This is a genomic window from Streptomyces sp. NPDC050546 (genome assembly GCF_044457425.1).
Taxonomy (GTDB): domain Bacteria; phylum Actinomycetota; class Actinomycetes; order Streptomycetales; family Streptomycetaceae; genus Streptomyces.
In genome coordinates, this window is the sequence record NZ_JBITGX010000027.1 from 55,214 (window position 1) to 108,686 (window position 53,473).

Consider the following 53,473-nt stretch of genomic DNA (forward strand, 5'->3'; position numbering starts at 1 on the left):
CGTCGCTGCCCGAGTCCTCTGCCCAGCAGAATAGCCCACATGAGCTCTGGTCGGGCAGGTCATGTGGCGCGTTCCACCGTGCGTCCGAACTCCGAGACGACTGGCAGAACGCCTGTGCGGACTGCCGTGCGGACCTTTTTGCGGACTGCCGACGGCGTGACGATCGATGCCGTATACGACCCGGGTACCGCTGTATACGACGCCTCCGGGACGCCTTCCGCTCATCCCGTGTTCGTCGTCGCCCACGGCTTCACCGGTGCCGTGGATCGGCCTCACGTGCGGCGGGTGGCCGAGGCGTTCGCCCGGCACGGGGCCGTCGTCACCTTCTCCTTCCGGGGGCACGGGGCGTCCGGCGGGCGGTCCACGGTCGGGGACCGGGAGGTCCTCGACCTCGCGGTGGCCGTGGAGTGGGCCCGGGAACTCGGGCACGCGCGCGTGGCGACGGTGGGGTTCTCCATGGGCGGGTCAGTGGTGCTGCGGCACGCGGCGCTGTACGAGGAGGACACGGACGCGGTGGTGTCCGTCAGCGCGCCCGCCCGCTGGTACTACCGGGGGACGGCTCCCATGCGCCGGCTGCACTGGCTGGTGACGCGGCCCGAGGGGCGGGCGGTGAGCCGGTACGGCTTCGGTACGCGCATCCACCACCGGGACTGGGACCCGGTCCCCCTCTCCCCCGTGGAGGCGGCGGCGAGGATCGCGCCCACACCCCTGCTGATCGTGCACGGCGACGCCGACGGCTACTTCCCGCTCGACCACCCCCGCATGCTGGCTGCGGCCGCCGGTGACCAGGGCGAACTGTGGGTGGAGCCGGGCATGGGGCATGCCGAGCACGCGGCGAGCGGTGAGCTGCTGGCCCGGATCGCGGCGTGGGGCGCCGGCCGGGCGGGCTAGCCTGACGGAGTTCACCGTCGAGTTTCATTGAGGAAGCAGATGCCAAAGGTCACGGTGCGCTACTGGGCCGCCGCCAAGGCCGCGGCCGGGGTGGCCGAGGAGCCGTACGAGGCGGTCACGCTCGCCGAGGCGCTCGACGGGGTGCGCGAGCGACACCCCGGCGAACTCGAGCGTGTCCTGCGGCGATGCTCGTTCCTCGTCGACGGTGACCCCGTGGGCACCCGCGGACATGAGACGGTACGGCTGGCCGACGGCGGCACGGTCGAGGTGCTCCCGCCGTTCGCAGGAGGATGACGATGAGCAACCAGCCGCACGAGGGCTACGACCCCTACGGGCAGCAGCCGCAGCAGCCGCAGGCGTGGCCCGGGCAGCAGCCGTACGGCGATCCGTACGCCGGCCGGCAGTACCCCCAGCACCCGCAACACCCCCAGCACCCGCAACACCCGCAGGACACCCAGCAGTGGCAGGGGCAGACCTGGGAGACGCAGACGCACCAGCCGGTGACGGCGGCGGAGGAGACGGCGTATCTGCCGCCGCAGGGGTACGGGGCTCCGGCTCCCGGCGAGGCAGGCGAGGCTCCCGCCCCCGCCCCCGCTCCGGATCCCGATACGGGGTACGGGCCCGCCACCGTCGGCGGGAACACGCGCGTCACGGACGCGCAGCGGGCGCGGGCGGAGGGGCGGTCGCCGATCATCGAGCCGGGGATGCAGCCGGCCGCGCTGACGGCACTGCTCGGGCTGTTGCTCGCGGGTGCCGCGGCCGTGGGCACGTACGCGCTGCTGGTTCCCCTCGTCGCCCTCCAGGCCGTCACCGCGGCGGGCTGGTTCCGGCTGAACGGGATGTGGCCGGCGCGGCAGGGCATCGCGCTGGGCTTCGCGGGGGCGCTGGCCGCGGACGCGGCGCTGCTGGTGTCGGACCGCTCGCCGTCGGCGATCCTCGGCACGCTCGGGGTGTGGGTGCTGCTCGCACTGGTCCTCCAGCTGCGGTCGCACGCCGACCCGGACGAGCGGATGTACGGCCTGATGGCGACGGTCGCGGCCTCGGCGCTGGCGATCGTGGCAGGTGGTTATCTCGCGGCCGACGCGGACGCGGTGACGGTGGGAGCGGTCGCGGTGGCCGTCGCGGTCCTGGCGCGTGCCCTGCCGCTGCCGACGCCGGCGTCCGTGGTGGTGGCGATGCTCGCGGCGGCGGGCGGGGGTGTCGCGGCCGGCGCGATGACGGGGCTCGGCACGCCGGGCGCCCTGCTGGGAGCGGGCGCGGGTGCCTGCGCGCTGATCGGCCACCGGGTCGCCAGCTACGACTACCCGTCCCGCTTCGTCCACTTCACGGCAGGCGTGGCCCTGCCGCTCTCCGCCGCGGCCCCAGCGGTCTACCTGTTGGGCCGGGCCCTGGCCTAGCGCCTGCGGGGCGTTGACGGGTACCAGACGCCCGCCCCCTAGCCGCCGACATGCGCGCCGCCCCCCCCGCCGGCATGCGCGCCGCCCCCCCCCGCTGCGGGCATGCGTGCCGCTAGGGGCGGCACGGGTGGGCGCAGCGGCACCCCGCTCCGCCGGGCTGCGCACCCACCCCCCCCCGGGCCCCAGCACCGACGCACAGCTCCTGCCTGTCACAGATGATCGACAAATCCCGGGCGCTCACATCCCACGGAGTTACCCTCACGCTTGGGCGGCCACCCGGTCGTCAGGGAACGGACCGCCGTCCAACCGCCGAGGTGGGGGAAAACACCGCATGCGCGCACTGCGAATACTGCTGATCGTCGTCGTGATCCTGGGCGGGCTCTTCGTGATCGCCGACCGCGTCGCGGTGAACTTCGCCGAGGACGAGGCCGCCGACCGCCTGAAGACGACGGAGAACCTCTCGGCGACCCCCGACGTCTCCATCAAGGGCTTCCCGTTCCTCATCCAGGTCGCCGGCGGTTCCCTGGACGACATCGAGGTCGGCATCCAGGACTACGAGGCCGCCGCGGGCAACGGCGGCCAGAAGATCCGGATCGACGACCTCAAGGCCGACATGCAGGGCGTCGAGTTCTCCGGCGACTACAGCTCCGCCACCGCCACCAGCGCCACCGGCACCGCGACCATCGCCTACGACGAACTGCTGAAGACGGCGAAGTCCGAGCCGACCCAGGTCGCCCCGGGCGTCACCGCCAACGTCGTGGGCCTCTCCGACGGCGGCAACGGCAAGATCAAGGTCACCGTCGAGGCCACCGTCCTCGGCACCAAGCTGCCCGAGCCGGTATCCGTGCTCAGCTCGGTGACGGTGGTCGACGGCGAAGTCCGGGTCAAGGCCGACGGCCTGCCCAAGTTCGGCGGCGTCGACATCGCCGAGTCCCGCGTCCGGGCCATCACCGACTTCCAGCAGAAGATCGACGGCCTGCCCGGCGGCATCCAGCTGGACAACGTCCAGGCGGCGCCGAACGGCGTGGAGATCACGGTGAAGGGTTCCAACGTCCGGCTGGCCGGGTAGGGAAGGCCCGAGGCGGCCGCAGCGACCAGGGCTGTCCGGTGGGCGAGACGGCGGAGTCCGTAGCGTAGATGTGACGGCGAGTGCAGGGCGGCCGGAGCCGTGCGGGAGACGCACGGACAGGTCGCTGATCCCATATGGCGGATCTTTGCGTCTCAATATGCGACACACCGGTGACACGCGTGCCCGACCGTCCCTACGATCGACGGCATGAAGCGACAGGCGGATCTCACGAAGCGGCGGGCAGTAGACCTGTGCCGCGTCGCCGCCATGCTCTGTCGCACCTTCTGAGCGACCGCGTCGGCCTGCTCCGACGCGCGCATCCCCGCCGCCCTGGATCAAGGGCACCCGTGCGCCGCCCTCGTCATGGGCGCGCCCGCATACCTCGCACGCCCCGCCGTAACTGCCCCGGAGGAGAAAGAGCATGAGCCGCAGCGACGTCCTGGTAGACGCCGACTGGCTTCAGGAGCACCTGGACGACTCGAGCATCGCGATCGTCGAGGTGGACGAGGACACGTCCGCGTACGACAAGAACCACATCAGGAACGCGATCCGCATCGACTGGACCGACGACCTTCAGGACCCGGTCCGCCGTGACTTCGTCGACCAGGAGGGCTTCGAGAAGCTCCTGTCGGACAAGGGCATCGGCAACGACCACACGGTGGTCCTGTACGGCGGCAACAACAACTGGTTCGCCTCGTACGCGTACTGGTACTTCAAGCTGTACGGCCACGACAACGTCAAGCTTCTCGACGGCGGCCGCAAGAAGTGGGAGCTCGACGCGCGCGAGCTCGTCGCCGGCGACGAGGTGCCCGAGCGTCCGAAGACGGACTACAAGGCCAAGGCCCAGAACACGGCCATCCGCGCCTTCCGCGACGACGTCGTGGCGGCCATCGGTTCGCAGAACCTGGTCGACGTGCGTTCGCCCGACGAGTTCTCCGGCAAGCTGCTCGCCCCGGCCCACCTGCCGCAGGAGCAGTCCCAGCGCCCCGGCCACGTGCCGAGCGCCCGGAACATCCCGTGGTCCAAGAACGCCAACGACGACGGCACCTTCAAGTCGGACGACGAGCTCAAGGAGCTCTACGCCGAGGAGCAGGTCGACCTGGCCAAGGACACCATCGCCTACTGCCGCATCGGTGAGCGCTCCGCGCTGACCTGGTTCGTGCTGCACGAGCTGCTCGGTGTGGAGAACGTCAAGAACTACGACGGCTCCTGGACCGAGTACGGCTCCCTGGTGGGCGTGCCGATCGAGCTCGGCGCCAACAAGTAAGACCTCCGACCGACCTTTCATCACCCCCTTCAGGAGAACGACATGTGTGGAGCGAAGGCCGGCGGCCCCGACGCCTCGACGATCAAGCCCGGTGAGACCACGATCCAGGGTCAGGTGACCAAGGACGGCGAGCCCGTGGTGGGCTACGTCCGTCTGCTGGACTCGACCGGCGAGTTCACGGCCGAGGTGCCGACCTCGGCGACCGGACAGTTCCGCTTCTACGCGGCCGAGGGCACCTGGACCGTTCGCGCCCTCGTGCCCGGCGCCACCGCCGACCGCACGGTCGTCGCCCAGCAGGGCGGACTGGCGGAGGTCGCGATCGCCGTCTGACGGCGACAGTGCGCAGGAGGGGCCGCACCCCCCGGGTTGGACGCCTGGGGTGCGGCCCTTCGGCGTGCCCGGATCTACGCTGGACGTATGTACGCACGACGGCGGCGGACGTACTTCGCGATGATGGGCCTCTGCATCGGGCTCTTCGTTCTGGCCTGGGGTGTTGTTCGGCTGTGGTCGATCCCCGTCGCCGTCGGGATGTGTGTGGTCGCCATGGTCATTCCGCCCGTGGCGGCCATGGTCGCGAACCGGCGCGGGCCCGACGACCGCTGGTGGGACGACCCGTCCGGGGATCCCCAGTCCGACGAGTGGTGGGACGAGCTGGACGGCAAGAAGCGGCCGAGGTGACCGGCGTCCTCTCGCGTGCGGCGGGTATCCCGGCTCCATGAGACTGACAGCGGCGACTCTGGACGCGCCGGACGCGCGCGTGCTGGCGGACTTCTATCTCCGGCTGCTGCCCGGCTGGCGGGTGTGGCGTGGGGAGGACTGGCAGGACTGGGTGCACATCCGGCCGCCCGACGGCGGTACGGGACTGTCCTTCCAGACCGAGCCCTTCTACCGGCCGCCCGTCTGGCCGAGCGCTCGGGAGGGGCAGCAGATGATGATCCACCTCGATATCGAGGTCGACGACCTGGAGCGGGAGGCCGCGCGGGCCGTCGCCGAGGGCGCCCGGCTCGCCGAGGTCCAGCCGCAGGCCGATGTCCGGGTGCTCCTGGATCCGGCGGGCCACCCCTTCTGCCTGCACACGGACGCGTCTCCGCAGGCTCAGTAGACGCGTCTCGGCAGGCTCAGTAGACGAGCGCCTGGGTGTCGTCCGCCAGGGACTCCTGGACGAAGACCTGCGCGCCCGCGATGCGGACACCCTCGATGACGTCCTTCTCCGTGATCTCCCGGCGGGCCGCGCACTGCGTGCACAGCGTGACGCGGCCGGCCGCGAGGATCGAGTCGAGCAGGTCGGGCAGCGGGGCCGCGTGCGGGAGGTCGAAGTCGGCGGCGCGGCCGGGCAGGGCGAACCAGGCGGATTCGCCGGTCAGCCACAGGGAGACCTCGACGCCGCTGGCGACGGCCACCGCCGCCACCGTGAACGCCTGTGAGCACCGCTCGGGGGCGTCGGCCCCCGCCGTCACCTTGATCACCAGCTTCTTCGCCATAGCCGGAAGCGTAGTCCGGAATCGAGGTGCCGAAGGCGCCCGCGTAAGCTGGCCTCCGGCCCTGTGCACCCATTCGCACCCCGCTCAAGGAGCACCCCGTGGAGCTTTTCTTCGAAATCCTGTTGGTCCTGGTCGCCGTCGGCGTCCTCGCCTTCGCCGGACTGACCGTGAAGAAGCTGTACCAGGGCCAGCGCTGACCCCCGTCTAGGAAGTTCCCATGATCGAGATCCCGTCCGACCTTCACAAGGACCTCGTCCCGCTCGCCTTCCTGCTCGGCAACTGGGCGGGTGCCGGTGTGCACGACTTCCCCGGCTCCGAGAAGTGCAACTTCGGGCAGGAGGTCACCTTCAGCCACGACGGCCGGGACTTCCTGGAGTACCACTCCCACTCCTGGGTGCTGGACAACGACGGCAACAAGGTCCGGCCCCTGGAGTCCGAGCACGGCTTCTGGCGCATCGACGCGAACCGCAAGGTCGAGGTGACGATGACCCGCGACGACGGCGTCATCGAGATCTGGTACGGCGAGCTGGCCGACCAGAAGCCCCAGATCGACCTGGTCACCGACGCCGTGGCCCGCACGGCCGCCTCCCAGCCCTACACCGGCGGCAAGCGGCTCTACGGCTACGTCAAGAGCGACCTGATGTGGGTCGGCGAGAAGCAGACCCCCGAGGTCGAGCTGCGCCCCTACATGTCCGCCCATCTGAAGAAGGTCGTCACCCCGGAAGAGGTCGAGCGCTGGGCCAAGGCCCTCCCCGACGACATGCCGGACGACGGCATCGCCTTCTTCAAGTAGTTCTAGACTCGAGGTGTGGTGAGCACCGACTGGAAGAGTGATCTGCGGCAGCGCGGCTACCGGCTGACCCCGCAGCGGCAACTCGTGCTCGAAGCCGTGGACACCCTGGAGCACGCGACCCCCGACGACATCCTCGTGGAAGTGAGGAAGACGGCGTCGGGGGTCAACGTCTCCACCGTCTACCGGACCCTGGAGCTCCTGGAGGAGCTCGGACTGGTCAGCCACGCCCATCTGGGACACGGGGCGCCGACGTACCACCTCGCGGACCGGCACCACCATCTCCACCTGGTCTGCCGTGACTGCCAGAACGTCATCGAGGCGGACGTCTCCGTGGCCGCCGAGTTCACCGACAAGCTGCGGCAGACGTTCGGCTTCGACACCGACATGAAGCACTTCGCGATCTTCGGCCGGTGCCAGGACTGCGCGCTCAAGGCTTCAACTACCGAGTCGTAGGCTTACGTATATGAAGAGCCCCCTGCTGACCCTGCCCGGCGCCGTCCCCGCCGAGGGCGTGGACGAAGGCGTCGCCGCCCACTACGGCGACCTGTTCCGCGAGCAGCGCGCCCTCGCCGACGGCACCGGTTTCGTCGACCTCTCCCACCGGGGCGTCGTCGCCGTCACCGGCGAGGACCGGCTGGCCTGGCTGCACCTGCTGCTCACCCAGCACGTGAGCGACCTCCCCGCGGGCCGGGCCACCGAGGCGCTGATCCTCTCCGCGAACGGCCACATCGAGCACGCCCTGTATCTCGTCGACGACGGCGGGACGGTCTGGGCCCATGTGGAGCCGGGCACCCAGGAGGCGCTGATCGCGTACCTGGAGTCGATGAAGTTCTTCTACCGGGTCGAGGTCGCCGACCGCACGGCCGACACCGCGGTGGTGCATCTGCCGGCCGGCTCCATCGCCGAGGTGCCGAAGGGGGCCGTCGTACGGGAGACGCCGCACGGGCGGGACCTGTTCCTGCCGCGCGGCGACCTGGAGGCCTACGCCGAGCAGGCCGGGCCGCCGGCCGGGATCCTGGCCTACGAGGCGCTGCGCGTGGAGCAGCACCGGCCCCGGCTCGGTTTCGAGACCGACCACCGCACCATCCCGCACGAGCTGGGCTGGATCGGCTCCGCGGTGCATCTGCAGAAGGGCTGCTACCGGGGGCAGGAGACGGTCGCCCGGGTGCAGAACCTGGGCAAGCCGCCGCGCCGGCTGGTCTTCCTGCACCTGGACGGCAGTGAGGTTCATCTGCCGACCGTCGGGACGGAGCTGCGGCTCGCTGACGACGGGCCCGACGGCCGGAAGATCGGTTTCATCACGACGTCCGCCCGTCACCACGAGCTGGGGCCGGTCGCCCTCGCCCTGGTGAAGCGGAACGTGGCCGTGGACGCGCCGCTGGTGGCCGGGGACACGGCCGCGGCCCAGGAAGTCGTCGTCGAGCCGTAGGCCGTCGGGCCCTAGGTCTTCGTGCCGTAAGTCGTCGTCGCGCCGTACGACTTGTAGACCTTTCGGGTCAGATTTCGATCTGCACGGTGAACGGGCCGTCGTTCGTCAGTGATACACGCATCGCCGCCCCGAAGCGGCCCGTGGCCACCGTCGCGCCGAGCGCGCGCAGCTGGGCCACCACCTCGTCGACCAGCGGCTCGGCGACATCGCCGGGGGCGGCGGCGTTCCAGGTGGGGCGGCGGCCCTTGCGGGCGTCTCCGTAGAGGGTGAACTGGCTGATCACCAGGAGCGGGGCGTCGATGTCGCTGCATGACTTCTCGTCGTGCAGCATGCGGATCGACCACAGTTTGCGGGCCAGCTGGGCCGCCTTCTCCTTGGTGTCCTCGTGCGTGACGCCGACCAGGACGCACAGCCCCTCGCCCTCGATCGCGCCCACGGTCTCGCCGTCCACGACGACGCTCGCGCCGTCCACCCTCTGCACCACTGCTCGCATACGTCCATCATGCAGGGCGGTGAACGTCACGCCGCGGGTGGTGTGCGCATGGCACGAACGGGTGGTTTGCGCCGGGCGCCAACGGGCCGCGCGCGGCCGTATTTTGCTGCTTAACCGCCCATCTGGGGTCTATCGGGGGCACTCGTTCCCATAGCGGCCACTTGGGGTGGCACGATGCATGCACACACCGGTCGAGGGGACGGTTGAGGCACATGAGCACATCCAGCACCGGGCAGCAGTCGGGGGCTGTCTGGTCGACGTACACGGGGATCGGGGCGACGGAGTACCACCGGCCGCCCACACAGCGCACGGACAGCCCGCGGCTGCCCTCGGACGCTCCCGAGCCCGATCAGACCGCGCTGAGCCTGACCGAGCTGCGCACCCTGCGCCGCGAGGCCCAGCGCGACGAGGCCGACCTCAGCTATGTACGGAGGCTGCTCCAGGGGCGGATCGACATCCTGCGCGCGGAGTTGGCACGGCGTACACCGGCGGACGCGGCCGCCGTCGCGGCGCCCGCGGAGGTGTCCGTCGTCGAGCGGCTGGCGGAGATCCTGCGGGACGCCCCGGCCCGGCACCGCTCCTCCGCCCGCCATGTGACGCTCTCCACCCCGCAGGGCGAGGAGTCCCGGCGGCTGGCCGCGGAGATGCTCGGCGAGGTCGAGCTGTCCGACCTGGGGGCGCGGACGGATCTGGAGCTGAACACGGCGATGGGGCGGCTCGTGCGCTACGAGCAGCAGGTCTCCCGGCGGCGGCAGCGGCTCCAGCGCACGGCCGACGAGTGCGGTACGGAGATCGCCCGCCGCTACCGCGAAGGGGAGGCGCAGGTCGACGACCTGCTGGTCTGAGCCGCTCCCGGTCAGGGGGAGGGCCGGTGCCGGGAAATCCGCGCGACACCGACCGGCCCTCCGCCTAGCGTGAGCCCATGACCAGCGAAGCCGACATAGACGTACGCCCCATCGCCGAAGCCGAGCACGCCGAGTGGCTGCGTGCCGTGCACACCGGCTTCCTGCGGGGGCCCGTCGTCTCCGCGGAGGAGATCGAGGGCCGTCGCCGGAACTTCGTCCCGGGCCGCTTCCTGGGCGCCTTCGACGGTGGCCGGTGTGTGGCGACCTTCCGGTCCTTCGAGCAGCAGCTCACGGTCGTGGGCGGGGCGAGCGTGCCGGCCGACGCCGTCACCGGGGTCACCGTCACCGCCACCCACCGCCGCCGCGGGCTGCTCAGCCGGATGATGGCGCGGGACCTGGCGGCCGCCAAGGACCGCGGTGACGTCGTCGCGACGCTGATCGCCGCCGAGTACCCGATCTACGGCCGGTACGGCTTCGGGCCGGCGGCCTGGATGGCCGAGTGGACGGTCGATGTGCCGCGCGCCGGCCTCGACGCCCGCCGGTCGGGCCCCGCGGGCGGCGGCCGGATCGACCTGGTGGACGGCGACGACGTCCGCAAGCTCGGCCCCGACCTGCACGAGCGGCTGTGCCGCATCCAGCCCGGCGCCGTCAGCCGCGACGAGTTCTGGTGGAAGGTGAACACCGGCGCCGTACGGTTCGACCCGGAGTGGAAGATGCCCTTCTTCGCCGTGTACCGCTCGGCGTCCGGCGAGGTCGAGGGCATGGCCGCCTACGACGTGGACGACAACTGGGGCGAGGCCAAGCAGCCGTTGAACACGGCGACCGTGAGATGGCTGACCGGGGTGACACCGGCCGCGGAGCGCGCTCTGTGGCAGTACCTCTGCTCCATCGACTGGGTCATGCGGGTGAAGAGCGGCTGGCGGGCGCCCGACGACCTGCTCCCGCACTTCCTGCCGGACCCCCGGGCGGCCAGGATCACGTCGCTGGCGGACTTCCTGTGGGTGCGGATCCTGGACGTCGTACGGGCGCTGGAGGCGCGGACGTACGAGGAGGAGGGGACGCTGGTGCTGGAGGTCGCCGGGGTGGACGGTCTGACCGGCGGGCGGTACCGGCTGGAGGCCTCCGCCGAGGGAGCGTCCTGTACGCCGACCACCGAGAGCGCGGAACTCACTCTGGAACTGGGCGAGTTGGGCGCGCTGTGGCTGGGGGACGAGTCGGCGGTGCGGCTGGCGGCGCTGGGGCGGGTGCGGGAAGAACGAGCGGGCGCCGCCCGGAAGGCCGACGCCCTGCTGCGTACGTCCAGGCGGCCTTGGTGCCCGGACATGTTCTGAGCCGCTCCCTTCTGCCGGCGGACAGGGACCCGCATCCGTAGCGAGCTGTTCGGTTGTGGTTGTTGTGCGGTGGTGCTCACCGACCGGGCTCCCGGCTCCCCTCCGGAAGGGAGGCCCGTCTGACCATGTTGCATAAGTTGGCGACCAACTTCTCTGTACTTATAGCCGCTTGGGAGCGTCTCATAACCACCCTGCGCTGAACTGCCGGAAGATGGCGGGAAGTTGTACTGTTTGGTTGTGGACCCGGAACACACCTCCGTCAATGGACGGAAGAGGTCGCAACGGCCACAGAGAACACATCAACAGGTGGCCGACGAACTGCGCGCCCGGATCAGGTCAGGAGTGCTGCGGTCCGGTGAGCGCATGCCGACGCAGGCGCAGCTCGCCGACGAGTTCGGCGTCGAGCGCGGTGCCGTGCGCCAGGCACTGCGCATCCTGCAGTCCGAGCAGCTGCTCACCAATGTGTCCAAGGGCAGCCCGGCGACCGTCGCCTCCGACCCCGCCAGGGCGCTGACCGGCCCGCAGGCCCCGCCACTGCCCACGACGGTGGGCCTGGCGCCCCGGATCGCGGCGGCGTTCGCGGCGGAGCACGTCGAGATCGACGCGGTGTGCCTGACCTCCATCTCCCTCACGCTGGCGATCGGCGAACCCCTGCGGCAGATCCACGCCGGACGGCTGGAACCGGCCAAGGTCGACGTCCGGGTCCTGCTGCCGAGCCGGGACATCGACCTCGCCTTCCCGGTGCCGGTCGAGGGGCGCGGCGACGACTGGGTGCACGAGCGGTGGCTGGCGATGCGCAATGCCCAGGGCCAGGTCCTGGAGCACAATCTGCTGGCCCTGCGCGCCACGCACGGCATCGACGTGCACGTCACGTTCCGGGCGCTGCCCTTCACCCCGCCCGTGAAGCTGTACCTGCTCAACGGCTCGGAGGCGCTGTTCGCGTACTACACGCTGACGCGCCGGGAGGCCGAGATCGACCACGAGCAGATGGAGATGTACGACGCGCAGGGCACCCAGTCGATGCTGTTCTCCTTCCGGCAGGGGCCCGGACTGCGCGACACGACCTTCGTCGAGCAGTCGCACCTCTGGTTCAACGCGCTGTGGGAGACGATCAGTTCGGAGCTGGTGCTCACGAGCTCATAGGGCGGTCCTGAGCACCAGCAGCGCCAGCACGACGGCTCCCGTGGAGCTGACCGCCGAGTTGTTGGACTTGAGCCCCACGGTGAGAAGGAGCAGGCCGATGATGCCGACCGGGCCGTACTTCCACTGGACGAACTGCTCGAAGGCGACGACCGCGATGGCGGCGAGAAGAGTGAGGGCGGGCATTGGATTCCCCCTTCGGAAGTTCGGAAGCAAAACTTCCGCCAACTCAGGTAAGTTGGCAACCAACTCTGATTAAGTTGTCCCCACTTGGCCCCTACTCATAAACAACTTTCAAACAACTCCCGCCAGATGGATCAGAGTTGTAGCGTTTGGTCGTGATCCAGGCGGACGTGGCGGAGGACGTGGCGGAGAACGTGGCAGTGAACGGCAGCAGAAGGCTCTCGCCCCAGGAGATCGCCGACCACCTGCGGGAACGCATCCGCACGGGTGAGCTCAAGCCCGGGGACCGCCTGCCCACCCAGGCCGAACTCGCGGAGGAGTTCGGCGTGGAACGCGGAGCCGTCCGCCAGGCCCTGCGGGCCCTCCAGGAGGACGGTCTCCTCACCAACGTCAGCAAGGGCAGCCCGCCGCGGATCGCCGCGCCCGCTCCGTCCCGGGGCGAGCCCCAGCCGACGATGGTCGGTCTGGCGCCACGCCTGACGGAGGCGTTCTCGGCCCCCCGCGTCCGCGTGGACGTGGTCTGCCACACGGCGGAGACCCTGATGGTCGCCATCGGCGAACCGCTCCGCCTGATCCACGAGGGCCGGATCCACCCCGAGTCGATCGACGTCCGCATCCTCGTCCCCTCCCGGGACATCGAGCTGGCCTTCCCCGTCCCCGTGGAGGCCCACGACGACGACAACCCGGTCCACCAGCGCTGGCTGGCCATGCGCAACGCCCAGGGCCAGGTCCTCCAGCACAACTTCCTGGCCCTGCGCTCCACACACGGCATCGACGTGCACGTCACGTTCCGCGCGCTGCCCTTCACCCCGCCGGTGAAGCTGTACCTCCTCAACCAGGAGGAGGCGCTGATCGGCTACTACATGCTGACCAGGCGCGAGGAGGAGTGGGGGAGCCGGACCCTGGACATGTACGACGTCCTCGGCTCCCAGTCCCTCCTCTTCTCCTTCACGAAACGAGCGGGTCAGCGGGACGCGGCGTTCGTCCAGGAATCCCAGAAGTGGTTCGACGCCCTCTGGGAAACCATCACGACGGACCTGACACTCTCCTAGTGACTTCTGATACGGCGCAGACTGGTGCGGTGACAGTCCAGACGGAAAGCGATCCGCACGAACTCCGGAATCTGATCAGACGCGCCCGCGTCGTCCTGTGGGACTTCGACGGGCCCATCTGCCGTCTGTTCGCCAACCACTCGGCGGAGCGGGTGGCGCGCGACCTGGTCTCCTGGCTGGAGGGCCGGGGACTGCACGGGCTGCTGACGGAGGGCGAGCGAGAGTCCCTCGACCCGCATGTCGTGCTGCGCGCCGTGGACCGCCGGCACCCCGGCAGCGATCTCGTCGCCGATCTGGAGGCACGTCTCACCCAGGAGGAGCGGCTGGCCGCGTCTTCGGCGATGCCGACCGCGTACGCGGACCCGCTGATCCGCACCTGGACGGCGGTGGGGGCCCGGCTGGCGATCGCCACCAACAACTCGCCGCTCGTGGTCGCCGAGTACCTCACGAGCCGCGGCCTCGTCCCCTGCTTCCAGCCCCACATCTACGGCCGCACCCAGGAACTCCACCATCTGAAGCCGGACCCGCACTGCCTCAACCGGGCGCTGAGCGCGATGGGTGCCGCCCCGTCCGACGCGCTGATGATCGGCGACACGCCCTCCGACCACGAGGCGGCGGCACGGGCCGGGGTGCCGTTCCTGGGCTACGCGCGTAACGAACGCAAGGCCAAGCTCCTGAAGGCGGCCGGGGCCGACGTGGTCCTGACGTCCCTGGAACCGCTGCTGGCGCTCCTGCGGGCTTAGGCCGGCTCCCGGACCCCACTGGATCGTCACGGCGTCGCCTCCCGTCCTGGCCTGCGGGTCAGGCAACTCGTCGGCCAACTTGCCTGGTTGCCTGCTGATATCAGGCATGCCCGGTCAACTTGATCCCTTAACCGGCAAGTTGGACGGACTGCTTGCCTGAACCAAACCTGTTTGCTTGTCGGCCGGTGGCGGTACGTACGTCATGTGACTGCCAGGCGGAGTGGTGACGGCAAGGCGTTCCGGCATGTGGCGGAGGAGCTGCGGACGCGGATGGCGGACGGGACGTATCCGCGCGGGGCCCTGCTGCCCTCGCAGCGTGAGCTGGCCGAGGAGTTCGGAGTCTCCAGGGACACCGTGCAGCGGGTCATCCAGGAACTGGGCAACGAGAGCTGGATCGAGAACCGGCAGGGGACCAGGGCCCGGGTCATCAAGAACCAGCACATCCAGTCGGAGACGGCCAGGGCCACCCGGTCCCGGCGGCCGATGACACTGGACCCGCTCATCAGCGAGGCGTTCGAGCAGCGCGAAGTCACCCTGGACGTCTACACGCTGACGTCGGAGTCGCTGGACGTCCACATCCGCCGCCAGGACGAACGCATCCGCGCCGGCGTCATCGCGCCCGAGCGCATCGCCCTGCGCATGCTCCTGCCGTCCGAGTCGCTGGAGCTGCCCTACCCCCGGGCCGTGAACGACGAGGACGCCCCCCGGCTGCGGGACCGCTTCCGCACCATCACCAGGCGGAGCACGGAATCCCTGCACCAGGTGCTGGAGGGGCTGCGGGCGGAGAAGCTGGTCCCCTCCGTCGACCTGGAGATCCGGCACGCCCCCCTCACACCGACCTTCAAGCTCTATGTGATCAACGAGGCCGAGGTGCTGCACGGCCTGTACCGGGTCGTCGAGCGGGCCCTGGTCCTGGAGAGCGGGGACCAGGTGCGGGCGCTCGACGTCCTGGGCCTCGGCGCCACGCTGACGCACCACGTGCAGGACGGCGATCCGGACTCGGCCGGGACCATCTTCGTGGACACCATGCGCAGGTGGTACGACTCGGTCTGGGACCTGCTGGCCGAGCGACCGGAGTGACGAAAAGCGCGGGTGAGGCGCGAGGGGGCCATGGGGGCGGCTGGGTGTAGCATTCCCGCACCGCGCACCGATTGAGTCAAACGCCTGTCCTCGTTCGTACCCGAAGGGGCAACCGGCCACCATAGAGCGAGTGAACGCCGTCTCATGCGGATGGGTGGCAAATCCACCCGCATTGGCTCACCTGCCATGCGCGTCACCGGCCGCGAACCTACCGTTTGCCATACCGTCCTCCCCTTCTCGTACTTCCGGAGCGGCCCGTGGGCGCACCTCCTCTTCCCCGTCCCTTCCTCGGGGAGCGCGCCTCGCACGACGCCGCCTACCGGGCCTTCGTCATGCTGGCCGCCGAGCTGGGCCAGGCGAGCAGCGGCCATCACAACCAGAACTTCGTCCTGCCGTTGACGGAGGACGTGGCCCGGCTGGTCGGACGTGAGGCCGGGACGTCCGTGACCGTCCGTATCCGGCGGCCGGACGCGCTGCCCGTGGTCATCCGGACCTGGCAGAACGAGGCGGAGATCCTCGAGGCCGTCCGGGGGATCCTGCCGCACGCGCCGCAGTGCCTGGTCAAGCGGAACGGTTTCGCGATCCACAGCTTTGTGGAGGGCGTGCCGCTCTCCAGCGTCTGCGACAACGGCAAACCCGTCGACACCCTGCTCATCAGGGCGTTGGCCGGCCTGCTCGCCCAGATGGCCCAGGTACGGCGTGGGGCACTGCCCGCACTGCCGTCCGCCTGGCCCCGTAACGACACGGACAGCCAGGGTTTCCTCCAGACACTGGTCCACCTGGCCGACCGCCAGATCAGGCGGCCCAACTGGTCCTCCTTCGGCGGGCTGTTCGCGGCGCTGGGCATCCCGGAGGACGCTCTCGCCGGACTGGCCGGGCGGGTCCCCGCCATGGCCCGGCGGCCCTACAGCCTGCTCCACGCCGATCTGCACCGGGACAACGTGATCGTGTCCTACGCGGGTGACCCACCCCTCATCTGCGTCGACTGGGAGCTGGCGACCTACGGCGACCCGCTGCACGACCTCGCCACGCACCTCGTCCGCATGCGGTACCCGGCCCACCAGTGGGCCGAGGTGGTCGACGCGTGGGCCGAGGCCATGCAGGAGGTCCGGCCGGCCGCCGTCAACGGACTGGCCAAGGATCTGCGGCACTATCTGGCGTTCGAGCGGGCCCAGTCGGTCTTCCCCGACGTGATGCGGGCCGCCCGGTCCCTCGAGGAATCGTTCACGCAGACGAGTCTGGACGAGGCGACGGCCCAGGTGCGACGTGCCCTCGACGCGGCGGCCGAGCCGCTGCGGCTCGGGAGCGTGCCGCGTGAGGGCGAGATCAGGCGGGCGCTCTTCCGCTGGCTGGTGTCGCGTATGAACGGGGACATCAGCGGCCGGGCCTGGATCGCGAAGGCGTTTGAGTGGCGGCCCGACCGGCGTGTTCCGGAGCGTCCCGACTTTCCGTCCAGCGCGGTCCGGGAGGCCTTGCTGGCGGAGGGTGCCGCCCCGGCGGGCAGGGTCTTCAAGGGGACCGCGCACCTGAACACGGTGGTGTCGGTGCCGGGCGTCGACTCCCCCGTGGTCGTGCGGCGGAAGCTGCCCGAGGTGTGCCGCAGGGAACGAGGCTTCCTCAGCGAGCACACCGTGCTGCGCGCGATCGAGGAGTCGTCCATCGAGGTGGCGGCGCCGAGGGTGCTCGCGTTGGGCGAGACCTTCCAGAGCGACACCATCGCCCTGCACACCTACGTCGGACCGCGTGACGTCGACCGGCCCCCCAACCACCCCGTCCACGGACTGCTGCCGCACGAGGCGGACGGTCTGGTGGACCAGCTCTGCGCCCTGACGCGGGTGCGGTACAAACAGGTCGATCCGACCGCCGGTGAGGGCGCTTTCCACCGCTGGCTGCGGGACCAGCTCATCTCGCTGGTACGGGAGCTGCCGAAGGAGTCGCAGCAGCTCGCCCGGCATCTCGGGCTGCCCGACGCGGACCGGTTGCAGCTGATCCTCTCCCGGCACGAGGTGAGCCGGCGGGAGCCCGCCCTGCTGCACGGGGACCTGAATCCCTGGAACCTCGTACGGCGCGACGACCACCTGGCACTGACCATCATCGACTGGGAGATGGCCGTCGTCGGCGATCCCCTCTACGACCTCGTCCGGCACATGCACCTCACGCCGACCCGGCCGGAGATCCGGGACCGCATGTTCCGCCGCTGGGAGCGGCGGCTGCCCGCCGAGTACACCCGCGACTGGCGCAAGGACTGGCGGGTGTACCGCTGGCTGGAGATCGTGCGGTCCGCGTACGTCGATCTGGACCGCATCGTGACCGGTGCGAGCCTGGACGCCCCGAACGTGCGGCGGGCGGTGGACTCCTACGCCGTGACGCTGGCGGTCGCCACGGGCTCGCTCGGCCTCCCGGTCAGATCCACGGCGAACCCGTATCTCGCCCGCGCCCTGGCCTAGCCGCGCCTCTGCGTAGGCTCCCCCCATGAGCGAGACCGGGCTGCGTGAGCGCAAGAAGCGGCGGATGTACCAGGTGGTGTCGGACATCGCGGTGGGGCTCTTTCTGGAGAAGGGGTTCGACGCGGTGTCCGTCGCCGAGGTGGCGGCGGCGGCCGAGATCTCCAAGCCGACGCTGTTCCGGTACTTCCCGGCCAAGGAGGATCTGGTGCTGTACCGGATCGCCGACCACGAGGGGGAGGCCGCGCGGGTGGTGGCGGAGGCGGACGGGCCGCCCGTGGAGGCGCTGCGGCGGCATTTTCTTCAAGGGCTGGAGCGGTCCGACCCCGTGACCGGGCTCAACGACCATCCCCAGGTGCTCGCCTTCCATGCCCTGCTCTACGGGACGCCCTCCCTGGTCGCCCGTGCGCATACGCACCAGGAGCGGTCGGAGGCCGCGCTGGCCGAGGTGCTCGGGGGTGATCTGGACGCGCGGCTGGCGGCCGGGCAGATCATGGCCGTACTGCGGGTGCTCGCGCTGGAGAACTGGCGGCGGATCGCTGCGGGGGAGCGGGTGGCTGATGTGCGGGGGGACGCGGTGGCGGCGGCTGAGCGGGCGTTCGGCCGGCTGGCGGCGGGACTGCCGCCTCGGCTTCAGGGTGAGGCTGAGTAATAAATTTAACTCGGTTACGTTTTTTGCCGTACGCTCGGTGGAATGACATCGACCGAACCTGCCCTCCGGCATGCCCTCAGCCGTGAACGCGCCCATCACGAACGCTGCCGGGACGCTCTCGCCGCGATGGTCGAGGGCGCCGGTGAACAGGTCGTCGTCGGGGAGGACGTCTCGGCGTCGGGCGCCGACGCGGAGGTGCTCGGGTACCGGCTGCGCAGCCGTGCCAAGGAGCTGCGTGAGCTGCCCGAGGGGCCCTTGTTCTTCGGGGCCCTGCGGGCGGAGGAGGGGCAGTTGCACATCGGGCGGCTGCGGATCTCCGAGCACCCGGCCGAACCGCCCCTCGTCGTCGACTGGCGCGCACCTGTCTCGCGTGCCTTCTACCAGGCATCGGCCCGTGACCCGCAGGGCGTCGCCGTACGCCGGCGGTTCGGGTGGGCGCCCGGCAGCCGCGGGGACTCCGGCGACCTCACCGGCCTGGAGGACGAGCACCTGGGGCAGGGGGAGAGCCGGGCCAGCCGGATCGTCGCCCGGGAGATCGAACGGCCTCGTGTCGGGCCCATGCGGGACATCGCCGCGACCATCCAGCCCGAACAGGACGACCTCGTACGCGGGGACCTGGCGCTGTCGGTGTGCGTGCAGGGTGCGCCGGGCACCGGCAAGACGGCCGTCGGCCTGCACCGGGCGGCGTATCTGCTCTACACGCACCCGCAGCGCATCCGGCGCGGCGGCCTGCTGATCCTCGGGCCCAACCGCACGTTCCTGTCGTACATCGCGGAGGTGCTGCCGGCCCTCGGTGAGACGGGGGTGCGGCAGTCGACCCTCGCCGAGGAGATCGCCCGGTGGCCGGTCCGCGGTACCGACGACGAGTCCGCCGCCGTCGTCAAGCACGACCCCCGGATGGCGGAGGTGCTGCGGCGGGCGCTGTACGCGCGCGTGCGCACTGCGGGGGCGGGCTCGCTCGCCGTGCCGGACGGGTCGTACCGCTGGCGGGTGCCCGAGGCTGAGCTGGCGCGGCTCGTCGCGGACGTACGGGAGGAGGAACCGCCGTACGGGGTCGGGCGGGAGCGGGTGCGGGCACGGATCGTGCGGTGTCTGCGTGAGCGGGTGGAGCGGCGGGCCGGGCCGCCGACGAACGCCTGGGTGCGCCGGGTCGAGCGGTCCCGGCCGGTGTCCGGGTACCTCGACGCCGTCTGGCCCCGGGTGCGGCCGGAGGAGGTCGTGGCCGAACTGCTCGCCGACCACGAGGTGTTGGCCGGGGCGGCCGACGGGCTGCTGGACGGCGCCGAGCAGCGGGCGCTGCTGTGGCGCAAGCCGCCCCGGTCGTGGAAGTCGGCGCGCTGGTCGGCCGCCGATCTGGTGCTGCTCGACGAGGTGGCCGGGCTGATCGAGCATCCGGAGGGGTACGGGCATGTCGTCGTCGACGAGGCGCAGGACCTGTCCCCGATGGAGTGCCGGGCCATCGCGCGCCGGGCGCCCTTCGGCTCGCTGACGGTGCTGGGCGATCTGGCGCAGGGGACGACGCCGTGGGCGGCACGGTCGTGGCCGACAGTCCTGGCGCACCTGGGGAAACCGGACGCGGCCGTGGTCGAACTGACCACGGGATTCCGCGTCCCGCAGGCCGTCGTCGGCCTCGCCAACCGGCTGCTGGAGCGGCTGGACGTGGACGTGCCGGCGGCCCGTTCGCTGCGCGGGGACGGGGAGTTGCGGATGCGGGAGACGGACCCGGACGGGGTGCCGGCGGCGGTCGTGGACGCCGTACGGGACGCACTGGGGCGGGAGGGCTCGGTCGGGGTCGTCGCGGCGGACGCGGAGCTGCCCCGGGTGCGGGCGGCCCTGGACGCGGCCGGTATCGAGGCGGCCGGGCCTGGCGAACTCGGCGCGCGGGTGGCCCTGGTGCCGGCGAGCGTGGTCAAGGGACTTGAGTACGACCATGTCGTGGCCGTCGAGCCTGCGGCGATCGCCGAGGCGGAGGAACGGGGGCTGCACCGGTTGTACGTGGTGCTGACTCGGGCGGTGACGAGGCTGGAGGTGGTGCGGGCCAGGCCGCTGCCTTTCCGGGAAGCGTAGGGTCCGTGCCATGGCTGACATGGACGCGTTCACGGAGATCCCCACCACCACGCTGGCCGATCTGCTGGGCCGCGGGCAGGTCATGGACATCGGGATCCGGCCCCTGTGGGGGCCGGTGCCGCGGGTGGCAGGACCGGCCTTCACCGTGCGGTGCCCGCCCGGCGACAACCTGATGCTGCACGCTGCGATCTACCGGGCCGAGCCGGGTTCGGTCGTCGTCGTGGAGTCGGGCGACCTGGACTACGCGCTGGCCGGTGGCAACGTCTGCGCCGTCGCCCAGCGTCGCGGTGTCACCGCCTTCGTCCTCGACGGGCTGATCCGCGACCTCACCGAGGTACGGGAGGCCCGCTTCCCGGTGTTCGCACGCGGTGTGATCCCCATCCCGGGCACCAAGTCGGCCGCGGGGCCCCTGGGCGAGCGGGTGACCTGCGGTGGGGTGGGCGTGGACGCCGGTGACGTGGTCGTCGCTGACGAGGAGGGCGTCGTGGTGGTGCCCGGGGCCCGACGCGAGGAGGTGCTCAGCGCGGCGCGCGCCAAGCTGGCGAAGGAGGCCGCGGAGACCCTGGACGACTGGGAGTCGGCCCACCGGGCGCGGATCGAGAAGGCCCTCGCGGAGCAGGGGTTCGAGGGGGCAAGGGGCTTCGAGGGCTTCGGGGGCTGAGTCGGCTCAGCGTTCCGTGAAAGCCCCTCCCGTGCCGAAGGCCAGGGCGCCGAAGCGTTCGCCGATGTGGCGGTGGGTGGCGGCGTCCGGGTGGACGTGGTCGGGGAGAGGGAGTTCGGCGGCGTCGGACTCGCCGTAGAGGGCGAGGCCGTCGAGGTGGTGGAGGTTCGGGTCGTCGGCCGCGCGTTGCCGCACGATGCGGGCCAGTTCCTCCCGGATGACGCCGAGCGTGAGCTTCCCGGCCCGCTTCTCCGCCGGGTCGCCCATGGCGGCGAACAGCAGCCGGCCCTTCTCGATCTCGCTGAGGTCCGGGGCGGTGGGGCCGGGGGTGTCCTCGTGGATCGCGCAGTGGATGGGGGAGATGACCAGCAGCGGGGTGTCGGGGTGCCCGTCGCGGATGGTGTCGAGGAAACCGTGCACGGCCGGGCCGAAGGCGCGCAGCCGCATCACGTCCCCGTTGACGATGTTGATGCCCACCTTGACGCTGATCAGGTCGGCCGGGGTGTCCCGCATGGCACGCGCGGTGAAAGGGTCGAGCATCGCGCTGCCGCCGAAACCGAGGTTGACCAGTTCCACACCGCCCAGGGACGCGGCGATCGCGGGCCAGATGGCCGTGGGGCTCGCGGCGTCGGAGCCGTGGCTGATCGAACTGCCGTGGTGCAGCCACACCCTGCGGCCCCGGTCCGGCAGGGGCGCCACGGGCGCGTCGGTGCGCAGGGCGACGAGCTCGGTGGTCTCGTTGTGCGGCAGCCAGATCTCGACGTCCTTCTCTCCCGACGCCAGGCCGGTGAAGCGGACGGTGCCCACCGGGCCCGGCGTGACCTCGCCCTCCCAGGTGGCCATGTCGACCGTGAGGACGTTGCCCCCGGTCCCGGAGGCCTGGCCGGCCGGGCGGCCGTCGACGAGCAGGTCGTACAGGCCGTCCGGGCGGGACGGGAAACCGACGTAGTCGCGCTTGGTGCGCAGCGTGTCGAGTTCGACGGCCGTCGCGGCGGTACGGAAGACCAGCCGTACGCCCGAGGGCTGGGCCTCGGCCATGGCCAGCTGGGCGTTGGTGTTCTGGGCGCGGGCCCGGGCGGGCAGCCGGTGCGGGAGCAGGCCGTGCTCGGTGCGCTCCAGGTCGAGGGCGCCGCGCAGCAGGTCGGCCGTGAGCGGGGTGGTGATCCAGTCGCGCTCGGTGTGCTCGGTGTGATCGGTGTGCATGGTGTCAGCCTCGGGGATCCGTGGGGGGCGCGGGCCAGTTGCGCAGCAGCGTGTCGAGGGCGTCGATGATCCGGACCCAGGTGTCGTCGGTGTCGGGGGCGCTGTGGCTGAACCCGCCGCCCAGCTCGAGGCTGACGTACCCGTGGAAGACGCTGCCGAGCAGGCGGACGGCGTGGGTCTGGTCCGGTTCCGTCAGGTCGTAGCCGCGCAGCAGGGCCCGGGTCATCCGGGCGTGCCGGACGCCCGCGCTCGCGGCCGCCGTCCGCGGGTCGAGCCGCAGCTGGGCCGCGGCGTAGCGGCCGGGGTGTTCCCGGGCGTAGTCGCGGTACACACCGGCGAGGGCGGCCAGGGCGTCCTTGCCGGCCCGTCCGGCCAGGGCGTCGGCGGCCCGGTCGGCCATTTCCGCGAGCGCCAGCAGGGCGATCCTGGTCCGGAGGTCCTGGGAGTTCCTCACGTGCGAGTACAGGCTCGCGACCTTGACGTCGAACCGCCGGGCGAGCGCCGAGACGGTCACCTGGTCGAAGCCGACCTCGTCGGCGAGTTCGGCGCCTGCTGCGGTCAGTCGCTCGGGGGTGAGTCCCACGCGTGCCATACGGCTTCTCCCTTCTGCCTGAATGGATTGTGCATCCGCCTAATACCTTTAGGCAAGTGGGACCCGGATTTAGGCGTCCTGGAGGGTGCGCCGGGCGGGCGTGCGGAGCCTCCTGCCCCGCCTGGTCAGGCCCCAGGGCTTCAGCAGCGAGATCACCGTCATGAAGACGTAGGCGGACAGCGAGACGACCGGCCCCATCAGCACGTCTCCGGCGTCGGGCAGCGGACCGCCCGCGGCGACGGTGGTGACCGCGTAGTTCACGCCGGGGCGCAGGGCGAACACCGTGGCGGTCGTCGTGGCGAGGGTCAGCCAGAACTTCGTGTAGACCCACCGGTGCCGAGCCAGACCCCACGCGGTCCCCAGCGACAGCACCAGACCGCTGAGGAGCGTGAGGAACGCGACGGGAAGCAGCAGCCAGTCGGCGAAGAGCTTCATCGCCCGGACGGACGCCTCCACGGTCACGGCGGACCCGGTGGTGGCCGCAGTGGCCCCGAGCGCGAGCAGCCCGAGCGTGAGCCCGAGCCAGCTCGCGGAGGCGGTGACGTGGACGACGAGAGCGGCCCGGCGGGCGGGGCGGCTGAGTTTCGGAGTCATGGGGAACACGCTGCCGGGGCGGTGGGGCGCGGTCGTCTCCCCGCGGGAGTAAGCCGGCGTACTGGCGTCGGAGTACGGGGTGCGTCTCAAGGAACCGGCCGGATCGGGCCGGTCGCCGACCTGGGCTGCGGCCCTGGCAAGGCCGGACTGGCCCGGGCGGCGTACCCGGAACTCCGTTTCACCGTCGGCTCGATGACGGCGCCGTGATGCCGGACCGGAGCACTACCCGTCGTGTGTCCACACCCGCAACGGTCCGATCGGCTCGAAGCCATGCTGGAGGGCGACTGCCAGATCGTCGCCCTGCTCGTAGCCGACGACGGGCAGGGTGGGGAAGAGCCAGGTGAGGGCGTGCAGGACTAGTGGCCAGGCCGCGTCGGTCCCGCCGTCCCGCCCGAAGACGTTCGAGACACCGACCACGTGCTCACTGCGGGTCGCCACCGCTCCGGCGACCACTCGGCCGTCGGCGGAGTCGGTGCCGTCGGCGGAGCGTCCCAGGATCACGAAGGTCTCCGGGTCGGCGAGCAGCCCGGGACGGAACAGGTCCGCGTTCCCGGCGCCGTCGTCCCAGGCCTGTGCCCAGGCACGCAGGGTGTCCGGGTCGCCCGCCACGTCCCAGGCGAGGTCGGGTGCCGCGGTGGGCGCCCCGGCCGGACGGTGGATCCACCGCGCCTCGAACAGCACCCGGAACCCCGCCTCCGCCAAGTCGAGGTCGGCGAAGCTGTCCTTGACCGAGGCGCCGGGCGAGGCCGTGTCGATCCGTGCCACGAGCGCGTCGCGGCCGGCGTCCGGCTCCAGCGTCACCGCGTCTGGGTAGTAGAGCGGCGTCCGACCCCGGGCGGCCCAGGCCTCGGCCCCGAACTCGCCCGTCACCCCGTGCGCCCGGCACATCGCCGCACACCACTCGGCGTTGTTCCGGGCGGCGGCCCGGAGGAGCGGCAGCTTCTGCGAAGTCGTCACGAGTGCGGATCATGGCCGTGCCCGACCCGATTTGTCGAACGGTTTCGCGATCAGCGCTTCTAGGGTGTGCACGGCCAGAGTCCCCATCGATCGGCACGGAGGCGCCCCATGACCCCACTGATGAAGTTGAGCGCGATCACCCTGGACTGCCCTGATCCGCTCGCCCTGGCGGCGTTCTACCAGGAAGCCACCGGACTGGGGCTCCACCCGAAGTCGAACGCCGAGTTCGCGACGCTGGACGGTGAGGGCGGGTTCAACATCGGTTTTCAGCGGGTCGACGACTACCGGGCTCCGAACTGGCCCGGCCAGGTCGTTCCGCAGCAACTGCACTGCTGTTTCAGGGTCGTGGACGTCGATGAGGCCGAGGCCCGGCTGCTGGAAATGGGGGCGGGTAGACCGGATCAGCCGCAGGAGGACAGCTGGCGGGTCCTCACGGATCCGGCCGGGCATCCCTTCTGCATCGTCGGAGGCTTGTCCTGAGCGGTGTGCCGTGACCGGCGTGCCTTGAGCGGCGTGACGCGACCTTCGTGTCGTGACCTGCGTGTCGTGCCCGGCGTCAGATCACGCGGAAGAGGTCGGCGGCCGCGTGGACGTTCGTGAGGTCCTCCACCGCGCGGAGGTTGTCGCACAGGGTGTCCAGGACCGAGTCGGCCTCGGCGACGCGTGGGGCGCCGACGGCCACGCCGAAGACGCGGAAACCGAGCCGGTGCTTGGCCTCGTTCCAGCCGCGCGTCCACTCCTCGGTGACGCCGCAGTCGTCATCGGTGATCATCACGATGTCGCCGCGTCTGCGGGAGGCGTCGTTGAACTCCTCCTCCAGCAGGTCGGCGGCCGCGCTCAGGGGTGCCTGGTAGCTGGTGCCGCCGCCGAGGAAGGTCTCCGCGAAGTCGAGGGTCCGGGCGATGCCGGAGGGCTCGTCTGCCGGGAAGCGGAAGACCTGAAGCCGGTCCGCGGCGGAGAAGAGGATGCCGACGAAGTCACGCCCCGCGTGGCGGGCCTGGTCCAGCAGTGCCAGCGCGCACGCCTTGGCCCACGCCTCCCGGGTGATGCCGCCGGGCCCGGACTCGTACATGGAGTGCGAGGTGTCGACGCAGGCGATGATCGCGCCCCGGCCGGTGGCCTGTTCTCCCTGGCTGTCGTAGAGCATCAGCTCCCCGGCGGCGTAGCGCACGGCGAACACCGCACGCAGCTCGGGCAGGCCGAGGGCCGCCAGCTCGGAGGGGACGATGCGGGACAGGTCGTCGCCGAGTGTGACGCCGACCAGTTCCCCGGTGGCGTTCCCCACCTTGCGGGCGCGCTCGCCGCCGGCCATCTGCCGGAAGCGGCCGATCAGTTCGGCCCACTGGGCGAGCCGCCCGGTGGACAGCCGTTCGGCGAGTCGGGCGCGGTCGCCGAACGGCATCCGCTCCAGCTCACCGGGGCCGACGCCCCAGGCCCGCATCAGCGCGGCCTCATCGCGTACGGACGCGGCAGCCTTCGCCGTGGCGGTCCGCGCGGCGGCACGGATTCCGGGCATCGCGGTCGCGAGGCCTTCCGCCGCCTCCTGTGCGGCCTGCCGTGCGGCGGACTCGGCAGCCTCGGCGTTCTCCGTCGCCCGTTGTACGGCGTCGGCGGCCGGGGGCGGCACCATGCCGTCCTCGTCCGTCTGTTCGGCGGCCTGCCGCAGTGCCTCTCCTACGGCGGTGGCGGCGTTCTCGGTGTCCTGCTGGGCCTTTCCCGCCCGCTCGGCCCGCTCCTGGGCCTGCCGCGCACGCTCCAGCAGTCCGCGCAACGCGCCTGCCTGGGCCAGTACGGCCATGGCGGCGGCGTAGGGGTCGCCGGCCGTCTCCCGGTGCAGTGCGGCGAAGTCCGGGGACTCCAGCAGCGCGGTGACCACCTGGTGCTGGACCAGCCGGGCGGGGTCCATGTCGGCGGGCTCGCGCAGCCGGGGCTTGACCTTGTAGGCGGCCAGGAACACGTCCGTCAGGAGGTCGGCGACGTGGCTGTTACTTCCTTTCAGCTCCTCGGCCAGCTCGCGCAGTCCGGCCGACTGCTCGTAGGTGTCGCGCCAGGTGAGCCGGTCGAAACGGTCCGCGACCACGGCGTCGGTGTGCCGCGTGCGTATGGCGGCGGACAGGCTCAGCCACTTCCCGCCCAGGCGCCCCAACTCCTCGAGCCGGTGCGGTCCGTCGCCTGTCACAGCTGCGCCTGCACCATGCTCGCGTCCATGCCGAGGGCCTCCGTGAGCACGCGGGCGCGGACGGCGCGCTGGCGGCCGGTGACCCGGTCGATGGCGGCGGTGGAGCGGCCGGCGCTCGCTGCCTCGGCGCGTAGCTTCTCCAGCCGCTTCCCGGCCATGGCGAGCTGGTTGTGGGCCTTCTTGATGACCCAGTCGCTCAGCGCCTCGCGGGACTGCCCGGCCATCGCGTCGAGCTGGGCCTCCAGTTCCTCGATGGTGTCGGAGAGGTCGAGGGCCTCCTTGGCGTCGGGGTTGACCAGGTGAAGCACCTCGCGCTCGACGGCCGGACGCTCGGCGGGGGAGTCCCACAGCACGTGTGTCAGCACCGACAGATCGGCCTCAACGACCTCGGGGCGGCCGTCGAGGTACGCGGACGCCTGGAGCAGCCCCACCGCCTGTCGCCAGCGGCGGTCGGAGGCGACGAGTTCTCTGCGGCGCAGGGCGGCCCGCAGTGTGCACACCGCGTCCACGATCGCGTCGGGGACGTCCACGCCCGGCACGGCCTCGGTCACGGCGTGCCGCAGGGCGGCCAGCTCGATCGTGGTCCGTTCCGGTGCCGCCGGGCGGCCGACGGCGGAGCGGACCAGCGCGGCGAAGTTCGAGGGGTCCTCCAGGTATCCGACCTCGATCCGCACCAGCAGCCGGTCGTAGATCGCGGCCGAGTCCTCACCGCTGGGCAGCTCGTTGCTGGCGGTGATGGCCCCGATGAGGGGGCAGCGGATCGGTTCGCCGCCGTTCTCGGGGTGGTAGATCCGCTCGTTGAGGTAGCCCAGGGTCTCGTTCAGGGCGGCCGTGGAGCACTTGAAGATCTCGTCGATGAAGGCGATGTGCGCGGTCGTGGCGCGGCCGTCGTAGACCTGGCGGTACTCGCCCCGGGCCAGCGCGGCGACGTCGATGGGACCGAACATCCGCGTCGGCGCGGTGAACTTCGACAGCAGGATCTCCCAGTAGGCCGCCCCCTCGACCCGGCCCGTGAGCTCCCGGGCCAGCTCCGACTTCGCCGTCCCGGGCGGCCCGAGCACCAGCGAGTGCTGCCCCGCCAGCAGCGTCACCACCAGCGTCCGCACCACGTCGTCCCGCTCGTAGAACCGCTCCGACAACTCGTCGCCGATCGCCCGCAGTCTCTGGGCGGTGTTCTGAGCGTCGTGTACGTCCATCATCAACTCCTCGGCGGTGGCGCTGTGCTGGGCCGTCCGGGACGGCTGCCTCCCCGAAACTACGACGGCCGCGAGCGACATGGGCCGTGTGTCGGCGGTTCGCTCCGTACAGCTACGGGCGACGGCGTGACCCTCGCCCGCTTCCGGCGCCCGCTTCCGGCCGCTGCTGGGCGAACCCGCTTGGGTGGTGTGAGGCAGAGCTGATGTCTTCTCAGCGACGGCCCAGGAGCTCGGTGATCCGTAGGAACCCGTCGGTGCCGTGGCCCCGTCCGATGGCTCGGCGTGCCATGCCCTCGGCCGCGCGCATCACTCCCGCGTCGATGCCGTGCGCCTCGGAGGTGTGGACGATGTGTGCCATGGACGAGACGGCCGAGGTGATCGGGTTGCCGTCGCCGGAGTAGTTGCCGTTGTCGGCTTCTTCCGCGGCCTCCTGGAAGATCGGCGGGAGGATGTCGCCGATGCCCTTGGCGAACGGTGCCAGCTCACGTCCGGTGATGCCTTCGGCCCGCGCCACCGCCAGGGCGTGCACATAGCCCGCCATCGCGGTCCAGAAGATGTCGAGCAGCGCGATGTCGTAGGCCGCGGCCCGGCCGATGTCCTCGCCGAGGTGGGTGTGGGTGCCACCCAGCGCCTCCAGGGCGGGCCGGACCTCGCGGTAGACGTCTTCCGGGCCGCTGTGCAGGAACACGGCGGCAGGAGTTCCGATGGTCGTGGTCGGTGTCATGATCGCGCCGTCCAGGTAGCGGACACCGTGCTCAGCCGCCCACGCCGCGGTGTCTCGGGCCCGGTCCGGTGTGTCGGCGGTCAGATTGACCACCGTGCGCCCCTTGAGCGCGCCGGTGACCGCTTCTCGCCGCAGAATGGCGTCCACCGCGTCGTAGTTCACCACGCAGACCACGATCACACGGCCTGCGGCAACGGCTTCCTCGACCGACCGGACACTGACCGCGCCCCGCGTGGCCAGCTCACGGTCCCGGCCCTGCGTACGGTTCCAGACCGTGGTCCGTCGGCCGGCGTCCAGGAACGCGCCCGCCAGGGATCTGCCCATCGGCCCCAAGCCGAGGACGGTGACGGCAGACTCTTCGGTGTGTGGGGACATCGCTCAACTCCCATGAAAGATACCGGCAAACCATTACGAAAGGGGCGAAAGTGACGCGCAGTCGTGCCCAGGACCCGAATGTCTGCGGGGTCACCGCGGCCATCGCCGTGATCGACGGAAAGTGGAAGACGGCTCTGCTCTGGCTACTGGAGTCGGGTCCGCGCCGCCCGGGCGAACTGCGTCGGCTGCTGCCGGGTCTCAGTGAGAAGGTGCTGACTCAGGCGCTGCGCGAGATGGAGGCCGACGGGCTGGTGCACCGGGAGGTGCACGACGTGCTCCCGCTGAAGACCACGTACTCGTTGACCGCATTCGGTCGAGAGCTGTCCGAGGCGCTTGCTCCCCTCTCCGACTGGGGCCACCGCCGCCTGGAAAAGCTCGCCGACAATCGGTCGGTCTCCTGACCCATCGCCTCGTCACCCCGCTCCTCACCAGCGTCTGACGACCCTCCGGCCGCCCTTCACCAGGGTCGCCCCCTGGTCGGTCATCGCCAAGTACCCACAAAAAGGTGGCTACTCAGGGCTGTGCGTCGTCGCGTCGGCGGTGACTGTGCCAGAGATTCCTGAGGGCCTCGAGTTCGGTTCGGGGGAAGTGCTCGCCCCATTTGCCGCGGTAGCCGCTCTCGCCATAGGACCGAGCCACCTCGTCGAAGCAGCGGACCGCGGCTCGGACGAGTGCGTCGATGGAGAGATGGGCTGACCAGATCTCGGTGCCCTTGTTGTCGTGATCGCTGCCGTGTCGCAGCTCCAGCACGCGAACCCAGCTGTCGTCGCCTTCGCGGTAGAAGATCCAGCGGTAGGCCGTTGGTTCGGCTTCGAACTGTGCGCGGGTCTCCGTCTGCCCGGCGACGAGCCGGGACAAGGCGGTCAGCAACTCCTCCGGAGCACTGGTGATGTAGGACGCGGTGAGCTCCGCTTTCGCCTGGTGATCCTCAACGGTGCAGCCGGCCCAGCCGTGTCCATCCAGCGTCCAGGTCATGCGCATGTCTGCTGTCACGTCTGCTGCCCTGTCCGCTGTCATGGCTGCTCTCCGGCGAGAAAATCCTCGATGTCCGACGCCAGGGACGACATCTGCTCTCCGGCCTCCAGCCAGGTCGTCACCGAGGCGGTCCATCCTCCCGTGGCATTCCGCCAGGGGCCGCAACGTCCAGGTCAGCCCGACAAGGCCGCCGCACCGAAAGACGGCGGACATCGTCAAGTCCCTGTCATACGTGTGCCAGACCCGCTCGCCTTGCCAACCCTGGTGATCCGCAGCATCGCTCCCGCCGGGGTTGTCATCGACGCCCCGCCGCGGCCACCACCGAGCGAGAGTCGATGGCGTCCACTGGGTCAACCGCCGTCCGTGCCGTCACGGTTCCGGCGCTCGACGTACAGCCGGTCACCCGCCGGGCCGGTCCATTCGAGTCGCACGACACCGGGCACGGCGGTGTCGGCCTTGCGTGAGGGGTGGGACCAGTAGCCGGCGGCCGGGTTGCGGAAGAACGTCGCCCACGGTCGGCCGTGATGGTCCGTGAAGAAGTTGTTGTGGCCGGCTCCGACGCCCGCGGTCCACCGCTCGGAGTAGGGACCCTCGAAGGTGTCCGAGACGGCGACGACAGCGTCGTACTGGTACTGCCGGCGACCCGCTCCGGGAGTGTCGTAGGCGTATCGCGTGGTGCCGTCGGGATTCGCCGACGTCAGGTCCCAGATGGCCTGGAGGAGGTAGTACCTGCCCTCGTACCTGAACACGTAGGCGCCTTCGCGGTACGGCTCGGGTGAGTACCGCTGCTGCCGGAACCTCGGGAGGTCCGTGGCCGGGACGATGTCCTCCATGTCGTCCCGGAACCTGGCGTACAGGTCGTTGTGCAGCACGAGCCACGCGTCCCGGCCCTCGCAGTAGAGGCTGCCGTCGATGTGGAAGTAGGCGCCCGGCTCGACCACGTCCGGCCCGTCGGGGAGCGGGTTGCCGAAGGGCTCGTCGAGGTTGCCCTCGACGAGCCGGTACGGCCCTTCCGCGCCGCCCTCGCTCACCAGCATGAACGAGCCGACCTTGCGGGAGTGGTCGCCCGTGCAGGCGACGATGTACCACTTGCCGCGGAAGTGGTGCAGTTCCGGGGCCCAGACCTCGCCGCGCTTGCCGAACCGGTCGTCGTGCCAGTACTCCTGCCACGGAGCGACGACCGTGCGTCCGGGCCGGTTCTCACCGGCGAACTCCGGTGACCACACCTTGCCCTTCTCGGCGCCGGGCCGGATGCCGGTGGTGTCGGCGAGTTTCCACGGCCCTTCGAGGGAGGGGGCCACCCACACGAAGATCCCGTCGTTCCACGGTGCGGGCCCGTCCAGTCCGGGCGCGCGGGTGGTGCCTGTGGCGACGTAGACCGGACGGCCCTCGACCGTGAAGCAGTTGACGTAGGTGTCGCGTATCCACACCCGGCCGAGCTCCTCGTCACGGGGGCGCCGTTCGAGTGGGAGGAGGAAGGAGTTGTCCTCCCGCGGCCACAGGTCGAGGCGGGTGTCGGCACGTCCGTAGGGCTCGGGATCGGGCCAGTTCGACGGGTGGCGCCCCAGCGGCGCGGCCCTGCTCCGGGCAGGCGCCGTCGGTGCGGGAGCCGCCTGTGCGGCAGGTCCGGCCGCGGGCAGTGCCGCCACGCCCAGGCCGGCGGCGCCCGCCAGCAGGGACCGTCGGGGCAGGCCGCTGTCAGAGCTGGTCATCAGTCACGTTCTCCTTCGTCGTCGGGAAGTCCGCGAGGTGACTCGGCGCAGGCTTCGGCCAGCACGGCGCCCATCTCCGGGACGAGCCCGGGGACGGGGTCGTGGGTCAGTTCCGTCATCCGCAGTCGCCCTCCGACCGTGACGACACCGAGTACGTGCTCGCCGCGCAGCTGAGTGATCTGCGCGGGGCCCCACAGAGCGGAGAGCGCACAGGGGCCCTGCCGACTCGGGTGTGCGACCCCGAGGTTGGTGATCTGGAGGTCGGCCGCGGTGGCCGCGGTCATCATGGCCTCGGCGTCGCCGGAGCCTGACGGGGGATGTGCGGCGAGAGCCGCGGCTCCGGCCGCCAGCGCGGCCGGTGTGCGCTGACGGGAAAGCGATGCGCGGGTGCGACGAGAAAGCGTCCAGAAGCCCTCCACGCCATGCGTGGCGCTTCCCGTTCGGGCACCTGCGAACCGGACCACCACCTCATCGGGCAGGCCGGCCGCACGCCGCAGATCCACCGGGCTCAGTACCCGCACGAACTCCCGCCCCCGTCGGTGAAGGACCACCGTGGCAGCGGCGCAGAGCGCGGCATGCACCGAAGTGCGCTCCTGGCGACAGCGGCGGACGAGCCGCGCGGTCAGTCCCTGGTCCAGGGCGAGGGCATCGACGTGCGGCCTGCGCCCGGAGAAGGGGACGAGCTCGCCGACCGCGCTCATGCGCTCGTCGTCCTCCGCAGGCGTGCTGGTCGCGGTCTCACCGGAGTCCGCAGGCGTGCCGGTCGCGGTCTCGCCGGAATCCGCCGCCGTGCCCACGCGGGCGAGGAGCTCCTCCTGCGCTTGAGGAACATCCCCCCGCGCCAACTCCTCACCGCCCAAGGCCGCCACCAGGTCCAGCAGCGCCCGCAGACCGCCGACACCGTCAGCGATCTGGTGAGCGAACGTGAGCACCACGGCGCACCCCGACTCCCGAGGTACCAGCACGGCACGGGCCAGGGGCCCGGGCTCCGGGGGGATCGGCCGCGTCTGCTCGACGGCGACGACGGACTGCCAGGGAGTGCCGTCGGCGGCGGTCTCGTGGGGGATCGCTCCTTCGCACGCCCGGAACACCGCCTCGGGCGCGGTGCGGTCGACCGCAACACCGAGCAACGGATGCCGATCCCGCAGCGCCGCGAGCGCCGAAGCCAGCGTTCTCGCCGACACCCGGTGGTCCAGTTCGGCGACCAGCGAGAACTGGACGGGGTTGCGGTGCGTGTAGAAGTCGATGGTGCGCTCGAACGCCCCCAGCGGCCGAACGACGCGGCCCTGTTCCATGTCCCTCCTCGTCATGCTCGCGGTAGTCCCTCCATGTCGCGGGGTTCTGCCGTGGAGGCCGCCGGGCACTCGGTGCTCGCGCTGCTCGTGCCCGCTCCGGCCAGGGCCTTGAGCCGCCGGCCCGAGCGCCGGCCCGCCCACAGGACGACCAGCAGGGCCAGGGCGAGCAGCGGGTAGCCCATGGCGATCCTCGCCACGGCCAGCCAGCCCGTACGGTCCTCGTCGTAGAGCCACTGCCAGACGGCTACCCGGAGCGCGAAGACTCCCACCAGAGTGAGCGTGGCGATGTCGAACCAGCGTCGCGAGGGCTTGTCCTTCAGCCAGGAGGTCCCGGTTCCGGTGAGCGCGCCCCAGACGACGCCGGCCAGCGGGCGCCGTACGAGGACCGAGAGCAGGAAGAGCACGCCGAGGGCGAGATTGCTCCAGATGCCCGTCAGGAAGAAGCCCTTGGCGGATCCGGTCTTCCAGGCGACGAACGAGGCGACCGCGACGCCGAACAGGCCGGAGAGAGCGGGCTGTAGCGACTCCTTGCGCACCAGACGCAGTACGGAGATCGCCAGCGCGACAGCTACGGCGGCGCAGATGGCCGCCGTCAGTCCCAAGGAGGAGTTGGCCAGTACGAAGGCCACGATCGGCAGCATCATGTACACGAGGCCCGTCGTGCCGCCCAGCTGCTCCAGTGGTGTCTGTTTCGGTTCAGTCATACGAGATCAACTCACCAAGTAGTCGATTGTTTGTACGGCTTACACGGCTTACACGGCTTGTGCGGCTTGACGGCTTGTGGGACTGCTCTGCGGCCGGTTCGCCGCCTCGGACCTCAGGCGACGGGATCGCCGACGGCTCCGCCGGTGGCCGTGCGAATGGCATCGGCGAAACGCCGGGAGACGGCTGCCACGTCGGTGAACTCCGTGATGTCGGCGCCGGCGAGGACGGCGGCGCCGATGTGCTCCTCCAGCACCCGTACGACCGCGGCCGCGGCCGCGGCGTGCATCCGCACCTCCACATCGCCGGCCGGGCGCTCAAGACGGTCGCCGATGATCACGCACAGCTCCCGTTCCGTCTGGTCGCAGGCCATCAGCCACGCCGTGCGGAGCGCCGGTTCGGTGTCGGCGAGCCGGATCATCCTCATCGCGAGCGCCTCGTCGGCGGGGTCGACGGGCGGTCTCTCGTGACGGAGCCGGGCCAGTTCCGCGGCCAGGTGGTCCTCGAGGGAGCGCTGCCGGGGCCAGGCGCGCAGCACGCTCAGCAGGGTGACGACGCCCTGCATGACGACCGGCTCGGCACAGCTCTCCTTGCTGCGGAAGTGCCGCCAGATGGTGCGGGTGGAAAGGCCCACGGCCGCCGCGATCTGGTCGCCGCTCGTCGCGGCCACTCCCTGATCCCAGAACAGCCGAGCCGCCTCCCGGGAGATCTCCAGACGCAGCCGCGCACGCCGCTGCTCGCTCATTCCCCCTTTGCCCCGCGTCTCCGTCGGCACAGCGCTTTCCCCACTCCTCTTCGTGACGCCTCGGTGTGCGTCTCTTCGTGACGCCTCGGCGTGCGTCCTCAAGCGATACTATGTCACTAAGTGACATTCTGCGAGTGCTTGTCGGGCAGTCGGGTGGCGTGGCGCACTTTTGCAAGCGGGTGCTTGCAATAGTTAGCGGGATGCGGCACCGTGGAGGACATGGCATCGCTCAACGTCGGCAATCTCGGTGACTACCTGCGCGAGCAGCGGCGCAACGCGCAGCTGTCGCTGCGGCAGCTCGCCGACGCCGCCGGGGTGTCCAATCCGTACCTGAGCCAGATCGAGCGCGGGCTGCGCAAGCCGAGCGCGGAGGTGTTGCAGCAGGTCGCCAAGGCCCTGCGGATCTCCGCCGAGACGCTGTACGTCCGCGCCGGCATTCTCGACGCCGAGCGGGACCGGGACGAGGTGGAGACGCGTGCCGTCATCCTCGCGGACCCGACCCTGCACGAGCGGCAGAAGCAGGTGCTGCTGCAGATCTACGAGTCCTTCCGCAAGGAGAACGGGTTCGGGACCGGCGACGGCGCGGACGGCTCCGCGGACTCGGCTTTCGTCGGCGTCGTGGTCGGTGAAGGCGCGGCGGATACGGACGGGGACGCCCCGGACGGCGGCACCGAGATACCCAGACGCACTCGCACGGCCGACGGCGAGCAGCTCGCCGCAGGCCTGACCCGCACGGCCGACGGCGGGCAGTCCGCCGCAGGCCTGACCCGCACGGCCGACGGCGGGCAGTCCGCCGAGGACCTGACCCGCGTGGCCGACGGCGGCGAGCCCGCAGGCGGCCGGGTCAGCGGGAAGGACGGCGGCACGTCCGCCACCCGCCGGACCCGCAAGAACAACGGCGGTACGCCCGCCGCCCGCCGGACCCGCAAGAGCACCGGCGGTACGCCCACGACTCGCCGGACCCGCAAGGCCACCGGCGGCAGTGACACCGACCCGCAGCAGACGGTCGGCTGAGCCGGACCAGGGCACCGGCCGCTCCGCTGCGGATCACACCACCCTCAGCCGAACCCTCAAGCGAGAAAGAATCCGGGAGGACCCTCACCATGGCCATCACCGACGACCTGCGCAAGACCCTCAGCGACCCGACTCCGCTCTACTTCGCGGCGGGCACCGCCGACCTCGCCCTCCAGCAGGCGAAGAAGGTGCCGGCTCTGGTGGAGCAGCTGCGGGCCGAGGCTCCGGCGCGGATCGACGCCGTACGCAACACCGACACCAAGGCCGTCCAGGAGAAGGCGTCCGCCCGGGCCAAGGAGGCCTCCGCCCGCGTCAAGGAGACGCAGGAGAACCTCCAGACCAAGGTCACGGGGTTCATCGGCTCCCTCGACGCCGACTTCAAGAAGCTCGGCAGCAACCTCGACGCCGACCTGAAGAAGTTCGGCGAGAACGCCCAGGACTTCGCGCTGCGCGGGGTCGGCGTGGCCGCCGAGTACGCCGTCAAGGCCCGGGAGACCTACGAGAAGGTCGCCGAGCACGGCGAGCAGGCCGTGCGGACCTGGCGCGGCGAGGCCGCCGAGGGCATCGAGGACGTCGCCGAGGGCGTCGAGGAGCTGGCCGTGGCCGTCGAGCCGAAGGCCGAGCCCGTCGAGGTCAAGGAGGAGCCGGTGAAGCCCGCCGGCGCCAAGGCCCAGGCCGCCCCGGAGAAGAAGGCGCCCGCCGCCAAGAAGGCTCCGGCGCGCAAGCCCGTCGCCAAGAAGACGCCGCCGGCGAAGTAAGCGCGGAGGTAGTAAGCGCGAGGTAGTAAGCGCGGAGGCTGACGCGGGCCGGGCACCCTGGGGGTGTCCGGCCCGTTGTACGGGTACGGTGACCGCGTAGGGACGAGCCGAGTCTGGTGGTGGACGTTGTGCTGATGCAGGGCTTCGCAGGGTTGATGTGGCTTCTGAGCATGGCCCTGATCATTTTCAGCGGCTTCGCTCTGTTCGACGCCGCCGTGCGGCGGGAGGACGCGTACCGCGCGGCCGACAAGAAGACCAAGCCGTTCTGGCTGATCATCCTCGGTCTGGCCTTCGTCGTGAACCTGCTCTTCCCGATCCTGTCGTTCCTGCCGATCATCGGGCTCATCGCGACGATCGTGTACATGGTCGACGTCCGCCCGGCCATCCGCGCGCTCCCCGGTGGCGGCCGCACCGGGCGCGGCTCCAGCAGCGACGGCCCGTACGGCCCCTGGAACGGCGGCCGGTAGACCCCGGCCGGTAGCCGACCGGTCTCGCCCCGACAGGTCCCGCCCCGACAGGTCCCGCCCCGGCCGGGCTACGGCACCCGGTCCAGCAGCAGTACCGCCACGTCGTCCGTCAGCTCGCCACCGTTGAGGTCGCGCACCTCGTTCACCGCCGCACGCAGCAGCCGCTCGCCCCGCAGCCCCTCGGCGAACTGGCGGCGGATCATCTCGGTCATGCCGTCCTGGCCGAGCCGCTCCCGGCCCTGGCCGGTATAGCCCTCGATCAGGCCGTCGGTGTAGAGCATCAGGCTCCACTCGGCACCCAGCTCCACCTGCATACGCGGCCAGCGGGCACCCGGCAGCAGCCCGAGGGCGGGTCCGTTGTTGTCGTAGGGCAGCAGACGGGCCGGTTTGCCCGGGCGGGCCAGCAGCGGCGACGGGTGACCCGCCAGGCACAGGCCGGCGCGGCGGCCGTCCGGCGCGATGTCCACCGTGCACAGCGTCGCGAAGATCTCGTCGTCGGCCCGCTCGTGCTCCAGCACCTGCTGGAGCGTGCCCAGCAACTGGTCGCCGCACAGGCCGGCCAGCGTCAGCGCGCGCCACGCGATCCGCAGCTCCACCCCGAGGGCGGCCTCGTCCGGGCCGTGACCGCACACGTCACCGATCATCGCGTGCACGGTGCCGTCCGGCGTGCGGACGACGTCGTAGAAGTCACCGCCGAGCAGGGCGCGCGAGCGGCCCGGGCGGTAGCGGGCGGCGAACCGCAGCGGAGAGCCCTCCAGCAGCGGGGTCGGCAGCAGACCGCGCTCCAGGCGGCGGTTCTCCTGGGCCCGCAGGCGGCCCTCGGCGAGCCGGCGCTCGGCCGACTCGGAACGCTTGCGCTCCACCGCGTAGCGGATCGCGCGGCTCAGCAGCCGGCCGTCCAGCTCGTCGCGGAACAGGTAGTCCTGGGCGCCCACGCGCACCGCCTCCGCGCCGCGCTCGGCGTCGCCGGACGCGGTCAGCGCCAGGACGGCGTGCCGGGGCGCGAGCTCCAGCACGTGCTTGAGCACGGCGAGCTCGTCCTCGGAGTCGCTGTGGCCCGGCGCGGGCAGCGCGAGGTCCAGCAGGATGCAGTGGACGTCGTCGGTCAGCAGCCGCCCGGCCTCGGTCAGATTGCGGGCCGTGCGGACGCGGATCGGCTTGCCTGCCTGGTCGAGCATGTCCGGCACGATCGGCGAACCGGCCGGGTCGTCCTCGATCAGCAGCAGGGTCAGATTGGTGTGGGCGGTGTTGTTCTCCACCTTCTCCGTGCTGTTCCCGGCGGTGTCCGGCGTGCGCGGGGCCGCGGTCGAGGTGTCCGTGACGGAGTCCTCGGCGGAGCCGGCGCACGGGGACGCGGCCTGCGCCTGACCACTCTCCACGGCCGGGATCGCTCTCTGCCGCGGTATGGGTACGGGCATTGTCTTGGGTTCCTTCCCTCCCCCCGAGGGCATGGCGGGGGCGAGGGACCTCGACCCACCGACGGGGACCATAGCGGGTGTCGGCGCCGCATTGGAATGGTGTGAGCCACGCCGCTACGCCATCGGCCAGTGTCATATGCCGCGATATGTGCCGCAGTTGGACAGGCCGGAGATGCTGCGGAGATGACGAACGTCACGTCAGCACCGCGTTTCGCAGGGGGTCCGGCGTGCGGTGGGTCACGTGGGCCGGGTCACCAAAGGTGCCCGATGCCCGATATGTTCACCCGGCGTCGGTGCCGGGATCCGGCCGTACGACCCCGAGGATAGGCATGGATCCCGCCCCCGCGACGGTGATGTCCCGCCCGGGCCGCGGGGCGTGCACCATCGCCCCGTCGCCGATGTACATCGCGACATGGCTGGCGTCGTCGAAGTAGATGATGAGGTCGCCGGGCCGCATGTCCTGGACGTCGATGTGCCGCAGCTGCTTCCACTGCTCCTGCGAGGTGCGCGGTATGCCGCGGCCGGCGGATATCCAGGCCTGTGAGGTCAGCCCGGAGCAGTCGTAGGTCTTCGGGCCCTCGGCGCCCCACTGGTACGGCTTGCCGATCTGGGCCGTGGCGTACTCGACGGCCTTCCTGCCCTGCTCGGTCGCCTTGCCGCTGATCTCGTCGAGGACGCCGGAGCCGAGCCAGTCGGACTGCGCCTTGGCCGCGGCCTGCTTCTCCAGCTCGGCGAGGCGCTTCTGTTCGTCCTTCCGCAGTTCGGACTCGACCTTCTCCGCCTGCTTGATCTGCTTCTCGATCTTCTTCTGCGCGGCGGCCTTGGCCTTGCGGCCCGCCTCCAGCTTCTTCCACTGCGCGGAGGCGTCCTTGGCGTACTGCTCCAAGTCCTGCTGGGTGCGGCTCAGTTCGCCGAGCAGGCCCTTGGCCGCGTGCTGGCCCTGGCGGACCCGGACCGCTCCTTCGAGGAACTCCTGCGGGTCGTCGCTGAGCGTCAGATGGGCCTCGGGCGGCAGTCCGCCCCCGCGGTACTGCGCGGCGGCCGAGGCGCCGGCGCGGTCCTTCAGCCTGGCCAGCTTCTCCTTGCCCTTGACGATCTTCTTGGCCAGTTCGACGATCTCTGCGGACTGCTTGTCCGCCTTCTCCTCGGCGGCGTTGTACTCGTCGGTGGCACGGCCGGCGGCGCGGTAGAGCTTGTCGAGTTTCTCGCGCACGGCCTCGAGGTCCTTGCTGGGCCCGGGCGTCGGGCTCGCGCTCGGCGTCGGCTCCGGGCCGGGGCTCGCGAACGCCGTGCCCGGTGCCGCCAGCACGGTGATCGCGCAGACCACTGTCACAGCCGTCGCGATCAGGCCACGCTTGCCCGTTGCCATACCTCAGCCCCCAACTGATTAACCGTCAGTAACATCCGGTTCGTCTGGGGATGCTGCCACGACGGCGCCCAAAGCGACAGGGGTAGTGCTTCCCGCCGCCCCCGCACCGGTATGCCCCCGGCATGCTGATCTCCCCGCCTGTGTGACGAACGACTCAAAGAGATCGTTCCCGGAGGGGCGTGTCGGTCCCTGCCCGGCCTTGGCGGTGCGCCTCAGCCCCGCGGGGCCAACGCCTCCCACCGCACCGTCACTTCGCCCTGCCGCCACCGCACCGGCCCGTCCGCCACCGGCCAGTCGGCCGTCAGGTCCCGTACCGCCCGGATCCACCGCTGGCGGGCGCCGTAGGAGGCGTAGGGCGCGGCGGCCGCCCAGGCGCGGTCGAAGTCACGCAGAAAGGCGTGCACCGGCTCGCCCGGGACATTGCGGTGGATGAGCGCCTTCGGCAGGCGCTCCGCCAGGTCCGAAGGGCGCTCCAGGGAGCCCAGCCGGGTCGCGAAGGTGACCGTGCGCGGCCCCTCCGGGCCGAGCGCGACCCACACGTGCCGCCGCCCGATCTCGTCGCAGGTCCCCTCGACCAGCAGCCCGCCGCGCGCACCGGTGGCCGGGTCGGCCGGTGCGAGTCGCCCGCACAGCCGCTCCCACACGGCCGCGACCTCGCCCTCCTCGTACTGCCGCAGCACGTTCGCCGCCCGGACGAGCAGGGGCCGCTGGGGGAGGGGGAGCTCGAAGCCGCCGTGCCGGAAGACGAGCCCCGCCCGCTCGTACGGCAGCGCCGCCGCGACCCGGGCGGGCTCGATCTCGACGCCCACCACGCGCGCGCGTGGCGCGACCGTGCGCAGGCGGTGCAGCAGCTCGACGGCCGTCCAGGGGGCGGCACCGTAGCCGAGGTCGACCGTCACGGGGTCGGCGGCACGGCGCAGCTCCGCGCCGTGCGTGGCCGCGATCCAGCGGTCCATACGGCGCAGGCGGTTGGGATTGGTCGTCCCGCGCGTCACCGTTCCCACGATGCGGGGGCGGGCCGGGGCGCGGGATGTCATGCGTACGAGGGTATGCGGCCCCGGGATCCTCAGGAGTGGCCCTTGTCTGTCCTCAGGCGCCACCCCCGTACGTCCCGAACTCGGGCACCCCCGTCGACTCGAAGACATGCACCGACAGGCCGCCCGGCGTCGTCCGGTGGCCGGTGAGCCGCAGCCCGGCCGGTGCCCCGCCGTCCGGGAAGAGGCGACGGCCCTGGCCCACCACGACCGGGGCGATCACCAGCCGCAGTGTGTCGACCAGCCCGGCGGCCAGCAGGGACTGCGCGAGCCGGGCGCAGCCGTGGATCTGGATCTCCCGGCCGGGCAGCCGCTTCAGCTCCGCCACCCGGGCGGGGACGTCGCCGGACAGGACCGTGGTCGGGTTCCAGTTGCCAGCCGCTCGAACTCCTCGTCGAGATGCGGCACGAACCAGCCGCCCCGCTCGAAACCGTCGCTGGTGTCCTCGTCCGGGGCGCCCGGACGATGGGAGACACCGTCGAGCGTCAGGAATTCCTGTTCCGCGCACCACGAGCTTCATCTTGAATCCTCACCTCCCTGAAGGGAGGTGATTCCTGGCTCAGGCAGCCTCTTGGAGCAGCGCTCCAGGAGGTCTTGCGCCATCGGCACCAGCCGGGTTGAGACCAGCCCGGACGAGCATGACGCGTGCGGAGTTTTTGTCCCGTGGGGACACGAGCCCGCATGCGGTGCAGGTGTAGGTACGTTCTGACAGCGGCAGTGCGTGCTTGGCTCTCGCATCGCACTTGGCGCAGTCCATCGTGGTGTGCGCGGGGTGGACCAGGCGGATGTCCCGCCCGTGCTTGCGGCCCATTTCGACCAGGGCCTTCTTGGTGGCGCCGATGGCGGCGTCCGCGGCCTTGCGTGCCATCGTGCTCTTGGCCAGGAACTTCGGACGGAAGTTCTCCACAGCGATAGCGTCGTGATCGCGGACCACCTTCTTGGCCCACTTGCGGCCGGTGTCCGCACGCTGCCGGGCGACCGTCTTGTAGGCCTTCGCCCGCAGCTTCTTCGCCTCGTGGTAGCCCTTGGATGCTGGCTGTCCCTTCTTCGGTCTGCGTCGGGCCATCATCCGGTCGTACCGGGTCAGCTTCTTCTCGGCCTTTCTGCCATGCCCGGCGTGCGGCAGGTCGTGCATGTCAGACGTGGTGGTCGCGATCTGCTTCACGCCCCAGTCGACACCGAGCACCCGACCGGTTGGAGGTAGCGACACCACTTCGGCGGGCACGACGAAGGAGCAGTGCCAGTGCCCGAGACTGTCCTGGTAGAGGCGCACCGAGGACGGCTCAGCAGGAAGCTCCCGCGACCACACCACGGTCACGACGATGCCCCCGGCCAGGTGCAGCCGACCGTCCTTCAGCCGGAACCCACGCCGCGTGCAATTCAGGGTCGCCAGTGCCTCGGGCTTCTTCTTGTGCGTGGGCATCCCGGCCCTGCGTCCCATGGGCAGGCGCTCTTTGATGTCCTTGTGAGCCTTGGCGCGGGAGCGCCCGAAGTCACGGATGACCTGCTGCTGGACAACCGACGAGCCCTCACCCAGCCACGGGATCGTCCGCCGGGCTTCGGTCAGCATCCTGTCCAGCTGCGCCGGGCCACACGTCCGCTTCTCCCCACTCGCCTTGTTGTGCAGGTACACGGCCCTGGACTTGGCCACACACTCGTTCCACACCCACCGGCACCGGTCCCACTCGTCCGCCAGGGCCCTGAGAGCGGCGGACGACACACGCAACCGGTAGGTATAGCGGGCATGCCCGGCCTCCACAGCCGCCCCCACAGGCGCCATCCCGTCCCCTCATGGTCCCCGGCCCGGACGACATTGCGTCCCGAACTCCTCCAAGGGACCATACGTACGACCACCGCACGCGCGTCCCCAGATCCCGCAGCCGCCACCCCGACCAGCGACAACGGGCACACGCGTTCGCATCAACTGGAAACCATCGGACAGCGGCACGAATGCTGCCCGACCCTGAACGGGCACGGCGACGCTCCGCGTCGTAAAACCCGGATGCGATTCCTCCCCGGCGTGAACGCCGGGGCACCCTCGCAGGAAACAGGTGACCCTCTCCTCTCCTCAGTGAGTCAGACGCCCGGGGCCTGGAAACTCGTCGGTCCCCGAAGGGAGGAACCGTCAGTCCTGGCGGACGATGTTCCTGCCCGGGCCGCCGGAGAGCGTGTCCGCGCCGGGCCCGCCGTACAGCTCGTCGTCGCCGCTGTTGCCCCAGATCCGGTCGGCGCCGCTGTTCCCGTGCAGGATGTCGTTGCCCCTGCCGCCGTAGATCTCGTCGTCGCCGGCCCCGCCGTAGACCGTGTCGTCACCGTCGTCGGCGCGCAGGATCTGGTCGCCCGCACCGCCGTGCAGGACGTCGTCGCCCGCGCCGCCGTCCACGATCTCGCCCTCGGTGCCCGCGTAGAGGGTGTCGTCACCGGCACCGCCGCCGGCGTACCCGAGCGCGCCCGCCCTGATGATGTCGTCGCCCGCGCCGCCCTGGACGGAGGTGCCGTCCACGCGGTTGCCGGTGGCGCCGGTCCACTGGTCGGCGCCGTCGCCCAGCTCGACCGTGTTGAAGTAGTAGACCTGGTCGGTGGCGTTGTCGAAGGAGGCGGTGTCGGCGCCGTCGCCGAGGTCCATCTCCATGGAGTTGAGCGGGGACTGGCTCTCGGGGGCCTCGACCGTGCAGGAGATCTTGGTGAGGTCCGCGCTGTCGGGGTGGCCGCAGCCGGTCCCGGCGCCGATCGGGACGACGTCGTCGATCACATAGGTGAACTGCGAGCGGTCGCCGGTGTACGACTGGGTGATGGCCACCTTGTTGGCCTGCCCGGGGGCGGCCGTGTAGGTGAGGTGCCAGCCGTACTCGTTCACCGAGGCGGTGGCCGTCGGTGCGGCGGCGGCGGCCGGGCCGGCCAGGGCGATCGGGACGGCCAGGGCTGTGCCGAGGACGGGCGTCAGAACCGATGCGGCGCGTAACAGCCGGCGGCCGGCGAGGCGAGAGGACATTGCGATCCTCCGTGAGGCAGTTGTGGATCCTTTCGTGGTGGGTGACATGTGTGGGAGGCGCCCGGTTGTCCGCTCACCGGAGTCGTCAGACCGAGTTCACCTGCTGGTCACGCTGCCGGAGCCGGCGGATCCGGGCACTCCGGGGCACCTCTCGACCTCGAACGGTTGAGCGGTGACCGGTAATGATTCGGTAAAAGTCGCGAACAGGGAAACGATCGGGGAAATGGAGCGCCCCCTTCCGGCGTTCACCCCCGTGCAGGGCACAGCGCGTCCTGCGTGAGGCATGCCCGGAGCGAGGAGGAACGCCACGTGAGCCAGTACATCGGCAGGCTCGGGCGGCGCTCCGCGTCCGCGCCCGCGCGCCTGAGGCTGCACCGCAGGCCCCGCCGGGTGGCCATGCTCTCCGTGCACACCTCCCCGCTCCACCAGCCGGGTACCGGCGACGCCGGCGGCATGAACGTCTACATCGTGGAGCTCGCGCAGCGCCTCGCCGCGCAGGGCGTCGAGGTCGAGATCTTCACGCGCGCGACCGCCGCCGCTCTCCCGCCGACCGTCGAACTGGCCCCCGGCGTCCTCGTCCGGCACATCGACGCCGGCCCCTACGAGGGCCTCAACAAGGAGGACCTCCCCGCCCAGTTGTGCGCCTTCACCCATGGCGTCATGCAGGCCTGGGCCGGTCACCGCCCCGGTCACTACGACCTGGTCCACTCCCACTACTGGCTCTCCGGCCACGTCGGCTGGCTCGCCGCCCAGCGCTGGGGCGTGCCCCTGGTGCACGCCATGCACACCATGGCCAAGGTCAAGAACGCCAACCTGGCCGACGGCGACAGCCCCGAGCCGGCCGCCCGCGTCATCGGCGAGACCCAGATCGTCGCCGCCGCCGACCGCCTCATCGCCAACACCACCGAAGAGGCCGACGAACTGGCCCGGCACTACGCGGCCGACCCCGACAAGCTCGCCGTGGTCCACCCCGGCGTGAACCTCACCCGCTTCTCGCCCGCCGACGGCCGCGCCGCCGCCCGGGCCCGCCTCGGCCTGCCCCAGGACGCGCTGATCCCGCTCTTCGCGGGCCGCATCCAGCCCCTGAAGGCCCCCGACGTGCTGCTGCGGGCCGTAGCCGTCCTCCTCGACGAGCGCCCCGAACTCCGCTCCCGCATCCTCGTCCCCGTCGTCGGCGGCCCCAGCGGCAGCGGCCTCGCCAAGCCCGAGGGCCTGCAGAAGCTCGCCGCGCGCCTCGGCATCGCGGACGTCGTACGGTTCCGCCCGCCGGTCGGCCAGGAGCAGCTCGCCGACTGGTTCCGCGCCGCCTCGCTCCTGGTCATGCCCTCCTACAGCGAGTCCTTCGGCCTGGTCGCCATAGAGGCCCAGGCGGCGGGCACTCCCGTGCTGGCGGCATCGGTCGGCGGCCTGCCGGTCGCCGTCCGCGACGGACACACCGGCTTCCTCGTACGCGGCCACAACCCCGCCGACTACGCGCGCGTGCTGCGCGACTTCGCCGACGACCCGCACCTGGCGCCCCGGATGGGCGCACAGGCCGCCCGCCACGCCCAGTCCTTCGGCTGGGACGCCGCGGCCGCCGCCACGGCGGACGTCTACACGGCCGCGATGCAGGCACACCGCCGTCGCGTACGCTCGCACCATGGGTGAAACCGGTCAGCAACAGCGCGCGGCACAGGTCATCGAGGGAGTGCTGAAGGACGCCGACCTGGAGTGGGAGAGCCCCGAGCCCGGCACCTACGTCGCACAGCTTCCCGGCACCCGCAAGCTCAAGACGACCCTCTCCCTGCTCGTCGGCCGCCACTCCCTCTCCCTGAACGCCTTCGTCATCCGCCACCCCGACGAGAACGAACCGGCCGTCCACCGCTGGCTGCTGGAACGCAACCTCAAGCTCTACGGGGTGAGTTACGCCGTCGACCAGCACGGCGACGTCTACGTCACCGGCCGGCTCTCCCTCGCCGCCGTCACCGCCGACGAACTGGACCGCCTGCTCGGCCAGGTCCTGGAAGCGGCGGACGGCAGCTTCAACACCCTCCTGGAGCTGGGCTTCGCCTCGGCGATCCGCAAGGAGTACGAGTGGCGGGTGTCCCGGGGCGAGTCGACGCGCAACCTGGACGCGTTCGCACACCTCACCCAGCGCCCTGCGGACACGGCCTAGGGGATGGCCGCCCTGTAACGCCCGGGCGGCACACCCACCAGCCTCCGGAAGTGCCGCGTCAGGTGCGACTGGTCGTAGAACCCGGTCGCCACCGCCACCTCGCCCGGCGTCCGCCCCTCGAGCAGCAGCCGCCGGGCGCGGCCCACGCGCAGGGACGTCAGGTACTGGTGCGGGGCGATGCCGTAGGCGGCACTGAACGCCCGTACGAGATGGGCCGGATGGGCGCCGACGAGCCCGGCGGCTTCCCGCAGCCCGATCCCCTCGACGACCCGCTCGTCCAGCAGTTCACGCAGCCGGCGCGCGAGGACGGGATCGGCGGCCCGTGGGGCAGCGGGGTCGCCCCGCAGATGCCCGCGCAGCCGCTCTCCGACGAACATCAGCCTGCTCTCGGCCTCCAGCTCCTCACCGGGCCGCACCAGCGCGCCGTGCAACTGCCCGACGCGCCGCCGCAGCAGCGGATCGCGCAGATCGGGCCGGTCGACGGCGGCCCCGATGAGCTCGTCGCCGAGATACGTCCCGTCGAGATACAGAACCCGCTTGCGGAACCCCTCCGCGGTGACGGGGGAGCCGTTGTGCGGCACATGCGGCGGCAGCAGCGACACGGTGTCGTGCGGCGTGCCGTGCTCGTGCCGGTCGAGGTCGTACCGCACGGCGCCGGTGTCGACGATCAGCAGCGTCCAGGCGTCGTGGACGTGCATCGGATACGCGTACTCGGTGAACCGCGCGTGGAAGACCTCGACGACACCGGCGACGGAGGGCCGCCAGGCGGAGACGCTCCGGGCGGGCTGTGAGGCCATGCAAAGAACGTACAAGACGCGGTCGGGGACCGGCGGGGACGCTCAGATCATGAACACCGAACCGATCCGCTTCGACACGAAGATCGCCGTGCTGCTGCGCGAGGACCTGGAGCCCTGGCAGCGGCTCAACGTCACATCGTTCCTGGTCAGCGGTCTGGGTACGCAGCTCCCTGAGGTGATCGGCGAACCGTACGAAGACGCGGACGGCGTGCCGTACCTGCCGATGTTCCGCCAGCCGGTGATGGTCTTCGAGGCCACGAAGGAAACCCTGGCCACAGCCCACACCAGGACCCTGTCCCGCTCCCTCCCTCGCGCCGTCTTCACGTCCGACCTGTTCTCGACGGGCAACGACCGCGACAACCGCGCGGCTGTACGGGCGGTGCCGACGGCGGACCTGGACCTGGTCGGCCTCTTGGTCTACGGCCCGAAGAACCCGGTGGACAAGGTGGTGAAGGGGGCGCGGATGCATCCGTGAAGGCTCGGGCCGGCGGAGGCGACCAAAGTCGGAGGCACGTAGACCAACGGCTGATGACAGCAAGGACGGCACCTCCCGAGACTCTTTCCCATGGAGGAAGCCAAGAAGGTCCCCTTGGGAGCCGAACTCGCGGAATCGACCTGGGCCATCGTGCTCTTCTGCGTCGGCTGCGGTGCCGTCGCCGGCGCCCTGCTCCCCCTCCTCGCCCGCTGGCTGCTGAGCCTGCCGTGGGCACCACTGGAGGGCCCGGCCGAACTCCTCACCTCGATCCCGGAACCCGCCCTCACCCTGGGGACGGTCACGGTGGGCGCACTCGCCAGCCTGTTGCTGGGCCTCACCGCCGTGCACGAGTCGCTGTCGGTGAGCATCTCCGACACGCACGTGACCCTGACCATCAGGGAGAGCACCCAGTCATTCGCTCGTGAGGAAATCACGGCACTGTTCCGGGACGGCAAGCACCTGGTCGTCCTGGCCCCGGACGGCAGGGAACTGGACCGCGAACACTGCGGCCTGACCTGGCCCCGCCTGACCGACACCCTCACTGCGCACGGCTACCCCTGGGCGGAAGAGGACCCGCACCGAGCCGCCTACCGCCGCTGGGTCCCCGGCACCCCAGGCCTGCCCCCGGGCGCGGACGCCCTGCTCAGGGCACGCGCCCGGGCCCGAAAGAACTCCGACGACGCCGACGACGCCCGGGAGCTCCGCGGCGAACTGCTCCGGCTGGGCGTGGTCGTACGGGACGAGGAGAAGCGGCAGTACTGGCGACTGCTCCGGGAGGCCTGATCACGGGGTGCAGGCCTCGGCGATCGACAAGCTGTTCTCATACAGGTGGTGCCGCGTGATCCGCCCACCCTCGACGGTGAGCCGCAACGCGAACGGCCCCTCGAAGGACTTCCCCGTCGCCCGTACGGTCCCCGCCAAATACCCCGTCAGCACGGCGTCCTTCCCGTCCACGAGAAAGGCGTCGACAGAGGCACGGGCGTCCTCGGGAACGGTGTACTCCATCAACTCCTCTGCCTGCGCGGCACACTCGGCAGCTGTGGACCGCGGACGTATCCACGGCACTCCCGGATTCTCGGCGAGCACCCAGTCGACCTTGTCGGCGAAGAGCGCGGTGAGTCCCTCGGTGTCGCCGGCGAGACGGAGCTCGAGGAACTTCTGAACGGTGGCGCGGGTGGCGTCCGCGGTGGTGGTAGGCGTCATGAAGCTCAGACTGCCGGGACACCGCAGGAGTGTCGATTACTTCCCGGGTAAGGACACTCGGCGTCGATCACTGCCCGACGCGACCTTCGATCAGCTCGCGCAGAAGGTCGGCGTGGCCGCAGTGCCGCGCGTACTCCCCGATCTGCGTCACCAGGACATCGCGAAGAAGCTGTCCACCGGGTTCGGGCCCGAGGTCGGAGAACCCGGCGTTCTGGGTGGCGAGATCGTCGATGCCGGCCAGTCCTCATTGCGATCCTCCTCGGTCCGTTGAGCTTCGGCGCGTCGTCATCGGCCATCACGCGCCGAAAATGCCGCTCCTCCTCAGCCATGTGCCGCACCAGCCCGAGGAGCGACATCGTGGACGGCGGCACGGACCGCCGCGGATCTGCTCGGCGTCCAGTCCCGCGCACTTCATCTCCAGGTGAGGCGAAAGTGCCGCAGACAGTCGAGCAACGCCCCACACTCGTCGACGACTTCGGCGTCAGTCTCACAGGCGTCGTCGGCCGGGTCCACCCGCATGTCGCGGCCTGCCGTCAGAAGGCCTCTGGTTTTCTGCCCACCATCTGAACCTGGACGATCGGTTCGGAATCGCCATGATCTGTTGGTTCATGAAATGCCTTGGCCAGCGTTTCCCACCTGGTTGCCAGCCGCGCACAGAGGAGCGAGACATCCTGCTCCGACAGTGAACTCACCGATCCGCCCATCCACCAGTCCTGGCGATGTCCAAGAACGTCCGCCAAATCCTTGAGTCGCCGATTCCTCGCTTTTTGAGCAGCAGCTACGCCGCTTGTGCGGGCGCTGTCCCCATCGACGGATCGGCCGATCAAAGGGTCGTCGCTGTACGTCGGGTATGGAACTACGAATTCGTAGGTCACGTCATTCATCGAGGAGTCGTGCCCGAATTGACGCATCGCCCTGATGAGCTTGTAGCGTGTCTGCCAGTGCCGCCTGTTCTCAAGCAGATCGGCTGCCAGATCCCATCCCTCCTTCTCCTTCTCCAGCCACTCGTCGAGTCTCTTCTGTGGCAGGCTCCCATTGTAGGTACGGGTGCTGCGGTAATCCCATACAGCCGCAGCCGTGGAGGCCAAGCCTTCGATAAGCCGCTGTTCGTAATAGAGTAGCTCGATCTCTTGCACATTGTCAGGGCGGGACCGGTTCGGACTTCTCGTGGGGAAGTGGCGGTTTGCCCAGCGGGTGAATTCTGGAATTCTGCGGAGAGCGGCAAGATCGGGATCGTCCTCCAGAACCCATGCGCGAATCGAGCTGGCGAACCCACTGTCCTGGAGCCGCAAAGACGATTCGAGGTATTTCACAGCCCTGTCAGCCAGTTCCGTGACCTTCTTCGCCTTCTTCACAGCCTCCTTCACATCCGTTCCCCTCTCCTCACCCTTCTTGAGCGAGACGGACGGGACCTCGTCCGGTGCGCGCCCGTCGGCCGGCGGCATGCAGACGGCAAAAATGCACGCGACATCGTAGAAGTCCTGCCAATGCGGGAACAGGCGGGAAAGCCTCATGCCGTGACGGCCGAACAGCGCTCGGCGTGACGCGACATGTGCGTCGACAGGCCAGTACATTTTCACTGATCCGTGCGCGAACTCGAACGCGCGTATTTCGTGCCAGACTTTATTCGCGATGGCAGGTCGATTGATGACCCTGTAGGCCGCCAGGTATTTGAGGCCGTGGGAGTCGGGAGCCTTCCCGAGGCGAAGATTCCGAGTCCAACTCCGCCGGACCGGGTTCCATAGCAGCAAGAGACGCAGAGCGGCTCGCGGAACTTTCCGCTCCGGGACGACCCTCGGGAAAAAATACGCTCGGCTCAATCGCTGTGCTCGGGCTTGCCCCAGAAACTGGAAGAACTCTTGCTGAAGCAACAGCCTCTTCGGATCCCCTCTGAGGGAGCCGTCGAACAGCACTTCTTCAAGCTCTGCGGGAAGAGCCTGCCCGGAGGGCATGACGTCCTTTTCGTTCGGATTCCCGTCCTGATCGCAAAGGTACTGTTGGAAGGCTGGAAAGTATCCTCCGAATATCTCCGTGATTCGACCGCGGACGATTGAGCACTCTTCCTCCCGCTTGCCGGAGACCTCGTATTCTGGCGACCATTCGTCACTCAAGCGCTCGCCCATACCCAGCAGGATTGCTTGACGGTATCGGGCCATGAGCAGGGGGACCCGCCACCAGCCCCTGCCGACGGGAACGCCCTTTCTGTGGAAGTAGACTGGTTTTCTCGTGAAAGCATGGTAAAGCTTCAGGTCGTTGTTCGAGGGGGCGAGGTCGATGACCCCTTCATATGTGACCAGGGCATCGAGATGCTGTCCCAGCTGCTCTTGAAGCAGGCCGACCTCAAGCCGGAGATAGGGATTGCGAGGATCAAGCTTCAAAGCCTCGAAGTAATGCCCGAGAGCTTCATCGAAACGCCTTCCCACCTTGCACTTTTGTGCTTGTTGGACAAATTTGAAGAGCTTGCCCGGTATCGCGAGACGCCGCCACGCCTGCCATGGCGGCCTGTCCACGAGTTTCGTCAGCGGCAAGATGAAGGCGCATACTTCGTACGCCGCCTTGTCTATGGCCAGTTCCCAGGTCTCGTCTGTACAGGAGATGGGCTGGCTGGCCCACTTGGGCAACACCATGACCTGTACGGTCACACCGCGCTTCCCGTCCTCACTGTTGAAGAGGGCGCCGTTGACCTGGTAGGCGTAACTGATGTTGCCGGCGGCCAGCAGGCTGCCGATGTTCACGGCCAGGCTTGCGCCGACGTTCCTCGTGTCCACCGTCGGACTGCGCAACACCTCAGCGAAATCGATTTGTTGCGCTCCTCCTGGAATCGGCGCCGGAGCCTGGATGTTTACCTCGTTGAGTCTCTCGCGGAAGTAGGTCGTCAGCCGGTCTGTTGACATACCCTGTCTGGTCGTCTCATCTCTGAGTGGGGGCACGGAAATGGGCCCTGGCGCGCTTATTTTCCGGGCCATGCTGAACCGTCGCCAGCAGTAGACGGCTATGAGAAAGGCAGCGGCAAGAATGAAAAACCTGAAGGGTCGCAAATGATAGAGAAGCTCTAGAAGCGGGTTGCCTTCCCGATTTCTGAAGTCGGCCCAGAAAGCCGCCACCCCGCAGAGTACGGCCACGGATGCGATGACGCAGAGAGACAGCCACAGCGTGGGTCGGGGCTGGGGGACGGTAGCCTCGGCCCAGTGGCCTTGCTTGCGGATCTTCCGGGACATGCGGGCCTCCAGAATGGAGTGAGTGCATGCGGCCCTACGTCCTCTATGTTCGATTCTAGGAAGCAATGCGTCCGTTTGCACGCCGACGCCCGTCCATTGATGAACGGTCAATTTCCCGCAAATCTCCCGCTTTGCGGGCGGCTGTATTGATGACGCGCTGACATGCGGAACCGCATGTCCCGGTTGATCCTGAAGGAATGGCGGACCGATTCGCGTGATCGCGCCGTCGCCCTCAGGCGGTCGACGCGTGCGCGTCGATGGCGAGATCTTCGGGCCGGCCCACAACGTGGCCGATGTCGCCGAATTCCTCCGCCGCGCCGGGCTGGAGACCGACCCGGAGGAGGTGGCGGGGTGCCGTGGATCGACTGGCGCGGAGTGGGGCCCGAGCGCTAGGGCCCATAGGCGAGTTGGGGTCCGTAGACGAGTTGGGGTCCGTGGACGAGGGGCTGACGCATCGCGGGCAACGCATCCCGGTCGTCCCGCTGCCCGGCTGCCCGTACGCGCGTCCGGAGCGGCTGGTCGGCCGCAGCCGCACCCCGCCCCGGCGGATGCCGATTCCATTGCGTCGGCCTGGTTCGTGCAGCCGCCGTGCCCGCCCGCGTCGGTGGCGGTGCTACGTACGCACCACCAGACTCTGGGAACCCACGGCCACACCGGCACGGTAACCGGAACCCCAACCCGAACCGGTTTGACCCGCCCCGGAAAGCGCCTGGGCCTGCGACCCTTCACGGCCCCACGACAGCAACAAGCCCCCTGCCCGCGGGAAATCCGCAGACAGAGGGCGTGATCAGAGCGGCCTACTTCTTCTTGCCCTGGGTCTGGCGGGCCCGTTTTCCGGCCCTGGTCAGCGGGCCGCGCTCCTCAACTGACCTGCGGTTGAGCCGTCGTTGTTGATCGTTGTTGGTCGTCGTCGGTCGACCTCGGAGGGCCCAGAGAGGGCCCAGCGGCATCGCCCCGGGCCGCACTCCCGAAGAAGAGCAGCCGAGGGCGGCTCGCCGAGACGGCACCCTGCGTCGCCTCGCTGTTAGAAGCTCTCCTTGCCAGTGAGACAGGTCTCGCCCAAGCAACGCCACGAGACGCTGCCTGTTGGGTCGACGTCTGCTGTCATGCCCGGATGCTCTGTCCAGTTCCCCTTGATGGATCTGCCGCAGTCCGGACACGGCCGGCGCGGGATGAGCTGGCGTTCGGATCGGTGGTAAATCCGCTGCACGTTGTCCATGAGACGACGGTGACACGGATTTCGCGGTTTGTCTGAGCCGCCTTCCCCCGGCGCAGATCAGGCACCCGCTGACTCGGGCTGGAGGGCCAGACGGTTTTCAAGACCGGCCGTTCCCACTCGACAAGACGCCATAGACGGCCCCGTTCTAACCTGGCGGTACGAGTACATCGCAACGGTTCCAGTGATCGCTGTTTGAACAGCATGCGGCTCGCTAACCGGCGCGGGTGCGGGTACCAGTCGGCGGGCCGCATGCCCTCCCAACGCTTTGGAGGCTAATCCCAGTTGGGGACGGGCAGGACCGCAGCTTCTTCAGCGCCTTCCCATGACACGCGGAACTCGCGCGGCACGGGCGCGCCCCAAGCTCCGAGCACCATGAACTCGGTCGACTCGCCCTTTCGAACCACGGCGTCCTCGGGCACCTGACGTGTCAGGCCCTTAGGGTGATCACCGACGTCAACCTGCACACCCGTAGCAACCTCTGACCCGGTGTTGCGGAGGACGAATACGTTCTTCTTCGGCCGATCCAACTCCCAGGAGACTGCCTCTGCATGGCGTACGGGTTGCGCGGCGATCTGCGCCTCTGCGTGCGCTTGAACGGCTGCGGGCAGCCGTTCGATGAGCCGCTGGAGAGCCTCCTCTGTGGCGAGTGCCCTTCGCTCGGCTGCATCTGCATGGCGTCGGGCTATATCGTCGGCTTCTATCTGCCTTCGGGCCTGCCGCCTCTGCTGCCACAGGCCGATTGCGACGGTGAGGACCGCGACGAGGACACCGATCCATCCGGCCCAATCGCCTGCTTCGAGTGCCATGGTCATGGCGGGACGATAGCTCGTGGTGCTGACAGGACAGGGGCCACACCGTGGCCATCGGTCGTGAGGTCTAGTGACGGAATCTGAGATCCCCACATCTGGTCGAGTTCGGGGTATTGGCGCAGGCCGGTCGTCACGCCCCGAACCATCTGGTCCGGGGCGATCGGCTTCGGCCTGGGCACGGTGCCAACCGGCAGTCCCACCGCCCACCGGTCCCTTTCAAGCGGCGAACGGGAGCCTGGCCGGCTTCGGCGTGCGGTCAGTGAACCCGTGATCCGCCA

The 53,473-nt window shown here is 70.3% G+C and carries 59 protein-coding genes and 2 pseudogenes (1 of these 61 only partly in view); 31 read left to right on the forward strand and 30 right to left on the reverse strand.

The genetic code is table 11. The features are described 5' to 3' along the window. Positions 1 to 39 precede the first annotated feature (39 nt). The 9 genes from ACIBK5_RS41200 (at position 40) to ACIBK5_RS41240 (ending at position 5,726) form a co-directional block, all read left to right on the forward strand. Entirely contained in the window at positions 40 to 891 is an 852-nt protein-coding gene (locus ACIBK5_RS41200; RefSeq protein ID WP_399028217.1) for an alpha/beta hydrolase, read from the forward strand. Positions 892 to 930: 39 nt separating this feature from the next. Continuing rightward, positions 931 to 1,185, forward strand: coding sequence for a MoaD/ThiS family protein (locus ACIBK5_RS41205; RefSeq protein ID WP_234845559.1), 255 nt, complete (start codon positions 931 to 933; stop codon positions 1,183 to 1,185). A 2-nt stretch (positions 1,186 to 1,187) separates the two neighbouring features. Then, positions 1,188 to 2,288, forward strand: a complete 1,101-nt coding sequence (locus ACIBK5_RS41210) for a hypothetical protein (protein WP_399028220.1) — start codon at positions 1,188 to 1,190, stop codon at positions 2,286 to 2,288. 331 nt (positions 2,289 to 2,619) lie between these two features. Then, positions 2,620 to 3,357 (forward strand): DUF2993 domain-containing protein, encoded by a 738-nt coding sequence (locus ACIBK5_RS41215; RefSeq protein ID WP_399028222.1) that lies wholly within the window; start codon positions 2,620 to 2,622, stop codon positions 3,355 to 3,357. A gap of 207 nt (positions 3,358 to 3,564) precedes the next feature. Further along, positions 3,565 to 3,645: a putative leader peptide gene (locus tag ACIBK5_RS41220; RefSeq protein ID WP_350310325.1), complete on the forward strand. Its 81-nt coding sequence runs from the start codon at positions 3,565 to 3,567 to the stop codon at positions 3,643 to 3,645. Between the two features lie 133 nt (positions 3,646 to 3,778). Beyond that, positions 3,779 to 4,624 (forward strand): sulfurtransferase, encoded by an 846-nt coding sequence (locus tag ACIBK5_RS41225; protein ID WP_399028224.1) that lies wholly within the window; start codon positions 3,779 to 3,781, stop codon positions 4,622 to 4,624. A 42-nt stretch (positions 4,625 to 4,666) separates the two neighbouring features. Continuing rightward, entirely contained in the window at positions 4,667 to 4,954 is a 288-nt protein-coding gene (locus ACIBK5_RS41230; RefSeq protein WP_003991226.1) for a DUF1416 domain-containing protein, read from the forward strand. Positions 4,955 to 5,041: 87 nt separating this feature from the next. After that, a complete protein-coding gene (locus tag ACIBK5_RS41235; RefSeq protein ID WP_399028226.1) occupies positions 5,042 to 5,302 on the forward strand; it encodes a DUF3099 domain-containing protein in 261 nt (86 codons plus the stop codon). Positions 5,303 to 5,339: 37 nt separating this feature from the next. Beyond that, a complete protein-coding gene (locus ACIBK5_RS41240) occupies positions 5,340 to 5,726 on the forward strand; it encodes a VOC family protein (protein WP_399028228.1) in 387 nt (128 codons plus the stop codon). A 16-nt stretch (positions 5,727 to 5,742) separates the two neighbouring features. On the opposite strand, the gene ACIBK5_RS41245 is transcribed toward ACIBK5_RS41240, so the two are convergent. After that, positions 5,743 to 6,105, reverse strand: a complete 363-nt coding sequence (locus ACIBK5_RS41245) for a DsrE family protein (protein WP_399028230.1) — start codon at positions 6,103 to 6,105, stop codon at positions 5,743 to 5,745. A gap of 217 nt (positions 6,106 to 6,322) precedes the next feature. Between ACIBK5_RS41245 and ACIBK5_RS41250 the strand changes: the two genes are divergently transcribed. Genes ACIBK5_RS41250 through ACIBK5_RS41260 form a run of 3 tightly spaced genes read left to right on the forward strand, consistent with a single transcriptional unit; the run spans position 6,323 to position 8,327 of the window. Further along, positions 6,323 to 6,898, forward strand: a complete 576-nt coding sequence (locus tag ACIBK5_RS41250) for an FABP family protein (protein WP_399028232.1) — start codon at positions 6,323 to 6,325, stop codon at positions 6,896 to 6,898. A 15-nt stretch (positions 6,899 to 6,913) separates the two neighbouring features. After that, positions 6,914 to 7,351 (forward strand): Fur family transcriptional regulator, encoded by a 438-nt coding sequence (locus ACIBK5_RS41255; protein ID WP_382578280.1) that lies wholly within the window; start codon positions 6,914 to 6,916, stop codon positions 7,349 to 7,351. Positions 7,352 to 7,361: 10 nt separating this feature from the next. After that, positions 7,362 to 8,327 carry a YgfZ/GcvT domain-containing protein gene (locus ACIBK5_RS41260; protein WP_399028234.1) on the forward strand — a complete coding sequence of 322 codons (966 nt, stop codon included), beginning with the start codon at positions 7,362 to 7,364 and terminating at the stop codon, positions 8,325 to 8,327. 67 nt (positions 8,328 to 8,394) lie between these two features. Here the strand turns inward: ACIBK5_RS41260 and dtd are convergent, their stop codons facing one another. After that, the gene (dtd, locus tag ACIBK5_RS41265) at positions 8,395 to 8,820 is read right to left on the reverse strand and encodes a D-aminoacyl-tRNA deacylase (RefSeq protein WP_184909966.1); all 426 of its coding nucleotides are present in this window, start codon (positions 8,818 to 8,820) and stop codon (positions 8,395 to 8,397) included. Between the two features lie 212 nt (positions 8,821 to 9,032). On the opposite strand from dtd, the gene ACIBK5_RS41270 reads away from it, so the two are divergent. From ACIBK5_RS41270 to ACIBK5_RS41280, 3 genes are all read left to right on the forward strand, one after another. Next, complete coding sequence (locus ACIBK5_RS41270; protein ID WP_399028236.1) at positions 9,033 to 9,665, forward strand: aerial mycelium formation protein; 633 nt, start codon at positions 9,033 to 9,035, stop codon at positions 9,663 to 9,665. A 77-nt stretch (positions 9,666 to 9,742) separates the two neighbouring features. Beyond that, entirely contained in the window at positions 9,743 to 10,996 is a 1,254-nt protein-coding gene (locus tag ACIBK5_RS41275; RefSeq protein ID WP_399028238.1) for a GNAT family N-acetyltransferase, read from the forward strand. A 231-nt stretch (positions 10,997 to 11,227) separates the two neighbouring features. Then, entirely contained in the window at positions 11,228 to 12,139 is a 912-nt protein-coding gene (locus tag ACIBK5_RS41280; RefSeq protein WP_399028240.1) for a FadR/GntR family transcriptional regulator, read from the forward strand. Here the strand turns inward: ACIBK5_RS41280 and ACIBK5_RS41285 are convergent. Beyond that, positions 12,134 to 12,322: a hypothetical protein gene (locus tag ACIBK5_RS41285; RefSeq protein ID WP_399028243.1), complete on the reverse strand. Its 189-nt coding sequence runs from the start codon at positions 12,320 to 12,322 to the stop codon at positions 12,134 to 12,136. The two genes, ACIBK5_RS41280 and ACIBK5_RS41285, sit on opposite strands and share 6 nt — an antisense overlap. Positions 12,323 to 12,519: 197 nt before the next feature. Here ACIBK5_RS41285 and ACIBK5_RS41290 point away from each other — a divergent pair, with 197 nt between their 5' ends. The 7 genes from ACIBK5_RS41290 (at position 12,520) to ACIBK5_RS41320 (ending at position 21,018) form a co-directional block, all read left to right on the forward strand. Continuing rightward, positions 12,520 to 13,371, forward strand: coding sequence for a GntR family transcriptional regulator (locus tag ACIBK5_RS41290; RefSeq protein WP_399028330.1), 852 nt, complete (start codon positions 12,520 to 12,522; stop codon positions 13,369 to 13,371). A gap of 29 nt (positions 13,372 to 13,400) precedes the next feature. Beyond that, positions 13,401 to 14,114, forward strand: coding sequence for an HAD family hydrolase (locus ACIBK5_RS41295; RefSeq protein ID WP_399028245.1), 714 nt, complete (start codon positions 13,401 to 13,403; stop codon positions 14,112 to 14,114). Between the two features lie 204 nt (positions 14,115 to 14,318). Then, positions 14,319 to 15,194 (forward strand): winged helix-turn-helix domain-containing protein, encoded by an 876-nt coding sequence (locus ACIBK5_RS41300; RefSeq protein WP_399028247.1) that lies wholly within the window; start codon positions 14,319 to 14,321, stop codon positions 15,192 to 15,194. Between the two features lie 257 nt (positions 15,195 to 15,451). Continuing rightward, entirely contained in the window at positions 15,452 to 17,641 is a 2,190-nt protein-coding gene (locus ACIBK5_RS41305) for a phosphotransferase family protein (RefSeq protein ID WP_399028248.1), read from the forward strand. 25 nt (positions 17,642 to 17,666) lie between these two features. Then, positions 17,667 to 18,290, forward strand: a complete 624-nt coding sequence (locus ACIBK5_RS41310) for a TetR family transcriptional regulator (protein WP_399028250.1) — start codon at positions 17,667 to 17,669, stop codon at positions 18,288 to 18,290. A 42-nt stretch (positions 18,291 to 18,332) separates the two neighbouring features. Further along, positions 18,333 to 20,357, forward strand: coding sequence for a HelD family protein (locus tag ACIBK5_RS41315; RefSeq protein WP_399028252.1), 2,025 nt, complete (start codon positions 18,333 to 18,335; stop codon positions 20,355 to 20,357). Positions 20,358 to 20,367: 10 nt separating this feature from the next. Next, on the forward strand, positions 20,368 to 21,018 hold the full coding sequence (locus tag ACIBK5_RS41320) for an RraA family protein (RefSeq protein ID WP_399028255.1): 651 nt from the start codon (positions 20,368 to 20,370) through the stop codon (positions 21,016 to 21,018). Between the two features lie 6 nt (positions 21,019 to 21,024). Here ACIBK5_RS41320 and ACIBK5_RS41325 read toward each other — a convergent pair whose 3' ends face one another. The 4 genes from ACIBK5_RS41325 to ACIBK5_RS41340 all read right to left on the reverse strand — a co-directional run bounded on the left by ACIBK5_RS41325 (position 21,025) and on the right by ACIBK5_RS41340 (position 24,295). Continuing rightward, positions 21,025 to 22,221, reverse strand: a complete 1,197-nt coding sequence (locus tag ACIBK5_RS41325) for a GDSL-type esterase/lipase family protein (RefSeq protein WP_399028257.1) — start codon at positions 22,219 to 22,221, stop codon at positions 21,025 to 21,027. A gap of 4 nt (positions 22,222 to 22,225) precedes the next feature. Further along, the gene (locus ACIBK5_RS41330; RefSeq protein ID WP_399028259.1) at positions 22,226 to 22,813 is read right to left on the reverse strand and encodes a TetR/AcrR family transcriptional regulator; all 588 of its coding nucleotides are present in this window, start codon (positions 22,811 to 22,813) and stop codon (positions 22,226 to 22,228) included. 69 nt (positions 22,814 to 22,882) lie between these two features. Continuing rightward, a complete protein-coding gene (locus ACIBK5_RS41335; protein WP_399028262.1) occupies positions 22,883 to 23,407 on the reverse strand; it encodes a DUF2269 domain-containing protein in 525 nt (174 codons plus the stop codon). Positions 23,408 to 23,629: 222 nt separating this feature from the next. Then, the gene (locus tag ACIBK5_RS41340) at positions 23,630 to 24,295 is read right to left on the reverse strand and encodes a hypothetical protein (protein WP_399028332.1); all 666 of its coding nucleotides are present in this window, start codon (positions 24,293 to 24,295) and stop codon (positions 23,630 to 23,632) included. A gap of 177 nt (positions 24,296 to 24,472) precedes the next feature. Between ACIBK5_RS41340 and ACIBK5_RS41345 the strand changes: the two genes are divergently transcribed. After that, on the forward strand, positions 24,473 to 24,844 hold the full coding sequence (locus ACIBK5_RS41345) for a VOC family protein (RefSeq protein ID WP_399028264.1): 372 nt from the start codon (positions 24,473 to 24,475) through the stop codon (positions 24,842 to 24,844). Between the two features lie 76 nt (positions 24,845 to 24,920). Here the strand turns inward: ACIBK5_RS41345 and ACIBK5_RS41350 are convergent, their stop codons facing one another. The 3 genes from ACIBK5_RS41350 to ACIBK5_RS41360 form a co-directional block, all read right to left on the reverse strand. Then, complete coding sequence (locus ACIBK5_RS41350; protein ID WP_399028266.1) at positions 24,921 to 26,543, reverse strand: vWA domain-containing protein; 1,623 nt, start codon at positions 26,541 to 26,543, stop codon at positions 24,921 to 24,923. Then, positions 26,540 to 27,739, reverse strand: a complete 1,200-nt coding sequence (locus ACIBK5_RS41355; protein ID WP_399028334.1) for an AAA family ATPase — start codon at positions 27,737 to 27,739, stop codon at positions 26,540 to 26,542. Before ACIBK5_RS41355 ends, ACIBK5_RS41350 begins: the two co-directional genes overlap by 4 nt. Before the next feature lie 211 nt (positions 27,740 to 27,950). Continuing rightward, positions 27,951 to 28,838 carry an NAD(P)-dependent oxidoreductase gene (locus ACIBK5_RS41360; RefSeq protein WP_399028269.1) on the reverse strand — a complete coding sequence of 296 codons (888 nt, stop codon included), beginning with the start codon at positions 28,836 to 28,838 and terminating at the stop codon, positions 27,951 to 27,953. Positions 28,839 to 28,888: 50 nt separating this feature from the next. Here ACIBK5_RS41360 and ACIBK5_RS41365 point away from each other — a divergent pair, with 50 nt between their 5' ends. Then, positions 28,889 to 29,239 (forward strand): winged helix-turn-helix transcriptional regulator, encoded by a 351-nt coding sequence (locus tag ACIBK5_RS41365; protein ID WP_399028271.1) that lies wholly within the window; start codon positions 28,889 to 28,891, stop codon positions 29,237 to 29,239. A 112-nt stretch (positions 29,240 to 29,351) separates the two neighbouring features. Here the strand turns inward: ACIBK5_RS41365 and ACIBK5_RS41370 are convergent, their stop codons facing one another. The 7 genes and pseudogenes from ACIBK5_RS41370 to ACIBK5_RS41400 all read right to left on the reverse strand — a co-directional run bounded on the left by ACIBK5_RS41370 (position 29,352) and on the right by ACIBK5_RS41400 (position 34,267). Next, positions 29,352 to 29,813: a hypothetical protein gene (locus ACIBK5_RS41370; RefSeq protein WP_399028336.1), complete on the reverse strand. Its 462-nt coding sequence runs from the start codon at positions 29,811 to 29,813 to the stop codon at positions 29,352 to 29,354. 38 nt (positions 29,814 to 29,851) lie between these two features. Next, a complete protein-coding gene (locus ACIBK5_RS41375; protein WP_399028338.1) occupies positions 29,852 to 29,935 on the reverse strand; it encodes a hypothetical protein in 84 nt (27 codons plus the stop codon). A gap of 85 nt (positions 29,936 to 30,020) precedes the next feature. Next, positions 30,021 to 30,167 (reverse strand): annotated as a pseudogene (locus ACIBK5_RS41380) (hypothetical protein); the annotation flags it as partial. Then, on the reverse strand, positions 30,164 to 31,525 hold the full coding sequence (locus tag ACIBK5_RS41385; RefSeq protein WP_399028273.1) for a family 43 glycosylhydrolase: 1,362 nt from the start codon (positions 31,523 to 31,525) through the stop codon (positions 30,164 to 30,166). The gene ACIBK5_RS41385 and the pseudogene ACIBK5_RS41380, both read right to left, overlap by 4 nt. After that, positions 31,525 to 32,820, reverse strand: coding sequence for a peptide synthetase (locus ACIBK5_RS41390; protein ID WP_399028275.1), 1,296 nt, complete (start codon positions 32,818 to 32,820; stop codon positions 31,525 to 31,527). The genes ACIBK5_RS41385 and ACIBK5_RS41390 overlap by 1 nt, the downstream gene beginning before the upstream one ends. Before the next feature lie 11 nt (positions 32,821 to 32,831). Beyond that, positions 32,832 to 33,524, reverse strand: a complete 693-nt coding sequence (locus ACIBK5_RS41395; RefSeq protein WP_399028277.1) for a DUF3159 domain-containing protein — start codon at positions 33,522 to 33,524, stop codon at positions 32,832 to 32,834. A gap of 113 nt (positions 33,525 to 33,637) precedes the next feature. Then, positions 33,638 to 34,267 carry a TetR/AcrR family transcriptional regulator gene (locus tag ACIBK5_RS41400; RefSeq protein ID WP_399028279.1) on the reverse strand — a complete coding sequence of 210 codons (630 nt, stop codon included), beginning with the start codon at positions 34,265 to 34,267 and terminating at the stop codon, positions 33,638 to 33,640. Positions 34,268 to 34,486: 219 nt separating this feature from the next. Here ACIBK5_RS41400 and ACIBK5_RS41405 point away from each other — a divergent pair, with 219 nt between their 5' ends. The 3 genes from ACIBK5_RS41405 to ACIBK5_RS41415 all read left to right on the forward strand — a co-directional run bounded on the left by ACIBK5_RS41405 (position 34,487) and on the right by ACIBK5_RS41415 (position 36,506). Next, entirely contained in the window at positions 34,487 to 35,281 is a 795-nt protein-coding gene (locus ACIBK5_RS41405; protein ID WP_399028281.1) for a helix-turn-helix domain-containing protein, read from the forward strand. An 89-nt stretch (positions 35,282 to 35,370) separates the two neighbouring features. Then, positions 35,371 to 36,039, forward strand: coding sequence for a hypothetical protein (locus tag ACIBK5_RS41410; RefSeq protein ID WP_399028284.1), 669 nt, complete (start codon positions 35,371 to 35,373; stop codon positions 36,037 to 36,039). 134 nt (positions 36,040 to 36,173) lie between these two features. Next, on the forward strand, positions 36,174 to 36,506 hold the full coding sequence (locus tag ACIBK5_RS41415; RefSeq protein ID WP_399028286.1) for a DUF2516 family protein: 333 nt from the start codon (positions 36,174 to 36,176) through the stop codon (positions 36,504 to 36,506). A gap of 68 nt (positions 36,507 to 36,574) precedes the next feature. On the opposite strand, the gene ACIBK5_RS41420 is transcribed toward ACIBK5_RS41415, so the two are convergent. The 6 genes from ACIBK5_RS41420 to ACIBK5_RS41445 all read right to left on the reverse strand — a co-directional run bounded on the left by ACIBK5_RS41420 (position 36,575) and on the right by ACIBK5_RS41445 (position 43,319). After that, a complete protein-coding gene (locus ACIBK5_RS41420; protein ID WP_399028288.1) occupies positions 36,575 to 37,924 on the reverse strand; it encodes a PP2C family protein-serine/threonine phosphatase in 1,350 nt (449 codons plus the stop codon). A gap of 280 nt (positions 37,925 to 38,204) precedes the next feature. Then, a complete protein-coding gene (locus ACIBK5_RS41425; protein WP_399028291.1) occupies positions 38,205 to 39,293 on the reverse strand; it encodes an NlpC/P60 family protein in 1,089 nt (362 codons plus the stop codon). A 212-nt stretch (positions 39,294 to 39,505) separates the two neighbouring features. After that, on the reverse strand, positions 39,506 to 40,330 hold the full coding sequence (locus ACIBK5_RS41430) for a class I SAM-dependent methyltransferase (protein ID WP_399028293.1): 825 nt from the start codon (positions 40,328 to 40,330) through the stop codon (positions 39,506 to 39,508). A gap of 52 nt (positions 40,331 to 40,382) precedes the next feature. After that, entirely contained in the window at positions 40,383 to 40,655 is a 273-nt protein-coding gene (locus ACIBK5_RS41435) for a dihydrofolate reductase family protein (protein ID WP_399028295.1), read from the reverse strand. A 231-nt stretch (positions 40,656 to 40,886) separates the two neighbouring features. Beyond that, positions 40,887 to 42,107 (reverse strand): RNA-guided endonuclease InsQ/TnpB family protein, encoded by a 1,221-nt coding sequence (locus ACIBK5_RS41440; RefSeq protein ID WP_399028297.1) that lies wholly within the window; start codon positions 42,105 to 42,107, stop codon positions 40,887 to 40,889. Between the two features lie 345 nt (positions 42,108 to 42,452). Further along, positions 42,453 to 43,319 carry a calcium-binding protein gene (locus ACIBK5_RS41445; protein WP_399028299.1) on the reverse strand — a complete coding sequence of 289 codons (867 nt, stop codon included), beginning with the start codon at positions 43,317 to 43,319 and terminating at the stop codon, positions 42,453 to 42,455. A gap of 309 nt (positions 43,320 to 43,628) precedes the next feature. Here ACIBK5_RS41445 and mshA point away from each other — a divergent pair, with 309 nt between their 5' ends. Then, the gene (mshA, locus tag ACIBK5_RS41450) at positions 43,629 to 44,966 is read left to right on the forward strand and encodes a D-inositol-3-phosphate glycosyltransferase (RefSeq protein ID WP_399028301.1); all 1,338 of its coding nucleotides are present in this window, start codon (positions 43,629 to 43,631) and stop codon (positions 44,964 to 44,966) included. Further along, positions 44,959 to 45,474, forward strand: coding sequence for a YbjN domain-containing protein (locus tag ACIBK5_RS41455; protein WP_399028304.1), 516 nt, complete (start codon positions 44,959 to 44,961; stop codon positions 45,472 to 45,474). The genes mshA and ACIBK5_RS41455 overlap by 8 nt, the downstream gene beginning before the upstream one ends. Here the strand turns inward: ACIBK5_RS41455 and ACIBK5_RS41460 are convergent. Then, complete coding sequence (locus ACIBK5_RS41460) at positions 45,471 to 46,271, reverse strand: AraC family transcriptional regulator (protein ID WP_399028306.1); 801 nt, start codon at positions 46,269 to 46,271, stop codon at positions 45,471 to 45,473. The genes ACIBK5_RS41455 and ACIBK5_RS41460 overlap by 4 nt on opposite strands. 49 nt (positions 46,272 to 46,320) lie before the next feature. On the opposite strand from ACIBK5_RS41460, the gene ACIBK5_RS41465 reads away from it, so the two are divergent. Together ACIBK5_RS41465 and ACIBK5_RS41470 are read left to right on the forward strand one after the other, a co-directional pair. Next, positions 46,321 to 46,746, forward strand: a complete 426-nt coding sequence (locus tag ACIBK5_RS41465; RefSeq protein ID WP_399028309.1) for a DUF2000 family protein — start codon at positions 46,321 to 46,323, stop codon at positions 46,744 to 46,746. A 90-nt stretch (positions 46,747 to 46,836) separates the two neighbouring features. Beyond that, on the forward strand, positions 46,837 to 47,529 hold the full coding sequence (locus ACIBK5_RS41470; RefSeq protein WP_399028311.1) for a hypothetical protein: 693 nt from the start codon (positions 46,837 to 46,839) through the stop codon (positions 47,527 to 47,529). Here the strand turns inward: ACIBK5_RS41470 and ACIBK5_RS41475 are convergent, their stop codons facing one another. From ACIBK5_RS41475 to ACIBK5_RS41500, 6 genes and pseudogenes are all read right to left on the reverse strand, one after another. After that, on the reverse strand, positions 47,530 to 47,949 hold the full coding sequence (locus ACIBK5_RS41475) for a nuclear transport factor 2 family protein (protein ID WP_399028313.1): 420 nt from the start codon (positions 47,947 to 47,949) through the stop codon (positions 47,530 to 47,532). 67 nt (positions 47,950 to 48,016) lie between these two features. Beyond that, positions 48,017 to 48,100: a DUF664 domain-containing protein gene (locus ACIBK5_RS41480; RefSeq protein ID WP_399028340.1), complete on the reverse strand. Its 84-nt coding sequence runs from the start codon at positions 48,098 to 48,100 to the stop codon at positions 48,017 to 48,019. A 145-nt stretch (positions 48,101 to 48,245) separates the two neighbouring features. Next, positions 48,246 to 48,305: pseudogene (locus tag ACIBK5_RS41485) on the reverse strand (hypothetical protein); the annotation flags it as partial. A gap of 177 nt (positions 48,306 to 48,482) precedes the next feature. Beyond that, positions 48,483 to 51,167: a tetratricopeptide repeat protein gene (locus tag ACIBK5_RS41490; RefSeq protein WP_399028315.1), complete on the reverse strand. Its 2,685-nt coding sequence runs from the start codon at positions 51,165 to 51,167 to the stop codon at positions 48,483 to 48,485. 1,491 nt (positions 51,168 to 52,658) lie between these two features. Continuing rightward, positions 52,659 to 53,198: a hypothetical protein gene (locus tag ACIBK5_RS41495; RefSeq protein WP_399028317.1), complete on the reverse strand. Its 540-nt coding sequence runs from the start codon at positions 53,196 to 53,198 to the stop codon at positions 52,659 to 52,661. Between the two features lie 213 nt (positions 53,199 to 53,411). Then, positions 53,412 to 53,473, reverse strand: the 3' end of a protein-coding gene (locus ACIBK5_RS41500; RefSeq protein WP_399028319.1) for a GNAT family N-acetyltransferase. 508 nt of this gene lie beyond the right edge of the window; only the last 62 of its 570 coding nucleotides appear in the window; the start codon falls outside the window, past its right edge; it ends in the stop codon at positions 53,412 to 53,414.

Coding starts and splice junctions, on each gene's coding strand:
- ACIBK5_RS41330 (WP_399028259.1), bottom strand. CDS start 22,813: ATGGCACGCGTGGGACTCACCCCCGAGCGACTGACCGCAGCAGGCGCC.
- ACIBK5_RS41285 (WP_399028243.1), bottom strand. CDS start 12,322: ATGCCCGCCCTCACTCTTCTCGCCGCCATCGCGGTCGTCGCCTTCGAG.
- ACIBK5_RS41445 (WP_399028299.1), bottom strand. CDS start 43,319: ATGTCCTCTCGCCTCGCCGGCCGCCGGCTGTTACGCGCCGCATCGGTT.
- ACIBK5_RS41205 (WP_234845559.1), top strand. CDS start 931: ATGCCAAAGGTCACGGTGCGCTACTGGGCCGCCGCCAAGGCCGCGGCC.
- ACIBK5_RS41440 (WP_399028297.1), bottom strand. CDS start 42,107: ATGGCGCCTGTGGGGGCGGCTGTGGAGGCCGGGCATGCCCGCTATACC.
- ACIBK5_RS41460 (WP_399028306.1), bottom strand. CDS start 46,271: ATGGCCTCACAGCCCGCCCGGAGCGTCTCCGCCTGGCGGCCCTCCGTC.
- ACIBK5_RS41370 (WP_399028336.1), bottom strand. CDS start 29,813: ATGACCTGGACGCTGGATGGACACGGCTGGGCCGGCTGCACCGTTGAG.
- ACIBK5_RS41275 (WP_399028238.1), top strand. CDS start 9,743: ATGACCAGCGAAGCCGACATAGACGTACGCCCCATCGCCGAAGCCGAG.
- ACIBK5_RS41410 (WP_399028284.1), top strand. CDS start 35,371: ATGGCCATCACCGACGACCTGCGCAAGACCCTCAGCGACCCGACTCCG.
- ACIBK5_RS41395 (WP_399028277.1), bottom strand. CDS start 33,524: ATGACTGAACCGAAACAGACACCACTGGAGCAGCTGGGCGGCACGACG.
- ACIBK5_RS41430 (WP_399028293.1), bottom strand. CDS start 40,330: ATGACATCCCGCGCCCCGGCCCGCCCCCGCATCGTGGGAACGGTGACG.
- ACIBK5_RS41320 (WP_399028255.1), top strand. CDS start 20,368: ATGGCTGACATGGACGCGTTCACGGAGATCCCCACCACCACGCTGGCC.
- ACIBK5_RS41465 (WP_399028309.1), top strand. CDS start 46,321: ATGAACACCGAACCGATCCGCTTCGACACGAAGATCGCCGTGCTGCTG.
- ACIBK5_RS41310 (WP_399028250.1), top strand. CDS start 17,667: ATGAGCGAGACCGGGCTGCGTGAGCGCAAGAAGCGGCGGATGTACCAG.
- ACIBK5_RS41390 (WP_399028275.1), bottom strand. CDS start 32,820: ATGGAACAGGGCCGCGTCGTTCGGCCGCTGGGGGCGTTCGAGCGCACC.
- ACIBK5_RS41495 (WP_399028317.1), bottom strand. CDS start 53,198: ATGACCATGGCACTCGAAGCAGGCGATTGGGCCGGATGGATCGGTGTC.
- ACIBK5_RS41360 (WP_399028269.1), bottom strand. CDS start 28,838: ATGTCCCCACACACCGAAGAGTCTGCCGTCACCGTCCTCGGCTTGGGG.
- ACIBK5_RS41325 (WP_399028257.1), bottom strand. CDS start 22,221: ATGCACACCGATCACACCGAGCACACCGAGCGCGACTGGATCACCACC.
- ACIBK5_RS41240 (WP_399028228.1), top strand. CDS start 5,340: ATGAGACTGACAGCGGCGACTCTGGACGCGCCGGACGCGCGCGTGCTG.
- ACIBK5_RS41245 (WP_399028230.1), bottom strand. CDS start 6,105: ATGGCGAAGAAGCTGGTGATCAAGGTGACGGCGGGGGCCGACGCCCCC.
- ACIBK5_RS41250 (WP_399028232.1), top strand. CDS start 6,323: ATGATCGAGATCCCGTCCGACCTTCACAAGGACCTCGTCCCGCTCGCC.
- ACIBK5_RS41345 (WP_399028264.1), top strand. CDS start 24,473: ATGACCCCACTGATGAAGTTGAGCGCGATCACCCTGGACTGCCCTGAT.
- ACIBK5_RS41455 (WP_399028304.1), top strand. CDS start 44,959: ATGGGTGAAACCGGTCAGCAACAGCGCGCGGCACAGGTCATCGAGGGA.
- ACIBK5_RS41315 (WP_399028252.1), top strand. CDS start 18,333: ATGACATCGACCGAACCTGCCCTCCGGCATGCCCTCAGCCGTGAACGC.
- ACIBK5_RS41490 (WP_399028315.1), bottom strand. CDS start 51,167: ATGTCCCGGAAGATCCGCAAGCAAGGCCACTGGGCCGAGGCTACCGTC.
- ACIBK5_RS41340 (WP_399028332.1), bottom strand. CDS start 24,295: ATGTGCCGGGCGCACGGGGTGACGGGCGAGTTCGGGGCCGAGGCCTGG.
- ACIBK5_RS41385 (WP_399028273.1), bottom strand. CDS start 31,525: ATGACCAGCTCTGACAGCGGCCTGCCCCGACGGTCCCTGCTGGCGGGC.
- ACIBK5_RS41270 (WP_399028236.1), top strand. CDS start 9,033: ATGAGCACATCCAGCACCGGGCAGCAGTCGGGGGCTGTCTGGTCGACG.
- ACIBK5_RS41415 (WP_399028286.1), top strand. CDS start 36,174: ATGCAGGGCTTCGCAGGGTTGATGTGGCTTCTGAGCATGGCCCTGATC.
- ACIBK5_RS41220 (WP_350310325.1), top strand. CDS start 3,565: ATGAAGCGACAGGCGGATCTCACGAAGCGGCGGGCAGTAGACCTGTGC.
- ACIBK5_RS41200 (WP_399028217.1), top strand. CDS start 40: ATGAGCTCTGGTCGGGCAGGTCATGTGGCGCGTTCCACCGTGCGTCCG.
- ACIBK5_RS41470 (WP_399028311.1), top strand. CDS start 46,837: ATGGAGGAAGCCAAGAAGGTCCCCTTGGGAGCCGAACTCGCGGAATCG.
- ACIBK5_RS41405 (WP_399028281.1), top strand. CDS start 34,487: ATGGCATCGCTCAACGTCGGCAATCTCGGTGACTACCTGCGCGAGCAG.
- ACIBK5_RS41215 (WP_399028222.1), top strand. CDS start 2,620: ATGCGCGCACTGCGAATACTGCTGATCGTCGTCGTGATCCTGGGCGGG.
- ACIBK5_RS41425 (WP_399028291.1), bottom strand. CDS start 39,293: ATGGCAACGGGCAAGCGTGGCCTGATCGCGACGGCTGTGACAGTGGTC.
- dtd (WP_184909966.1), bottom strand. CDS start 8,820: ATGCGAGCAGTGGTGCAGAGGGTGGACGGCGCGAGCGTCGTCGTGGAC.
- ACIBK5_RS41335 (WP_399028262.1), bottom strand. CDS start 23,407: ATGACTCCGAAACTCAGCCGCCCCGCCCGCCGGGCCGCTCTCGTCGTC.
- ACIBK5_RS41230 (WP_003991226.1), top strand. CDS start 4,667: ATGTGTGGAGCGAAGGCCGGCGGCCCCGACGCCTCGACGATCAAGCCC.
- ACIBK5_RS41420 (WP_399028288.1), bottom strand. CDS start 37,924: ATGCCCGTACCCATACCGCGGCAGAGAGCGATCCCGGCCGTGGAGAGT.
- ACIBK5_RS41355 (WP_399028334.1), bottom strand. CDS start 27,739: ATGGACGTACACGACGCTCAGAACACCGCCCAGAGACTGCGGGCGATC.
- ACIBK5_RS41235 (WP_399028226.1), top strand. CDS start 5,042: ATGTACGCACGACGGCGGCGGACGTACTTCGCGATGATGGGCCTCTGC.
- ACIBK5_RS41210 (WP_399028220.1), top strand. CDS start 1,188: ATGAGCAACCAGCCGCACGAGGGCTACGACCCCTACGGGCAGCAGCCG.
- ACIBK5_RS41475 (WP_399028313.1), bottom strand. CDS start 47,949: ATGACGCCTACCACCACCGCGGACGCCACCCGCGCCACCGTTCAGAAG.
- ACIBK5_RS41260 (WP_399028234.1), top strand. CDS start 7,362: ATGAAGAGCCCCCTGCTGACCCTGCCCGGCGCCGTCCCCGCCGAGGGC.
- ACIBK5_RS41225 (WP_399028224.1), top strand. CDS start 3,779: ATGAGCCGCAGCGACGTCCTGGTAGACGCCGACTGGCTTCAGGAGCAC.
- ACIBK5_RS41400 (WP_399028279.1), bottom strand. CDS start 34,267: ATGAGCGAGCAGCGGCGTGCGCGGCTGCGTCTGGAGATCTCCCGGGAG.